Genomic DNA, 57671 nt, shown 5'->3' with positions numbered 1-57671 from the left:
TGTGCTTGTTGTTACTGATGGTGTGTTGGCTACTTAAGTTGATATCACCTTTAGCTTGTAATGCCCCTGTATTTTTGATTTTGCCATCAGCACTGATAATAAGGTTGCCTATGCTTGCCCTTAGCGCCCCAGCATTATGCACCCCAACTCCTTTTTCTGTCCCAACCAGCCGGATTTTACCTGCATACATACCACCAAGCGCCGAAACATCCAAGGCTACTTCGGGTTTTGCGTTACCATTTTCCGCCAATGCAGTTACCGTTTGTGTGTCAAGGCTTACTTTGTTTCGTCCTGCTATCACATTTAAATCATTTGCCCATACTGCTGAGTTTATTGATACCGAATGAGCTATTAAATCCGTATAACTTTGTCTTGAACTGTCTAGCCCTTTTCCTGTTACTGCAATATGGCCTTGCTCTACTTGATACCCCGTTAAATCATTATTTTCAATTATCGGTTTTCCTGTCGTTAGCGTACTGCGACTAGCATTGATAAAACCACAGCCATTACAGGTGATGCCAGATGGATTAGCTATCACCACTTGTGCCTTTTGTCCCGCAACTTCAATCACGCCATTTAATTGACTTGGGTTGCGTGAGTTAACTTCATTTAAAATGATTCTAGCAGGCCCAGAGGTTTTTAAAAATTCGTTACCTTGCACGTATCCGGCTAGCTGTGTTTGATTGATTTTTCTGCTGTTATTTAAGATTACGCCACGCTGTGAAACATCAAATTGGATGTATTTATTATGTGATATTCCCTTGCTATTTGGCGTTTGTATATTGATTTGGGTTACACCATTAGCCGTTGCGGTAACTTGTGCTTGTTGCTTTTTATTTGCTTGTGGATCGGCAATAATATAGCTGCCATAAGCCGGCAAGCTAATGCTGACAAAGCTTAATGAGATAGACATTAAAAAGGCAATAGGTTTTAGCTGAGCAAAAACTGTTTGATGTGGATGTTGACCGGTCGATGTCGTTTTTTCATTGCCGGTTGGTGTTTTTGCAATGTCAGCAACCACCATTTGCATGCCACGTTTCTTATTAAAAATAACACGATATAAGTTTTTGTTCATAGTTATATATTCCTTATTTAACGGCTTTCTTTTCTTTACTACCTGAATATTTAAATAAATGTTGTGAAAAGGAAGGATTAAAAATTCCAGTTTAGTGAAAAGCCTAATGCTAATGGATTAGTTTTAAACCCTTTGGGTTTTCGAATTGGAGTGCCTGCAAATAGATCGTAGTACATACCATAATTACTACCACGTAGACCTATTACGCTACCGGTTAGATGCCGACCAAGTAAGTATTCACTAGCTTTTCCTGAAACGCCACCTGTGTCAATGCCTAAATAGACTTCATGGTTATAAGGAGCCAGCCAGCTAAGTTCATTACGAACATACCAACCTCGGTCTGCTTTTAAAGTTAATTCTCCGTCAAAGCCACGCACGCTCCAACGCCCACCAATAGAAAACTGATCCGGCGAGGTTAGATGCCCTTTTCGTGTGTACTGTCCTTGATAATCCAAACGGTAATAAAACTGTTGTTCCGCCAGTCTAAAAGGAATGTTGGATGAAAAGTTAAATTGCAGTATCTCAGCTAGGGCTGTAGCGTAATCTTCAGTATCATATTCCTCTGGAGCTTTTTCTGCATTGAACCAACGCACCCCTTTTTGGAAGGTGAAACCTGCATCTAATGTAATATCGTCAATATAGTGTCGATGTTGTAGACCTATATGCCAATAGGTGGTTTTTCGGCGTTGAATTTCAATTTCAGTGTCATCAATATAGTTATGTGATTGTCGCAGTGTAATACCATAACTTAAGGTTGTTTTTTGTGATTCGTTACGGTGAATAACTCGACTTAACTGTATGTTTACGTTTCGGCTTCGACCGCTGTATTTGTAATCGACTTCTTGTCCTGCGACATTTTGATGATATTTGTTGCCGGATATTGAAGTATTTAATAGCCAATAACCAAAAGGTATTGAATAGGATATTAAATAGTTGCGTGAACCATACTTTGATTTGCCATTTAAATCGTGACCACCTGATAAATAAAAAGAATCACTTAACGAAAGTAAATTATCTAAATATAAGGTGACTCCACCTTGATCTCTTCCTGTCGTTTTGGTGCCTGAATCATCAAGCGATAGTCCTAATCGCCACATTTTTGATTGTTCACGATTTATCACAATATCGCTTTCACCAGGTCTATCGCCGGGAATAAGTTGCATTTGAGCATTAACAGTAGGTAAGCGCTGTAAATTTTCAAGCCCTTGTTCTATATCGCGTAAATTTAGAGTATGACCTTCGTGAGCAGGAATAGCGGTAAATAGTTGGGCGTATTTATCGCTCTTATTATCATAATAAATATGTCTAATCTTACCTTCGACGAGTAAAAGTTTTAGATTACCACTTGTTATATCTTGTTCGGGTACCACTAATCGAGTGGTAATATAGCCATAACTAATTAATCGATCTTGTATGGCACTCATTAAGAGGTTAATCCCTTGTGCACCTAGACAGTGTTGTTCGGCTTGTTGGGCTAATTTATTTAAAGGAATGTACCAAGGTAATTTATCGCGATCAATTAATTCAACATGGTTAATATTGAAGCATAAATCTTCAGTCGGAAAGTTAAGCTCATTTACACTAGTTGTTGGGGATAATAAGCGGATATTAGGCGATTCTGGCGTTAATGTTTCTTGCAAGGCTTTTTCTCGTTCTTGCTGGCGAATAAGTTGCTGGTCATTTAGAGTTTGTGGTGCTGGTGGTAATGCAGCAAACAAAAACGTAGGGGACAAAATTAGAAGTATAGATAGTTGTAATTTAATCTTCGATAACAGCTTCATAACAAATTATAATAACGCTTACATAAAATTTACGATTACTATATTAATGTATAACTGGAGCAATTGTCTACATTTATTTTATAAAAAATAAACAAAACAAGGTTGCAATTTACACTTTGTGATTTAGGTGATGTACCTCTATGTTTTTCTATATAAAAATAATGAGCAATAGAAAAAATTAAGCTAGTTATTTTGGTTGTTCTAATTTTTATCTTTTCAATAAAATAATACAAATCTTTAAACGTTATGTTTTTTACCTATCAATGCCAACATAAGCTAGTAAAGATAAGACAAAAGTTTTATACTAGTAACGTCTTTTAGTATGACAAGTGCCATACTAGCCTACTTCGTTCTTTAACATCATCAATTGGAAGAAAATTATGCATCCGATGCTTAATATTGCTATTCGTGCTGCTCGTAAAGCAGGTAATGTAACCATCAAGGCTTATGAAAACCCTAGTTCAATCGAAATCGAAACCAAAGGCGCTAATGATTTTGCCACTAATACCGATCGTGCGGCTGAAGCTTTGATTATTGAAACAATTAAAAAAGCTTATCCTGACCATACTATCATTGCCGAAGAAAGCGGCTTAGCTAAAGGTAATGATGCCGATACTCAGTGGATAATTGACCCAATTGATGGTACGACCAATTTTATTAAAAATATCCCTCATTTTGCAGTGTCTATCGCAGCTCGTGTTAAAGGTAAGACCGAAATTGCTGTTGTTTATAATCCAATGAGTAATGAGCTGTTTACGGCTGCTCGTGGTAAAGGCGCTCAACTTAATGGTTATCGTATTCGAGTGAGTAATGCGAAAGATTTAGACGGTAGCGTGCTGGCAATGGCTTTTCCGTTTAAAGCTAAACAATATAGCGATAGTTATTTTGGCGTATTACAAAAATTATTTGTTAGATGTGGCGATTTTCGTCGTACTGGTTCTGCCGCTTTAGATCTTGCCTATGTTGCTGCAGGTCGTTTAGATGGCTTTTTTGAAATTGGCTTAAAACCATGGGATATTGCTGGCGGTGAGTTGATTTTGCGTGAGGCAGGTGGCGTTATTACCGATTTTGCAGGTGGCAATAATTATATGGTTTCGGGTAATATTGTTGCGGGTAATCCTAGAATTGTTAAGGATTTATTAGTTTCTACACAAAATGTGTGGCCCGAAAAATTGCGTAACTAACTCTATCTTTTTTATTTCCTTTTATTTTGATCGCAAGTTAAACTCTTGCGATCTGTCTAGTATTTTTCTGCATTGTTATTAATTTTGAGTATATACTAATCAATAATGGTATAAAAATTAAGGCTGCATTTTATGAAGACAATACAATATGATCTTAATATTGAAGGAATGAGTTGTGCCTCTTGTGTTAGTCGTGTAGAAAAAGCAATTAAAAAAGTTGATGGTGTGATTGATGTCAGTGTTAATCTGGCAACTGAGAAAGCAACTATTAATGCAGATCCCCATGTTAAACTTGAAGCATTGATGTCTGCGGTTGATAAAGCAGGCTATCGTGCTATTAAAATTTCAGATCAACAATCAGGTACAAAGAAAGTTAAAAAACAAGCACCTATTTGGCCGATTGTGATTTCTGTTATTTTAGCCATTCCTTTTGTGTTACCTATGTTATTACAACCTTTTGGGTTTCATTTGATGATGCCAGCTTGGTTACAACTGGTTATTGCATCTATTGTGCAATTTGGACTTGGTGCTAAATTTTATCGAAGCGGTTTTAATGCGGCTAAAGCGTTGTCGGGTAATATGGATTTATTAGTGGTCATTGGTACTAGTGCGGCATATGGGTTATCGGTTTATCAATTTATAATGGGCAATGATGAGCATCTTTATTTTGAATCATCAGTTATTATTATTACCTTAATTTTGCTTGGTAAGTGGTTAGAATCAAGAGCTAAACATCAAACCAAACAAGCCATTGAATCTCTGTCTGCGCTACGTCCTGATGTTGCTTTAGTAAGGCGTGATAATCAAGAAGTAAGTTTACCTATTAACCAAGTTAAAGTGGATGATATTGTTATTATTAAGCCTGGAGAGCGCATTCCCGTTGATGGCGTTGTGATTGAAGGTGAATCTAGTAGTGATGAATCAATGCTGACAGGTGAGAGTTTTCCGGTAAGTAAAACCGTTAATGATGTTGTTACTGGCGGTACGATTAATGGCGAAGGGGTACTTATCGTTAAAACCACAGCGATTCAAGCGGATTCTACTTTATCCAAAATTATTGAAATGGTTGAATCTGCTCAGGCTAAGAAAGCACCAATCCAACGAGTTGTTGATCGCATCAGCGCTATTTTTGTGCCAGTGATTTTATTGATTGCATTTGTTACGTTATTGGCTTGGGGTGTGATATCGCATGATTGGCAACAAGCATTACTTCATGCGGTGGCTGTGTTAGTGATTGCTTGCCCTTGTGCATTAGGCTTGGCAACACCAACAGCAATTATGGTTGGTACAGGAGTGGCTGCTCGTCATGGCATTTTAATTAAAGACGCCGAGGCATTAGAAACACTGCATAATATTAATATGGTTGCATTTGATAAAACAGGCACATTAACCATTGGTAAACCTGAATTAGTGGAAATGGATGTTATGGGTAGCGAGACGCCCGATCAAATTTTATCGCTCGCTGCATCATTACAATCAGGTAGTGAGCATCCACTTGCTAAAGCTGTTTTAAATAAAGCTAAAGAGTATCGTTATGCTCAAAATATTACTTCGGTAGCTGGTTCAGGGGTTATGGCAACCGTTGATAATACCGAATATTATTTAGGTAGTTTGCGTTGGATGAAATCACTAAGTGCTTATTTTGTTGGCATGGACGATAAAATTAATCAGTTATCGAGTAAAGGTTATACCATTTCATTTTTAGCGAAACAGCAATCAGAAGGTAATGTAGTGATATTAGCACTCTTAGGTTTTGCCGATGTAATAAAAGAGGAAGCCAAAAAAGCTATTCAAGCATTGCATCAGTTAAATGTAAAAACCGTTATGTTAACTGGGGATAATCAGAAAGCAGCTAATTATGTTGGTCAGCAGTTAAGCTTAGATAAGGTTATTGCTGAAGTATTACCACAAGATAAAGCAAACTATATTTATCAGCTACAACAAAGTGAAGATATAACTGGCAATAAGACAGTCGCAATGGTAGGAGATGGTATTAATGATGCTCCAGCCTTGGCGGCTGCCGATATTGGTATTGCTATGGGCACAGGTACTGATGTGGCTATGCATGCAGCAAGTATTACTCTAATGCGTGGTAATCTGTTTTTGATTGCTGATGCGATTGATATTTCGCGCCGAACCTATAATAAAATTAAACAAAATCTATTTTGGGCATTTTTCTATAATTTAATCGGTATTCCGCTAGCAGCATTGGGATTTTTAAATCCAATGATAGCTGGTGCCGCTATGGCGTTAAGTAGTGTTAGCGTTGTAACCAATGCACTTTTACTTAAACGTTGGAAGGTTAGATCATAAATTATAATAATTGAAAAATTTTAATTAAGGAGGCGAATTTGCCTCCTTATTTATTTTGGTTTAACGTTAGGTGGTTAGTTTAAAACCGATTTGTGAACCTAGCCCTTGTTTAGTAACAAAAATGCCTACAGCACAGATAAGTTGTTCATTATAATAAATCAAAGGAATACGTGTTCGCATCCAAGGTGGAATATTATATTCTTGCCAGAGTTTTTTTATTGCTCTTGAGCCTTGTCTATTCACAATTTGCAATTTCCCTTGAGCATGGAATCGTACGGTGACTTTTTCGTCTGCTTGTGGTGAGCGGCAGGATAAATTCGTTTGATTATTCACCTGTAATTGTCCGACTTTATCAGGTAGGTCTAATGGTAAGGTCAAGTCCCAATTTAGAACTTGCTGTTCAATATTTTGATATAGTGGTAATAGATAAAGCTGATTTTGATAACGACGAATTTGTTGGTTATGTAATATAAATTGGGGGTTAGCATCTTCTTTAGCTAAAGCAACAGTTTGCCAAATTAAAGCTAGTTGCTGTTGGCTTGGCATGCTGATTTGTTGAGAGCGAAACCACATGCGTAAAATGGCGTTACGTTTATATTCTGAATAGTCAAATAATGGTGTTAGACATAGCAGCCCTTGCTCTGTAGTGATTTGTTTAAAATCAGCTAAAAGCAGTTCGTTAAGTAGTGCTTCTTGTTGCTGGCATAATTCAGCACTACGTGCCACCATTTGCGAAAAGTGTGGCCAACGTGTATTTAGTGTAGGTAATATATTTAAGCGTAAAAAATTACGGTCATAGTAATCATCTTGGTTACTTTCATCTTCTATCCAAGTTAGCTGATGATATTGGGCATATTCTTCAATTTGTGTACGTGAAATAGTTAATAATGGGCGAAGATGTTGTCCGTTTTCTTGGGGCATGGCAGCTAATCCTGTTGGACCACTGCCACGTTTTAGAGCTAAAAAAAATGTTTCACACTGATCATTTAAATGTTGTGCTGTACATAAGAATTCATTCTCTTTTAAGTGACAATAAATAGCATGATAACGAGCGTTTCTAGCTTGCTCTTCAATATTGCCCGCTTGGCGATTGATCTTTACCTTTTCAATTATTAATGGTACTTGCCATGTTTGACATTGTTGTTGGCAATGAGTGCCCCAATAATCCGCATTTTTGCTTAAGCCGTGATGAATATAAATAGCGCGAAGTTGTAAATCAGGTAATTGCTGTTGTTTGATTTTGACTAGTGCATGTAATAATACCGATGAATCTACACCGCCACTATAAGCAACCAGTAAAATACGGCGGCTTTTTACACTGTGTAAAATTGCCTTTTTGATCGTTTTATCAATTGCTAATTGGTGATAATTATTCATTTCTATCTGCCTATACTAATGATTGCAGGGCGTTAGTTTTATTTTTATGTAAATTAATACGATCTAATCCAGCAGATAAATCTGCAATTAAATCATTAGGATCTTCAAGGCCAATATGTAATCGAATTAATGTTCCTTGAAAATTTACTCCTGATATGGGTCTAATTTTGATTAATTCTTCAGGCTGATTTGCCAAAATTAGTGACTCAAATCCTCCCCATGAATAAGCCATTGAAAAGTGAGTCAAATTATCCAGCAGATCTGATAATTGGACATCAGTTAGGCGATCTTTCAGTACAAACGAAAATAGACCACTAGCACCGGTAAAGTCGCGTTGAAAAAATTCATGACCCTTACAACTTGTTAATGCAGGATGATTAACAGTAGCAACTTTAGGATGATTAGCTAACCATTTAGCAATTTTTATGCCACTTTTGTGGTGTTGTTTTAGTCTTACTGCTAATGTACGTAAACCACGAGCAGCCATATAGGCAGTATCTGCGTCACACATTTGTCCCATTAAATAAGAACGCTCACGCAGGGTGTCCCAACAACGTTCATTGGCAACAGCAGTACCTAACATCGCATCGGAATGCCCTACTAAATATTTTGTGCCAGATTGGATTGAAATATCAATACCATGATCTAAAGCTTTAAATAACACACCAGCGCTCCAAGTATTATCCATCATAATAATAATTTCAGGGTTGACACTGCGAATGGCTTTAACAATAGAAGGGACATCATGCACTTCCATAGTAATTGAGCTTGGTGATTCTAAAAAAACAACTTTGGTGTTGGGTTTAATCTGCTTAGTAATATATTGACCAATTAATGGTGAAAAGTAGTTAGTTTTGATCCCCAAATCATTTAAAATATGCCGACAAAATTCTTGGGTTGGTTCGTATGCTGCTTCAGACACTAAAATATGATCGCCTGCTTTAACAAATGCTAAAATAGCGTTAGCTATGGCTGCTGCACCACAAGGGTAAAGATAGCAACCAGCACCACCTTCAATTTCGATCATAGCATCTTGTAACGCAAAGTGAGTTAGCGTACCACGCCGCCCATAAAAGAGCGAACCATTAGTTCGGTTTTCAGTGGCTTCTTTTTTTGCCGCAACATGATCAAAAACTAGCGATGAGGCTCGTTGAATCACTGAATTGACGGCGCCTTGTGTATAACGCTTTTTACGCCCTGCATTAACCAACTTTGTTAATAATGACATGATGATTCCTTTTGCGACTTTATAAATTTTAATAACAGTTAGCATAGCATGCTGTTAAAATAGTAAAAAATAATTTTTATTCATAATGATTAACCCATAATGCTGATAGTGCAAATAGCCAATTTAAATACTGCAACAGTGAATTATTCACTGCTGCCAAAACAACTTCTTGAGGATGCCAAACAATTAAATGAGTCACGTCGTAAACAATTTTTAGTTTGCCGTTCAATTCTTGCTAGTTTGTTAAAACAGTATTGTAATATTGAAATATTACCTAAAATAATAATTGGCGATAATAGTCGCCCCTGTTTTTTCGAATATTCTTTGCCCGATTTTAATATCAGTCATAGCCAAGATCATGTAGCTGTGGCGATCTCGTTAGCAGGCAAGGTGGGGGTAGATATCGAAGTGGCTCGTCCACGTAGAAATTATCTAAATGTTGCTAAACACTTTTTTGCGGATTCTGAGTATCAATGGATGATTAAACAAGGTGATTCTCTAAAGGCTTTTTGGCAGCTTTGGACATTGAAGGAATCTGCATTAAAGCTATATGCTAAAGGTGTTTGGCAAATTAAGTCGGTTAATGTCGATTTAGATAACGGTATGATCAGTGCGCCTTTTGCTAACCATTTTTATTTTCAATATCAACAAATTGATGATATCCACCTTGCGGTTAATTGTAATGTGCCGGTTACACAATTGAGGTTGCAATATTAAAGAATAGAGCATTGCCACACCATTAATGTGGCACATAGATACAATTTGTTGATTATTTGCTTGTACTAAGTAAGCCTGACTCGCTTAACGTTTTATTGAAGTCTTTGTCCATAAAGAATAGATCGCGTTTATTTTCGCCAACTAATTCTAGTTTATCGACAATACTTTTGAAGAGTTTTTCTTCTTCATGTTGTTCTGATACATACCATTGCAAAAAGTTAAACGTCGAAAAATCTTTTTGTGTTAAAGCATAATCAACCAACCCATTAATTTCTTTAGTAATTTTTAGCTCATGCTTATAAGCAACTTGGAAAACTTCTAATAATGATTTAAATTTTGATTCTGGTGCATCAATTTTGCCGATCAGCGCTAATGCTCCACAATCTAAAACATAATTAAATAGTCGTTCCATATGTTGACGTTCTTCGCCAGCGTGATCTCTTAGAAATTTACCAAAAGAGGGAAAATTTTGATCATCGCACCATGCGCTCATTTGTAGATAAAGATTTGAAGAATAGAATTCTAAATTTAATTGGTCATTGAGTTTTTTGACCATTTCTTTTGTTAACATCTAACTTACCTCACATTGCTACTTTTATTATTTCACTTTTCATTCATTTTTTTGAAAAACCATCTTAAAATAAACCTAAGTTATTTACCTTCTTGATTTAAATTAAATAAATATCTTGTAGGGTTTTTCTATTGTTATTATCTAATTGATACTCTTTTGCTAGCCAATTATCTATGGTGTTATAACGTTGTTTGATTGCGGTAATGGCAGCGGTTAAATATTCTTTTTTAGCTGCAAAAATTATTTTTTGCTTTTCAAAGCCTTCAGGTGTTAACTTGCTTTTATACTGATTTAGTATTTTTTCACGAAAGTTGTGTAATACCTGTTCAGTGAGTAAATAATCTTGCATAACCTTTTCTTCACTAACACCTAAGGCAAATAACACAAGTGCCACACCAATACCTGTTCTATCCTTACCAACTGCACAATGTTGCACTAGTGGTTGTCCTTTTGAGTTTAATAGTATTGAAACCAAGTGTTGGTAAGCTGCATTATTAAAAGGTAATAATTGATAAAGTTTAATCATGAAATCATATGGCGACTGTTCCTTAAGTACAAAAGGATGCATTTCTAATTCTGTGGTTAAACTGGCGGTTACTTTATCATTTAATGGATTGGCAGGAACATTAATATAGTTGGCATTGTGCCATAAATTATCGGGAAAACGGGCTATTTCATCTTGATCTCGGTAATCTAAAATATAGTGTATTTTTAGTTCATTAGATAAAAATACTTGTTCGCTTGCTGTAATGCGCGAAAATTCACCTGAGCGGTACAATAAACCCGATCGTATTTGGCGTCCATCCATTGTTTTTATTCCACCCAAGTCACGAAAATTAACACCATTTTTTATTGGTACAATCGATGCCATTATTTACCCTTATTTATTATTAACTTTGCTTGCTATATTAACATGTTTCTGATTAGAATTAATTCATTGTTTTTGTTTTATCAATAATTAAGGTTATTACTATGTCAACGTTATCTATTTTACTTTCTGATAATCCTGCTCCAAAATACTGGGGGTTAGATGCGCTACTGAGCTTTTCGGATGATACTATAACGGTTCACTATAAATCAAAAAACCGTTTAAGTGCAATTCAACAAGCAGGGCGTAAGTTAGATAACTTAGGCATTAAATCTGTTAAATTAAAAGGCGAAGGTTGGAGTTTAGAAGAATGTTGGCATTTTTGGCTAGGTTACCGTAATGCCAAAAACAGTAACAAAGTTATGTGGGCAAAACTCAATAACAAAGATAAACAAGAATTGAAACACCGTTTGGCAATTATCGATTGGTGTCGTGATATTGTCAATCAACAAGCCGAAACATTAAGTCCAGTTGAATTGGCTACTCAAAGTGCTAAGTTAATTGGCTCATTTTCTGCTGATGTGACTTATAAAATCACTTCGGGTGAAGCGTTAAAAGAACATGGCTATATGGGGATTTATACGGTTGGTAAAGGGTCAGATAGACCAGCGGCTTTACTTGAACTTGATTATAATCCAACCCAAAATCCTGAATCGCCGATTATAGCCTGCCTAGTTGGTAAAGGTATTACCTTTGATTCAGGAGGATATAGCTTAAAACCAAGTAACTTTATGGAATCAATGCGCTCAGATATGGGAGGCGCTGCGCTAGCAACTAGTGCATTAGCATTAGCCATTGCTCGTGGTTTAAATCAACGTATCAAACTTTATTTATGTTGTGCGGATAATTTAGTCAGTGGCAATGCGTTCAAATTAGGCGATATTATTCGTTATCGTAATGGCAAAACGGTTGAGGTTGATAACACGGATGCAGAAGGTCGCCTAGTCTTAGCTGATGGTTTAATTTGTGCCGATAATGACAAGCCTCATTATATTATTGATTGCGCAACACTGACTGGAGCCGCTAAAATTGCAGTAGGGAATGATTATCAGTCATTGCTTTCGTTTGATGATAACTTTGCTAACCAATTGTTAGCTAGTAGCAATATTGAACATGAAGCATTTTGGCGCTTGCCTTTAGCTGAGTTTCATCGTTCGCAATTCCCATCTTCATTTGCTGATATGGCAAATTCAGGATTACCTAATACCGCAGGGGCAAGTACCGCTGCAGCTTTCTTATCATATTTTATTAAAAATTATCAACAAAATTGGCTACATATTGATTGTTCAGCAACATTCCGTAAAAGTGCTACTGCCTTGTGGGCAACAGGGGCAACAGGCATTGGGGTGAGGACAATTGCAAATTTATTAAATATATTAAAATAAATGCATTATTTTAACGAGTATTATTAATCCCAATTTTAGGTTATTTTATAAGATGAAATTTATAAACTATCAACTTATTTTGGGAGTTGTATTTTTTCCATATCCAGCTAAACCGAAAAGTTGAAATATTAATTAAATAAATTAATTAATAAAAGTCATTTTAATAATTTTTTTGAATAATTTTTAAATTTTTTGTATGCTTAAAGTGTTATTGTTTATTATTTACCACCTATTAATTTAGAAATATAAGGGAAGTTATGGAAAAAATATTATTTATTTTGTTAACTGCATTGTTTTCAACTGTGGCTTATGCCAGTGAGTGTGAAACCTTTTGGAAGCAAGAAAATTATGAGAAAGCTTTTTCTGCCTGTAAAGTGGAAGCTGAACAAGGTGATATGAAAGCTCAATTTAATTTGGCGGTTGCTTATGATGAAGCTAGAGGTACCAAAAAAGATCTTGGGCAAGCTCTATATTGGTACACTAAATCAGCAGAGCAAGGATTAGATGAGGCACAATATAATTTAGCGCTTATGTATGATGAAGGTGAAGGCATTGATGAAGATAATGAGAAAGCCGTATATTGGTACACTAAAGCTGCAGAACAAGGGTTAGCAGGAGCACAATATAATTTAGCGCTTATGTATGATGAAGATAATGAGAAAGCCGTATATTGGTATACTAAAGCTGCAGAACAAGGGTTATCGGAAGCACAATATAATTTAGCGCTTATGTATGATGAAGGTGATGGTGTCGAGAAAAATAAAGAAATGGCTATATCTTGGTATAAGAAAGCTGCTGCTCAAAATAATGCACAAGCATTAAATAATTTAGGCGCAATATATTATAATGCCCAAGGCGTAGAAAAAAATAAAGTGTTGGCCAGAAAGTATTTTAAACAAGCTTGTACACTCGGTTTAGAAGACGCCTGTGATAATTATAAACTTAGATAAATAAATAGATTCAAGTTGAACTGTCTTTCTTTATTAAGACAGTTCTTTTAATAAATAAAAATATGAATTAAAAAATGGTGACTTATTCTGTCATCACAAGTGCTTTTTTGATATAAATTGGCTCAATAGGTACATTTTGATGTGGTCCAATGCGTTTTGTTGGGACATTTACGATCTTATCAACAACATCCATTCCTTTTATAACTTTACCAAATACTGCATAGCCATAGTCTTTTGGAGGATTATGGTTAAGAAAATTATTATCAACGACGTTAATGTAAAATTGGCTAGTTGCACTATCAATAACATTGGTTCTAGCCATTGCAATTGTACCACGAACATTTTTTAAGCCATTATCTGCTTCATTTTTAATTGGTGCATTATTATTTTTGAATTTTAGATGATCGTCAGCACCTCCACCTTGAATCATAAAGCCAGGAATCACACGGTGAAAAGTTAAATTTTCATAGAACCCGCTATTAACATAATTAAGGAAGTTTTGTGTGCTAATAGGAGCATGTTTACTATCTAGCTCAATTTCGATATCTCCCATGCTAGTTTGTAGTAGCACTTTGGTGTCGGCTAAAGCGAGTGAAGAGAGTAGAGAAAAACACAGAGCAATAAATAATGTTTTGATTTTTTCCATATATTAAATCCTTTATCCAATTGGTTGGCTGATTATACCGGATATTTGATTATTTTAAATAACATTTATGCAAAATAAGCGCGAATTTTGTGTGATGGATCGAGATGTTATTTATTTTTTTGTAATCAATAGGTTAATAAATATATTTTAAACAAGCCTGCTTATTAGAAAATTTATAAACAGATAGAAAAATTAGTTTGTTTCGATTCTGAAATATCTTATTGTATTTATTGGTTGTGAATTGTATGCGTTGTATTTTGTGTAATATGCCTTTGTTTTTGTCTCATCATGGCATCTGTAGTCAATGTGTTAAAAACTTACCTAAATTTAATCGGGTTTGCTATCAATGTGGTTTGCCTCATTCATTAACCACAAAAATTTGTTATCGGTGTCGAGATCGAAAACCTTATTGGGATGAGCTTATTGCTGTCACTGAATACGTTAATCCATTGAAAAAGTTAATACATCATGTAAAGTTTTATAATAAAATTGAATTAACCTTGGCGTTAGCCAGATTGATGATTTTAGCATGGTATCAAAAACGGCAAATGATGGGGCTTGAAAAGCCTGACTTGATAACTTGTGTTCCTTTACATCATATTCGCTATTGGTCTCGAGGTTATAACCAGGCTGAATTATTAGCAAAGCCAATTGCTAAATGGTTAAATCGGGATTTTTACCCTTATTTATTACATCGTAAACAATATACGCCCGATCAAAAGAATTTATCTCTTAAAGAACGAATGCAGAATGTCGAAACACTTTTTACCTGTCGACAAAACATTGCACATAAATCAGTCATGCTAATTGATGATATTGTTACAACAGGTAATACGATTAATGCAATTTGCCAGCAATTAAAAATTTGTGGTGCATCTAATATTCAAGTGATGTGCTTATGCCGTACGCTATTGTAAAATATCAAACAAGCCCTATAATAACCAAGAGAGTTAGTCAACTATTTATTAGATCAATTTGGATTTTCAAATATTTAATTGTCTTAAAGTGAGGGATTATGTCTATTATTACTATTTCTGAGTCAGCTCAACAGCATTTTAGAAAGTTACTTGTTAATCAATCAGATGGAACACAAATTCGTGTGTTTGTTATTAACCCCGGCACGCCAAGTGCTGAGTGTGGCGTTTCTTATTGTCCAATTGATACTATAGAGGATAATGACATAGAAGAAAAATTTGAAGGTTTTTCAGTATATATTGATGAAATTAGTGCACCATTTTTAGAAGAAACAGTGATTGATTATGTGACGGATGAATTAGGTTCTCAACTAACATTAAAAGCCCCCAATTCTAAAATGAAAAAGGTAGCTGATGATGCGCCGTTAATTGAACGAGTTAACTATGCTATTCAAGCTCAAGTTAACCCTCAGTTAGCTAGTCATGGTGGATATGTTAGTTTGATTGAATTAACCGAGGATAATTATGTTGTTTTGCAATTTGGTGGCGGGTGTAATGGTTGTTCAATGGTTGATTACACCTTGAAAGAAGGAATTGAAAAACAGCTATTAGCCGCATTTCCTGAACTTGCAGGGGTAAAAGATATTACAGAACACCAAGCTGGAACGCATTCTTTTTGTTAAGAATGATTAAATAAATTTTATTTAAGCCTTGCTTATTGCTAGGATTAAGTCATAATCGCATGACATTCGCCAGTTCATTTTATGATGGGGTTTTATGAATCAAGTTAGCATCATTTCAGATCTTATCGTTTGGATTGAAAAAAATCTGGAGCAACCATTATCTATTGATCATGTTGCACAAAAGTCAGGTTATTCAAAATGGCATTTGCAGCGCATGTTTAAGCAGGTAACTGGTCAAGTGCTTGGTACTTATATTCGTCATCGACGCCTAACTTATGCTGCGCTCTCTTTAAGAATGACAAGCAAACCGATTCTAGATATTGCTATGCAATATCGTTTTGATTCACAGCAGACGTTTACGCGATCTTTTAAAAAACAGTTTAATCAAACGCCTGCTAGTTACAGACGCGCTGAATTTTGGGATCCTACAGGTTTAACTCCCGCAATTGAATTAAATAAAAATAAGCTTACATTACCAGAACCTACATTCGTTAATATGCCAAAACAAACCTTTTGGGGTATTTCCTATAAAAATAACTGTAATTTAAGTAAATTATTAGATGAAAAACATAAATTAAGGGTTCAATTCTTTCAAAACTATTTTTCTCGTTATACTCATAAAAATGAGCTGTTACCTGATAAAATTTATGCTTTTAATCGAATTTTAAAAAGTAAAGATAATGCTAATGAACAAGAACAGCTTTATACCATTGCGTTAGAACAAAATAATCACCTAGAATATATTGAACAAGTTGTTAGCGAAGGTGGTTTGTATCTTTGTTTTAAATATATTGGTACACCGGATAATTTTGAAGACTTTGTTTCACAAGTTCATTTAGCTGCTATGCCAGCTTTAAAAGTATATTTACGTTCTGGTTGTTTAATCGAAATTCATCATAATCGTGATAGAAATACGGTTGAATCTGCAAAAGATATCCAATGTATTGAATGTGATTATTGTGTGCCTATTGCAACAGAAAATGAAGTTATTCTAAGGTAATCATCCGTAGTAAAGCCTAATCTTTTTTATTTATAAATAATGTCGTGGATAAATATTGTTTAATAAGCTGATAGCTAATTTAATAATGTTTTTTCTAACCATGCTTTAAATTCAGGTGTTACTTCTTTTAAACTATTTGAGCCGCGTGTGACAGTAGCAATACCGATTCCTAATTCATCTTTTAGTTGTCTTTGATTGATAGAACCATCCAGTAATAAATGGATAATTTTAACTCGCGTAAATAATGCATCGCGTTCATCGGCTGTCATTAATAATTTCAATATATCAAGAGAATACCCATCGTTAAACGCTTGGTGTAATATTTTAACTGTTTGTTCCCATTCATTAGTTTTCATTATGATCACCATTAATATTGTCTGTTAATTTCGTTTATTGTAAGAATATTGCTTTTTGGTTGGTCTAAAATGATTTTATAAATATAATCGTAAACTAATACATTTTTGACATAGTTCCTTGTTTCAGTAAATGGAATACTGTCTATAAAGGCAACAGCATCAAGTTTTCCATTACTATTTTTGAGCCAACGTTTGACTCGACTTGGTCCAGCATTATAAGCAGCTGATGCTAATATACGATTATTATCATTTTGTTCATAAACATTATTGAGATAATATGTTCCTAATTGAATGTTTGTAGCCGGTTCAAATAATTGATTGGATGAGTAATAAGCGATAGTACTAACTTTTTTGGCAGTTTCTTTTGCTGTAGCAGGCATTAATTGCATTAAACCACTTGCCCCAGCAGAAGATTGGATAGTCGTATCAAGAGCGCTTTCTTGGCGAGATATTGCTAAAGCATAAGAAAGCGTAATGCTTTTATTTTTTAATGCTTCATTATATATATCTTTATACATAAGTGGTAAACGCTCTGACCAGTTATTCCAAAGCTTACCTAATATGGTTGCCTGAATGCTGAGATCTCCCCAACCTCTTATATAGGCATATTGAGCTAAAGGAAGATATTCATCATTATTTACTTTGTTGTTCAAGAAGTATTGCCATTCACGACTTGATTCAGATAACATTTTCCAGTAGCGTAACTCACTGATTCTTTTTATAATTGTTTGATTATCATACTTATTTTTTAATGTTGAAATTTCTGATTGTGTAAGCGTTTTTGATTCATTATTAAGAATATAAGGTTGATTAAGCATTTGAGCACTGACCATGCCATAAAACCCACGATTGGCTGATAATTTTTTTAGAACTGCGTTTGCTTCATTTTTCTTATTATTCTTTAACAAAACTCTAGCTTGCCAATATTGCCAATCTTCTTTTAATTGATCTTCGGGTTTTAATTGTGTTAACCAATAGGCAATGCCAGTATAGTCATTGGCATCAATAGCAAGGCGAATGCGTTTTTCAACTAATGCTGTGTCATGATATTTAGCAATATAATTATCACGCCATTTTATTTGTTTATCTGTTGCCGAATCATTAAAGTAACTGTTAGCTAAACTTTTTTGTAATTGAATGTGTTCAGCTTTATTTAATTTTTGTTGTTTCACTAATTGAGGTAATAATTTTTCAGCAAAATTCGTATCGATTCTTACTAAACGAGGAAAAAAAGCTAATACTACTTTTTTAGTAAAAGTACTTGCTTTAATGTTTTTAGCGAAATCTTGTAATTTTCGAGGATTATCAAATAAGCCAAGTAAATTGCTTTTTATAGTTTTATAATCTTCATCCAGTAAATTTGTTAGATAACGTGCTAGTTTAAGGTTATTAGATTCAATAGCTAATTCAATACGTAAAAGTATAGAGTTAGCTGTTCGTTTTCCTGCTTTTGCCCATGCATCAAGTAAAGGATCACATGTTGCAGGGAGCTCTCTTCCTGTTAACCATATTGATTCAATAGTATTTAACACAGATTCATTATTATTTCCTTGTTGTAATAAAGCATATTGATAGCGGCAATTGGATGCAATTGAAGTATCTTTGGTAAAAGAAACAATTGCATTCCAATCTTGACGATTAGTTAATTCTGCTAAGTAAGACTGAATTAATACAGCAGTTAAAGGAAAATCATTGTATTGATTGACAAAGTCATTTACCATATCCGTCGAGACAGTTGTGATATTTTTTTTATAAAACTGAGTAGCTGCATAGGGATAAAGTGGGTAATCCTTTAACGAATTAAGTAATGTTTTTTGTTCACCGAGGCTTAATGATTGATAAGAATTAAGCCATTTTTGATAGTTTGCTCTTAAATCTTGTTGAGAATTGCTTGCAATAGCATTCTTAGAAAGAATTAGTCCCACTATAAAAAAATAACGTAATACCATTTTCATTCTTTTAACTCCCACGTCAAAATGGCTTATAGATTAGCATATTATTGTATAATCCGTCGATATTGATGAAAAACTGGTTATTTAATTCCTACTAAAATACTCAACTAAATACTTGACTAAATTAAAAGGTTATATAAAATGTACTTTATCATGTTGAGGGGAATAATTAATGAAGTTGACATCAAAAGGGCGATATGCGGTAACTGCAATGCTGGATGTTGCGTTGCATTCTGATTCAGGTCCTGTATCACTTGCTGATATTTCAGAACGTCAAGAAATATCGCTTTCTTACCTTGAACAACTGTTCGCTCGTTTACGTAAAAATGGTTTGGTGCAGAGTGTTAGAGGTCCAGGTGGTGGTTATATACTTAGTCGTAGTATGGATCAAATTGCAATTAGTGCAATTGTTAAAGCTGTTGATGAAACAGTGCATGCGACAAAATGCCATGGCAAAGACGGATGTCAAGGTGGTGTTAGATGCCTAACACACACACTTTGGAATGATTTAAGTGAACGAATTGAAGATTTTTTAACAAGTATTACGTTAAGCGAGTTAGTCAATAATGAAGAAGTGAAAGAAGTAGCTAACCGACAAAGTAATATACAACACGTTCAAATTAATTAATAAAATAGAATACAGAATTTTTCATTGGGAGTAATTAATGAAACTACCTATTTATATGGATTATGCAGCAACAACGCCTGTAGATCCTAGAGTTGCTGAAAAAATGATGCAGTATTTAACGCCAGACGGTATATTCGGTAATCCAGCATCTCGTTCCCATAAATTTGGCTGGCAAGCTGAAGAAGCTGTTGATATTGCCCGTAATCAAATTGCCGATCTTATTGGTGCTGATTCACGCGAAATTGTTTTTACTTCAGGGGCAACTGAAGCAGATAATTTAGCAATCAAAGGTGCTGCTCATTTTAATCAAGCCAAAGGTAAGCACATTATTACTTGTAAAACGGAGCACAAGGCCGTGCTTGATACTTGTCGCCAACTTGAGCGAGAAGGTTATGAAGTGACTTATTTAACGCCAGAATCCGATGGGATTCTTGATCTTGATAAACTTGCTGCAGCTATACGTAGTGATACAACAGTTGTATCAATTATGCATGTCAATAATGAAACGGGTGTAATACAAGACATCGAAAAAATTGGTGAGATGTGCCGTGAAAGAGGCATTGTTTTTCATGTTGATGCAACTCAGTCTGTTGGTAAATTACCAATTGATGTAGCTAATTTACAAGTTGATTTAATGTCATTTTCAGGCCATAAGATTTATGGGCCAAAAGGTATTGGCGGACTTTATGTAAGACGTAAACCACGTGTACGTATTGAAGCGCAAATGCATGGTGGTGGTCATGAACGAGGTATGCGCTCTGGTACTTTACCTGTGCATCAAATTGTGGGTATGGGGGAAGCATATCATATAGCTAAACAAGAGATGGCAACTGAAATGCCTCGTTTATTAGCCTTAAAGAATCGTTTATGGAATGGCTTAAAAGACATTGAAGAGGTTTATTTAAATGGTTCTTTGGAGCACAGTGTGCCAAATATCCTGAATGTGAGTTTTGCTTACATTGAAGGTGAATCGTTGATGATGGCTTTAAAAGATTTAGCTGTTTCATCTGGTTCTGCATGCACATCTGCTAGCTTAGAGCCGTCTTATGTATTACGAGCATTAGGGCTTAATGATGAACTTGCTCATAGTTCAATTCGTTTTTCTCTTGGTCGTTTCACAACGGAAGAAGAGATTGATTATGTTATTAAATTAATTAAACAATCTATCGGAAAATTAAGAGATTTATCGCCGCTTTGGGAAATGTTTAAAGATGGCGTTGATTTAACAAAGATTAAATGGTCAGCACATTAAAATTGGGAGTAAATTATGGCATATAGTGAAAAAGTCGTTGATCATTATGAAAACCCACGTAATGTTGGTTCGTTTGATCAAAATGATCCTAATGTTGGTAGTGGTATGGTTGGTGCACCAGCGTGTGGTGATGTGATGCGTCTACAAATCAAAGTGAATGATAACGGTATTATTGAAGATGCTAAGTTTAAAACTTATGGTTGTGGTAGTGCGATTGCATCGAGTTCTTTGGTTACAGAATGGATAAAAGGTAAATCATTAGACGAAGCAAAAGCTATTAAAAATACGGATATTGCTAAAGAACTTGCTTTACCTCCGGTTAAAATTCACTGCTCAATTCTAGCGGAAGATGCAATTAAAGCTGCTATTGATGATTATAAAACCAAAAAAGGACAACGTTAATGGCAATCACATTGACTAATAGCGCAGCTGATCGTGTTCAAGCTTTTTTGGCTAATCGTGGAAAGGGCATTGGGTTACGATTAGGTGTTAAAACATCGGGTTGCTCTGGTATGGCTTACGTTTTAGAGTTTGCCGATGTGATTAATGATGATGATAGTGTTTTTGAAGATAAACATGTCAAAGTTATCGTGGATAAAAAAAGTTTAGTTTATATTGATGGTACTGAACTTGATTTTGTTAAAGAAGGATTAAATGAAGGTTTCAAGTTTAATAATCCTAATACGAAGAACGAATGTGGTTGTGGCGAAAGCTTTAATGTGTAATTGGACACAATAATTATGGTTAATTACTTCGAGCTATTTAGTTTGCCAGTTCAATTGCCGGTTGATGTCGCTCAACTAACAACTCATTATCAGCAATTGCAAAAGCAATATCACCCAGATAACTTTGCTGTTGTAAATGATATTGATAAAGTGGCAATTGTTCAAAAGTCAGCAATCATTAATGATGGTTATCATACGTTAAAAAATCCTATTAAAGCCGCTGAGTATTTTTTATCTCTACAAGGTTTTGATGTAGCAACTGAACAAAGTATTATTCATGATACTGATTTTTTAATGGAGCAATTTGTTTTACGTGAAAGACTTGATGATATCGAAAGTAAAGATAATTTTGAATTATTAGATGATTTTTATGCGGAAATTGTTGCTCGTCAAAAGATAGTCTATAACGAATTATTACAATTTATTGCTAATCAAGATTGGTCAAAAGCACTTAATCAGATCTATAAAATTCGCTATTTTGCCAGATTGATTGAACAAATCGAAAAGTTACAAGAAAAGCAATTTGATTTATAATTTAAGATAAGTAACGTATCGATAGAGATAGATTAAATGGTATTATTACAGATCAGCGAACCAGGACAAACTCCACTACCACATCAGCGCCGCCTTGCTGTGGGAATTGATCTTGGTACAACTAACTCATTAGTAGCAACAGTACGAAGCGGACAAGCAGAGGTATTGCATGATCTAGAAGGTAATCCGCTATTGCCATCCGTTGTGCATTATGGCGTCGATCATGATGATAACTCTGTTATCACGATTGGGACAAATGCCAAAGAAAATGCTGTGAATGATCCGCAAAATACAGTTAGCTCTATTAAGCGATTAATGGGGCGAAGTTTATCTGATATAGATTCATCACAATTTCCATATACTTTTTCACAAACTGAAAATGGGGTTCCTTTATTAAATTTGCCTAATGAGCAAGTAAATCCAATACAAGTTTCATCAGAAATTTTGATAGCGTTAACTGAGCGAGCAAAAGAGAGCTTGCAAGGTGAAATTGATGGCACGGTTATTACTGTGCCGGCTTATTTTGATGAGGCACAACGGCAAGCAACAAAAGATGCGGCAAAATTAGCCGGTTTGCATGTATTGCGCCTACTTAATGAACCTACAGCAGCTGCAATTGCGTACGGCTTAGATTCAGGAAAGGAAGGTATAATTGCTGTTTATGATTTGGGTGGTGGTACTTTTGATATTTCTATTTTACGATTAAATAAAGGTGTTTTTGAAGTTCTAGCAACAAGTGGTGATTCAGCTCTTGGCGGTGATGATTTTGATCGGTTACTTGCTGACTATATAAAAGAGAAATTAGGATTAACTAATAATATAGACCCTTATATTAATCAAAAAATCAGCAACCAAGCTACTAAAATAAAGATTTTACTAAGTGAACAAGACTCGGCTGTATTTTCTCTTCATAATCAATCCTTGACTATTACTCGCCAGCAATTTCAACAATTAATTGATCCATTGGTTAAACGTACTTTGGCTGTTTGTCGCCGTGCGTTAAAAGATGCCGAAGTTAATGTGGATGAAGTAGTTGAAATTGTTATGGTTGGTGGATCTACTCGTGTGCCATTAGTGCGAGAATTAGTAGGGCATTATTTTAAAACTAATCCCTTAATATCTATCGATCCTGATAAAGTAGTTGCTATCGGTGCAGCTATTCAGGCCGATATTTTGGTTGGCAATAAACCCGATTCTGATATGTTATTGCTTGATGTTATCCCATTGTCGTTAGGCATTGAGATCATGGGTGAATTGGTCGAAAAAATTATTCCACGTAATAGTACAATTCCGTGTGCAAGAGCTCAAGAGTTTACCACTTTTAAAGATGGCCAAACTGCGATGATGGTTCATGTTTTACAAGGAGAACGTGAAAGTGTTGCTGATTGTCGATCTTTGGCTCGTTTTACTCTGCAAGGTATTCCACCGATGCCAGCTGGTGGCGCACACATTAAGGTGACTTTCCAAGTTGATGCTGATGGTTTATTAAGCGTAACAGCAATGGAAAAATCAACGGGTATTGAAGCTGCTATTGAAGTAAAACCTTCATATGGACTAACTGATAATGAAATTGCCAATATGATTCAAGATTCAATCAGTTACGCAGAGCAAGATAAACAGATTCGAATGCTTGCCGAACAAAAAGTTGAGGCTGCTAGAGTGCTTGAAAGCTTACAAAGTGCCTTAGATAAAGATGCTGACTTATTAAATGAAAGTGAATTAAACCATATTTTAGTTGCTAAGCATCAATTACAAGCTGTAAGTGAGTCAAATGACAGTTATGCAATTGAGAAACAAATTAAAATTGTTGATAAAGTAACACAAAATTTTGCAGCTAAGCGAATGGATAGGTCAATTCGTCATGCTTTAACTGGTCATAGCGTCGATGATATTTAACTAACGAGATTATTATGCCAAAAATTACATTTTTACCTAATGCTGATCTTTGTCCTGAAGGCAAAACTGTTGAAGCCGAAGAAGGTGAATCTATTTTAGAAGTAGCATTGCGCAATGATATTGAAATTGAGCATGCTTGCGAAATGTCATGTGCTTGTTCTACATGCCACTGTATTGTTCGCAAAGGATTTGATTCTCTAGGCGAAAGTGATGAGCAAGAAGATGACATGCTAGATAAAGCTTGGGGTGTTGAACCTCATAGCCGCCTAAGCTGCCAAGCGCGTGTTACAAACGAAGATTTAGAGGTTGAGATTCCAAGATATACTCTTAACCATGCCAAAGAAGATCATTAGTAAGTCACTTTGTAGTGACTTACTACCTCATTATTATTTTATTAACAAATAAGACGCTATTTAATAGCGTCAAATCTAATCAAAAAAGTGTGCGATAAAAATTTTATTATTTATTAAACAAGTCATTTATTAATAATTATTCCTTGCATTAGTTGTTTATTTACGTATAATTATTAGCACTTTACTTACTGACTTATCAGTGGTAAATGCATACAACGGTATAATTAATATGTAAAATTATTGAATTATATCAACAATACTTCCGATATGGGAGTTACGAAAAGAACGGATTACACTCTCCTGTCAATCGAAACAGGGTAAGAGGAGTAGTCTTTTGTTATAACTTTTAAATAGTGGAGCTCTGGTCTCATGTCGAACCAAAGAATCCGTATCCGGTTAAAAGCGTTTGATCATCGTTTGATTGATCAATCAACTGCTGAAATTGTAGAAACTGCGAAGCGCACAGGTGCGCAGGTTCGTGGTCCTATTCCATTACCGACACGCAAAGAGCGTTTTACTGTATTGATTTCTCCGCACGTGAATAAAGATGCGCGCGATCAATATGAAATTCGCACTCATAAACGTCTAGTTGATATTGTTGAGCCAACTGAAAAAACAGTTGATGCTTTAATGCGCCTAGATCTTGCTGCCGGTGTTGATGTGCAGATCAGTTTAGGTTAATCCTAGGCTGTATGATTGAGAGGTCGAAACAATGATTGGTTTAATCGGTCGTAAAGTAGGAATGACACGAATCTTCACTGAAGAAGGTGTTTCTATTCCTGTCACCGTAGTTGAAGTTCAAAGTAACCGCGTTACTCAAGTTAAAACACTTGAAAATGATGGTTATCAAGCTATTCAGGTTACCACTGGTAGCAAAAAAGCAAGTCGAGTAAATAAACCTGAAGCAGGTCATTTCGCTAAGGCTGGCGTTGAAGCTGGTCGTGGTCTATGGGAATTTCGTTTTGAACAAGGCGAATTTAATGTAGGTCAAAGTATTAACGTTGATATTTTCACTGACGTTAAAAAAGTTGATGTTACTGGGACATCTAAAGGTAAAGGTTTTGCTGGCGTTACTAAGCGCTGGAATTTCCGCACTCAAGATGCAACACATGGTAACTCTTTGGCACATCGTGGTCATGGTTCTATCGGTCAAAACCAAACCCCAGGTAAAGTGTTCAAAGGTCGTAAAATGGCAGGTCACCTAGGTAATGAACGTGTAACTGTTCAAAACTTAGATATTGTACGTGTTGATGCAGAACGTAACCTTTTATTAATTAAAGGTGCAGTACCAGGTGCAATCAATAGTGACGTAATTGTTAAACCGGCAATCAAGGCTTAACGTCGAGGAGATAGAGATGGAATTAGTAGTAAAAGACGCGAAAGCGCTTTCTGTTTCCGAAACTACCTTCGGACGTGAGTTTAATGAAGCGTTAGTTCATCAAGTAGTTGTTGCTTATGCATCTGCTGCTCGTCAGGGTTCTCGCGCACAAAAAACTCGTGCAGAAATCGCTGGTTCAGGTAAAAAACCATGGCGTCAAAAAGGTACCGGTCGTGCTCGTTCAGGTTCTATTAAGAGCCCAATCTGGCGTAGTGGTGGTGTAACATTTGCAGCAAAACCACAAGATCATAGCCAAAAAGTTAACCGTAAAATGTATCGTGGTGCATTAAAGAGTATTTTCTCTGAATTAGTGCGTCAAGAACGTTTAATTGTAGTTGAAACATTTACTGTTGAAGCACCTAAGACTAAATTATTAATTCAGAAATTAAATGATATGAATCTTAATGATGTTCTTATCATCACATCTGAAGTTGATGAAAATCTTTTCTTAGCAGCACGTAACTTATATAAAGTTGATGTGCGTGATGTGGCAGGTATTGATCCAGTTAGTTTGATTGCATTTGACAAAGTAGTTATCACTGTTGATGCCGTTAAACAAGTAGAGGAGATGTTAGCATGATTCGTGAAGAGCGTCTGCTTAAAGTCCTGCGAGCACCACATGTTTCTGAAAAAGCATCCATTTCAATGGAAAAAACAAATACATTAGTATTAAAAGTTGCTAAAGATGCTACTAAGAGAGAGATTAAAGCCGCAGTTGAACAACTATTTGAAGTTAAAGTAGATGACGTTAATACACTTGTTGTTAAAGGCAAAGTTAAGCGTCGTGGTCAACAAATCGGTCGCCGTAGCGACTGGAAAAAAGCTTACGTAACTTTAGCAGAAGGTCAAAATTTAGACCTTACTGGCGTCGCTGAGTAATTCGGAGGAGTAAGAACAATGGCAGTTGTTAAATGTAAACCTACATCTCCGGGTCGTCGCCACGTTGTTAAGGTGGTTAACCCAGAGTTGCATAAAGGTAAACCTTATGCACCATTGCTTGATTCAAAAAGCAAAACTGGTGGTCGCAATAATAATGGTCGAATCACTACTCGTCATATCGGCGGTGGTCATAAACAGCATTACCGTATTGTTGACTTTAAGCGAAATAAAGATGGTATTCCAGCGGTTGTTGAGCGTTTGGAATATGATCCAAACCGTAGTGCAAATATTGCATTAATTTTATATAAAGACGGTGAGCGTCGTTATATTTTAGCGCCTAAAGGCTTAAAAGCAGGTGATCAGATCCAATCTGGTGTTGATGCATCAATTAAAACAGGTAACTGTTTACCAATGCGCAATATTCCAGTCGGTTCTACCGTACATAATATTGAAATGAAACCAGGTAAAGGCGGACAACTTGCTCGCTCTGCTGGTAGTTATGTTCAAATCGTTGCACGTGATGGTGCTTATGTAACATTACGTTTGCGTTCAGGTGAAATGCGTAAAGTATTATCTGATTGCCGTGCTACTATCGGTGAAGTAGGTAATTCAGAGCATATGCTTCGCGTATTAGGTAAAGCGGGTGCGACGCGTTGGCGTGGTGTTCGTCCTACTGTTCGTGGAACAGCAATGAACCCGGTAGACCATCCACATGGTGGTGGTGAAGGTCGTAACTTTGGTAAACATCCTGTGTCTCCATGGGGTCAAAAAGCCAAAGGATTGAAAACGCGTAGCAACAAACGTACTGATAAGTATATTGTTCGCCGTCGCAATAAGAAATAATTAATATAGAGGATTAGCTATGCCACGTTCTCTCAAGAAGGGTCCTTTTATTGACCTACACTTGCTGAAGAAGGTAGAGAAAGCGGTGGAAAGCGGGGACAAGAAACCAATTCGTACTTGGTCCCGTCGTTCAACGATCTTTCCTAATATGATCGGCTTGACCATCGCTGTCCATAATGGTCGTCAGCACGTTCCAGTTTATGTTTCCGATGAAATGGTTGGGCATAAATTGGGTGAATTCGCGCCGACTCGTACTTATCGCGGCCACGCGGCGGATAAGAAAGCTAAGAAGAAATAAGTAGGAGAAAGAGATGGAAACAATTGCAAAGTACCGCCACGCTCGTTCTTCTGCACAAAAAGTTCGCTTAGTTGCAGATCTAGTTCGCGGTAAAAATGTGTCTCAGGCACTTGATATTTTAACATACACCAATAAAAAAGCGGCTGTACTTGTTAAAAAAGTATTAGAGTCTGCTATTGCTAATGCAGAGCATAACGATGGTGCTGATATTGATGATCTAAAAGTTGCGAAAATTTTCGTAGACGAAGGCCCAACCATGAAGCGCATTATGCCTCGTGCGAAAGGTCGTGCAGATCGCATTTTGAAGCGTACGAGTCACATTACCGTGATCGTCTCAGATCGCTAGGCTGGAGAATAGCAATGGGTCAAAAAGTAAATCCAAATGGTATCCGACTAGGCATTGTTAAGCCTTGGACATCTACATGGTATTCGGGTACAAAGACATTCGCTGATAATTTAGAAAGTGATTTTAGGGTGCGTGAGTTCTTGAATAAAGAATTAGCTCAAGCATCAATTTCTAAAATTGTGATCGATCGTTCAGCAGAAACTAACGTTCGCATTACTATTCATACTGCTCGTCCGGGTATTGTGATTGGTAAAAAAGGTGAGGACGTTGAAAAATTACGTAATGCCGTAGCTTCTATTGTCAATAAATACAAAGACAAAAGAGAAAAACGTGATGTTGCAGTGCAAATTAATATTGCTGAAGTTCGTAAACCTGAACTAGATGCTAAATTAGTTGCAGATAGCATCACTTCTCAGCTTGAACGCCGTGTTATGTTCCGTCGTGCTATGAAACGAGCGGTTCAAAATGCAATGAAAGCAGGTGCTAAAGGTATCAAAGTTGAAGTAAGTGGTCGTTTAGGCGGCGCTGAAATTGCTCGTAGCGAATGGTATCGTGAAGGTCGAGTACCTTTACATACATTACGAGCTGATATTGACTATGGTTTATCTGAAGCATTAACTACCTATGGTATTATTGGTGTTAAAGTGTGGATCTTCAAAGGTGAGATCCTTGGTGGTATGGCTGCCGTTGAACAAGCAGAAAAACAACCTGCTGCTCAACCGAAAAAGCAGCGCAAAGGCCGAAAACAATAAGGAGCGTCGCTGATGTTACAACCAAAGCGTACAAAATTCCGTAAAGTGCACAAGGGCCGCAATCGTGGTCTTGCTGTGAGTACTGACGTTAGTTTCGGTACATTCGGTCTTAAGGCTGTGGGTCGTGGTCGTTTGACTGCGCGCCAGATCGAAGCAGCACGTCGTGCAATGACTCGTGCAGTTAAGCGTCAAGGTAAAATCTGGATTCGAGTTTTCCCTGATAAGCCAATTACTGAAAAGCCACTTGAAGTGCGTATGGGTAAAGGTAAGGGTAACGTTGAATACTGGGTTGCTCAGATTCAACCGGGTAAAGTCCTTTATGAGATGGACGGAGTACCGGAAGAAGTTGCTCGTGAAGCATTTGCGTTGGCAGCTGCAAAACTGCCAATTAAAACCACCTTTGTAATTAAGACGGTGATGTAAATGAAAGCAAAAGAGCTACGCGAAAAAAGCGTTGAAGAGTTAAATACTGAACTTCTTAATTTATTACGTGAGCAATTTAACTTACGTATGCAATTAGCTGGAGGTCAGTTGACACAGACTCATATGTTAAAGCAAGTGCGTCGTAATGTTGCACGTGTTAAGACATTAATAACTGAGAAGGCGGGTGCGTAATATGACTACTGAAGTAAAAATTCGTACTCAGCAAGGTCGTGTTATTAGCGACAAAATGGATAAATCCATTACTGTGGCTATTGAACGTAAAGTGAAGCATCCGTTATATGGTAAGTTCATAAAACGTACGACTAAATTGCATGTACATGATGAAAACAACGAGTGTGGTATTGGGGATACTGTAGAAATTAAAGAGTGTCGTCCGTTATCAAAAACGAAATCTTGGACTCTTGTTCGAATCGTAGAAAAAGCGGTGATTTAATCTATTTGATTAAAAACCGAACATAATATAATAAGCGGCTAATCGTAGCCGTTTATTTTATGCTATCCATTTTATTTGAGTGGTGTTATACTATGTGCCCTCACATATATGTGGTTTTTTGGTTGTCTATTCTTATCCATGGTTGTTGAGGTGGATGAAGGTAGATTAGACAATAATTTATTTAAACGGAGCATTAAAATGATCCAAGAACAGACTAGGCTCGATGTTGCTGATAATTCTGGCGCACGTAGCGTAATGTGTATCAAGGTTCTCGGTGGATCGCACCGTCGTTATGCAGCGGTAGGTGATATCATCAAAGTTACCATTAAAGAAGCAATTCCACGTGGTAAAGTTAAAAAAGGTGATGTTCTTAAAGCTGTTGTCGTGCGAACTAGAAAAGGTGTTCGTCGCCCTGATGGTTCTGTCATTCGTTTCGATCGTAATGCTTGTGTTATTTTAAATAATAACAGTGAGCAACCGATTGGTACGCGTATTTTTGGACCGGTCACTCGTGAACTTCGTTCAGAGAAGTTTATGAAGATCATTTCATTAGCACCAGAAGTACTTTAAGGAGCGGGAAATGGCAGCGAAAATCCGTCGAGATGATGAAGTTATCGTGTTAACTGGTAAAGATAAAGGTAAGCGCGGTAAAGTGAAAAGCGTTTTGTCTACTGGTAAAGTGATTGTTGAGGGTATTAACTTGGTGAAAAAACACCAAAAACCTGTACCGGCACTGAATCAAGAAGGTGGAATTGTTGAGAAAGAGGCAGCAATTAATGTTTCTAATGTGGCAATTTATAATCCTGAAACAGACAAAGCAGATCGTGTAGGCTTTCGTTTTGAAGACGGTAAAAAAGTCCGTTTTTATAAGTCTACTAATAAGTTAATCAATTAAGTAATTTGGAGTGTACGATGGCGAAACTGCATGATTACTACAAAACACAGGTAGTAAATAAGCTGCAAGAACAGTTTGGCTACAAATCTGTCATGCAAGTCCCTCGGATCGAAAAGATCACCTTGAATATGGGTGTGGGTGAAGCAATTACTGATAAGAAATTATTAGATAATGCTGTTGCAGATTTAGCTGCAATCAGTGGTCAAAAACCACTAGTCACTAAAGCACGCAAATCAGTTGCTGGTTTTAAAATCCGTCAAGGGTATCCTATTGGTTGTAAAGTCACTTTACGTGGCGAACGTATGTGGGAGTTTTTTGAACGTCTAGTTTATATTGCCCTTCCTCGCACCCGAGATTTTCGTGGTCTAAGCGCAAAATCTTTTGATGGTCGTGGTAATTATAGCATGGGTGTTCGTGAGCAAATCGTTTTCCCTGAAATCGATTATGATAAAGTTGATCGTGTTCGTGGTTTAGATATTACTATCACAACAAGTGCACAATCAAATGAAGAAGGCCGAGCTTTATTATCTGCCTTTAACTTCCCATTTCGTAAGTAAGGTAGGGTATAATGGCTAAACAATCAATGATTGAACGCGATAAGAAACGCGTTAAGCTAGCAGAAAAATATTTTGCAAAGCGTCAAGAATTAAAAGCGATTATCTCTGATCTTAATGCATCAGATGAAGATCGTTGGAATGCAGTGCTTAAATTGCAAACGCTTCCTCGTGATTCTAGTCCATCACGTCAACGTCGTCGTTGTCGTCAAACAGGTCGTCCTCATGGCGTCCTTCGTAAGTTTGGTTTAAGCCGTATTAAGGTTCGTGAGTCAGCCATGCGTGGTGAGATTCCTGGTCTTAAAAAGGCAAGTTGGTAATCAGGGGAGTGTTATAGATGAGCATGCAAGATCCTATAGCAGATATGTTGACCCGTATTCGTAACGGTCAAGCTGCGAATAAAGTTGCAGTCACCATGCCTTCCTCTAAGCTAAAAGTGGCAATTGCCAATGTGCTAAAAGAAGAAGGTTACATCGGGGACTATAAAATTGTTGGTGACACTAAGCCGGAACTGGAAATTACACTTAAGTATTTCCAAGGTAAAGCTGTTGTAGAGAGCATTAAACGTGTTAGTCGTCCAGGTTTACGTATTTATAAGCGTAAAGATGAATTGCCAAAAGTTATGGCAGGACTAGGTATCGCAGTTGTTTCTACTTCTAAAGGTGTTATGACTGATCGAGCAGCACGCCAAGCAGGTCTTGGTGGTGAAATTATCTGCTACGTAGCGTAAGGGAGAAAAAAATGTCTCGTGTTGCAAAAGCACCTGTCGTTATTCCTGCTGGCGTAGAGGTAAAACTCAATGGTCAGGTAATTACGATTAAAGGTAAAAATGGCGAGTTAACTCGTACAATAAATAATGCTGTTGTTATTAATCAAGAAGAAGGACAAATTAAATTTGCCCCTCGAGATGGTTTTGCTAATGCTTGGGCTCAAGCAGGTACCGCTCGGGCGTTAATTAATGCAATGGTTATTGGTGTTACTGAAGGTTTTACTAAAAAACTTCAGCTAGTTGGTGTCGGTTATCGTGCACAAGTTAAAGGTAGTGAAATTGGTTTATCTCTTGGATATTCTCATCCAATTGAGCATCAGCTACCTGCAGGTGTAACCGCTGAATGTCCTTCTCAAACTGAGATAGTTCTGAAAAGTGCTGATAAACAGTTAATTGGACAAGTTGCAGCAGATATCCGTGCTTATCGTCGTCCTGAGCCTTATAAAGGTAAAGGTGTTCGTTACGCAGATGAAGTTGTGCGTACTAAAGAAGCTAAGAAAAAGTAAGGTAACACTATGGATAAGAAATCAGCTCGTATCCGTCGTGCAACTAAAGCGCGTCGCAAGATGCATGAACTACTTGCAACTCGCTTGGTGGTTCATCGCACTCCGCGTCATATTTATGCGCAGATTATCGCACCAAACGGATCAGAAGTACTGGCAGCTGCTTCTACTTTAGAAAAAGCTATCAGAGAAAGTTTAAAATACACCGGAAACAAAGATGCAGCAGCAGCAGTTGGTAAAGTAATTGCAGAGCGTGCATTAGCGAAGGATATAAAAGAAGTTTCTTTTGATCGTTCAGGTTTCCAATATCATGGTCGAGTTCAGGCGCTAGCAGATGCTGCTCGCGAAGCTGGCCTACAGTTCTAAGGTAGGAGTTAAAGATGTCAAACATCGAAAAACAAGCTGGTGAACTGCAGGAAAAACTAATCGCAGTTAACCGAGTTTCTAAAACCGTAAAAGGTGGTCGTATTTTTAGTTTTTCTGCACTAACAGTTGTTGGTGACGGTAATGGCCGCGTAGGTTTTGGATATGGTAAGGCACGTGAAGTGCCAGCAGCAATCCAAAAAGCAATGGAAAAAGCACGTCGTAATATGATTAATGTTGCTTTAAACAATGATACTTTACAGCATCCAGTTAAAGGTGCTCATACAGGTTCTCGTGTTTATATGCAACCAGCATCAGAAGGTACTGGTATTATTGCCGGTGGTGCAATGCGTGCCGTTTTAGAAGTTGCTGGAGTTCGTAACGTTCTAGCTAAAGCATATGGTTCTACTAACCCAATTAATGTGGTTCGTGCAACGATTGATGGCTTAGAAAATATGAAATCACCAGAAATGGTTGCTGCTAAGCGTGGTAAAACCGTCGAAGAAATTTTGGGGTAATTAGCCATGGCAAAAACAATTAAAATTACACAAACGCGTAGTTCTATTGGTCGTCTACCGAAGCATAAAGCAACGTTAGTTGGTTTAGGATTGCGCCGTATTGGTCATACTGTTGAACGTGAGGATACTCCTGCAATTCGAGGTATGGTGAACCAAGTTTATTACATGGTTAAAGTGGAGGAGTAATAGTAATGCGTTTAAATACTTTATCTCCTGCTGAAGGTTCAAAGCATGCATCTAAACGTTTAGGTCGAGGAATCGGTTCTGGTTTAGGTAAAACTGGTACTCGTGGTATTAAAGGTCAAAAATCTCGTTCAGGTGGTGGCGTGCGTCGCGGCTTTGAAGGTGGTCAAATGCCTTTATATCGTCGTTTACCTAAATTTGGTTTTACCTCACGTAAGGCACAAGTTACGGCACAAGTTCGTCTTTCTGATTTAATGAAAGTCGAAGGTGAAATTGTTGATCTGAATAGCTTGAAAGTTGCTAATGTGATTAATTCACAAATTGAATATGCGAAGATTATGTTATCTGGCGAAGTAACAAAACCAGTAACAGTTCGTGGTATTCGAGTAACTAAAGGTGCAAAAGCTGCAATTGAAGCTGCTGGCGGAAAAATTGAGGAATAAGTAGAAAAATGGCAAAGCAACCAGGATTAGATTTTCAAAGTACACGTGGTGGTAGTGGGGAGTTGCAAAAACGATTAATGTTTGTGCTATTGGCGCTAATTGTTTTTCGTTTAGGTTCTTACATCCCTGTTCCTGGTATTGATACTAAAGCGTTATCGGATTTACTAACACAAGCATCATCAAATGGTATTGTGGGTATGTTCAATATGTTCTCTGGTGGTGCTTTAAGCCGTGCTTCAATTTTTGCATTAGGTATAATGCCTTATATTTCTGCATCAATTATTGTACAGTTATTAACGGCAATTAGTCCTAAGTTAGCAGAATTGAAGAAAGAAGGTGAATCAGGGCGTAAGAAAATTAGTCAATATACACGCTATGGTACATTAGCTTTAGCGATTGTGCAGTCGATTGGTATTGCAACTGGTTTACCAAACATTCCTGGCTATGGTCATGTGGTGATTAATCCTGGATTTTCTTTCTATTTTATTGCATCGGTTAGTTTAATTACTGGCACTATGTTTCTTATGTGGCTCGGCGAGCAGATTACAGAGCGAGGCGTAGGTAATGGAATTTCAATCATTATCTTTGCTGGTATTGTGGCTGGTCTTCCTCATGCAATATATGAAACAATTGAACAAGCTCGTTCTGGAAATTTACATCCGATTTTATTGTTAGTTGTTGCAGCATTAGTGATTGGTGTGACTTATTTTGTTGTATTTGTTGAACGCGGTCAGCGACGAATAGTTGTTAACTACGCACAACGCCAACAAGGCCGTCGTATCTATGCGGCACAATCGTCACACTTACCATTAAAGATTAATATGGCAGGGGTTATTCCTGCAATATTTGCCTCAACAATTGTTATGTTACCATCTATGATGGCTTCTTGGTTTCAAGGAGATGGGGAAGGATGGAGATATATTATTGTGCTTATTGGACAATATTTCTCACATGAACAACCGTTATATATAATCTTTTTTGCGGCAGCGATTATCTTTTTTTGTTTCTTTTATACAGCGTTGGTTTTCAACCCAAGAGAAACCGCTGAACAATTAAAAAAATCTGGTGCATTTATTCCAGGTATCCGCCCAGGTGAACAAACATCTAAGTATATTGACAAAGTAATGACACGTTTAACGCTAATTGGCGCTATTTACATTACTTTTGTATGTTTGGTCCCAATGTTTATGACAAGTGCAATGAAAGTTCCTGTTCAATTCGGTGGAACTTCTTTATTAATTGTTGTTGTTGTAATCATGGATTTTATGGCACAAGTACAGACTTTAATGATGCCAAATCGTTATGAGTCAGTGTTAAAGAAAGCGAATCTTAAAGGCTATGGCCGATAAGTTAGCCCGAAGTTACGGAGAAAAAAATGAAAGTTCGTGCTTCAGTCAAGAAATTATGCAGAAATTGTAAAATCATTAAACGCAATGGTATTGTTCGAGTTATTTGCGTTGAAGGTAAACACAAACAACGTCAAGGTTAATTATTTAACTGTAAAGTTGAAATTTTGTATATTTTACTTGCCAAAGTATAGTAAAGCTGGCTAGAATAGCCAGCCTAATTTATTTGTAAACTCACTATTTGAGTATCCTGAAAACGGGCTTTTCAGTATGGTGAGTTTGCTAACATTAACAAAAAAAGGAGTGCATAGTGGCCCGTATAGCAGGCATTAACATTCCTGATCAGCAACATGCTGTAATTGCTTTACAAGCAATTTATGGTATCGGAAATACCCGTGCTAAGACAATTTGCGCTGAAGCTGGTATTCCTGAGAATGTTAAGATCAGAGAACTATCTGAAGATCAGATTGAAAAGTTACGCGAACAAGTCGCTAAATTTACTGTTGAAGGTGATTTACGTCGTGAAGTAACTATGAGTATCAAGCGTTTATTAGACCTTGGTTGTTATCGTGGCATGCGTCATCGTCGTGGACTTCCTGTCCGTGGTCAACGCACTAAGACTAACGCTCGTACCCGTAAGGGACCGCGTAAGCCAATCAAGAAATAATTGAGGTGATAAATAAATGGCAAAGACACCTGTTCGTACACGTAAACGTGTAAAAAAGCAAGTTTCTGATGGTGTAGCTCATATTCATGCATCATTTAACAATACAATCGTAACTATTACCGATCGACAAGGTAATGCGTTGGGTTGGGCAACCGCTGGTGGTTCTGGTTTCCGTGGCTCTCGTAAGTCGACTCCTTTTGCTGCTCAGGTTGCAGCAGAACGTTGTGCTGAAGCTGTAAAAGATTACGGAATTAAGAATCTGGAAGTTATGGTAAAAGGACCTGGTCCTGGTCGTGAGTCAACAATTCGTGCATTAAATGCTGCGGGTTATCGCATCACTAACATTACTGATGTTACTCCGATTCCTCATAACGGTTGTCGTCCACCAAAAAAACGTCGTGTTTAATTTTTATTAAACGCTGAATGTTTAGGATTATTGGAGAAATAAAATGGCAAGATATTTGGGACCAAAGCTCAAATTAAGTCGTCGTGAAGGTACAGATTTGTTTCTTAAATCTGGCGTTCGAGCGATTGACAGTAAATGTAAGTTAGAACAAGCTCCTGGGCAACATGGTGCGCGTAAACCGCGTTTATCAGATTATGGTGTTCAGTTACGTGAGAAACAGAAAGTTAGACGTATTTATGGAATTTTAGAACGTCAATTCCGTAATTACTATAAAAATGCTGCGCGTATTAAAGGCAATACAGGTGAAAACCTACTTGGTCTTTTAGAACGCCGCTTAGATAACGTTGTTTATCGTATGGGATTCGGTGCAACTCGTGCTGAAGCTCGTCAATTAGTTAGTCATAAAGCTGTTCTTGTTAATGGTCGCGTTGTAAATATTGCATCTTATCAGGTTTCACCAGAAGATGTGATTAGTGTTCGCGAAAAATCAAAAAAACAAGCACGTATTAAAGCTGCTTTAGAGCTAGCTGAACAACGTGAAAAACCAACTTGGTTAGAAGTTGATGCTGGCAAAATGGAAGGCGTATTTAAACGTCTACCAGAACGCTCAGATTTATCTGCTGACATCAACGAACATTTGATCGTCGAACTTTACTCTAAGTAAAGTTTAGCACTTAAGAGAGGACATAATGCAGGGTTCTGTAACAGAGTTTTTAAAACCTCACCTAGTTGATGTTGTTCAATACAGCCGGACTCATGCTAAAGTGACTTTAGAGCCACTTGAGCGAGGTTTTGGTCATACTTTAGGTAATGCACTACGCCGCATTTTATTATCATCTATGCCGGGATATGCAGTAACCGAAGTTGAAATTGACGGTGTTCTGCATGAGTATAGTACTAAAGAAGGCGTCCAAGAAGATGTACTTGATATTCTGCTTAATTTGAAAAAGTTAGCAGTGCGTGTGCATACTAAAGATGATGTTATGCTGACTTTAAATAAATCAGGTATTGGTGCTGTTACTGCATCTGATATCACTCATGATGGCGATGTTGAAATTGCCAACCCTGATTTAGTGATTTGTCATCTTACCGATGCCAATGCTTCAATTAGTATGCGTATTCGTGTACAACGAGGACGTGGTTATGTCCCTGCTTCTGCTCGCGTTAAGTCAGAAGATGAAGAGCGACCAATCGGTCGTTTATTGGTTGATGCTTGTTATAGCCCTATAGAGCGTATCGCTTATTCTGTTGATGCTGCTCGTGTGGAACAACGAACTGATTTAGATAAACTCGTCATCGATATGGAAACAAATGGTACTATCGATCCTGAAGAATCTATCCGTCGTGCATCAACTATTTTGGCTGAACAACTTGAAGCTTTCGTTGATTTACGCGATGTACGTCAACCAGAAGTGAAAGAAGATAAACCGGAATTTGATCCTATTCTTCTACGTCCAGTGGATGATTTAGAATTAACTGTTCGGTCTGCTAATTGCTTAAAAGCAGAAGCAGTTCATTATATTGGTGATTTAGTACAACGTACTGAAGTTGAGCTACTTAAAACCCCTAATCTTGGTAAGAAATCACTTACTGAAATTAAGGATGTACTCGCATCTCGTGGTTTATCCTTAGGCATGCGTCTTGAGAATTGGCCACCAGCAAGTATTGTTGAAGACTAAAATAAAATTTATATAAGAAGGATAAAGTTATGCGCCATCGTAAAAGTGGTCGTCAACTGAACCGAAATAGCAGCCATCGTCAAGCAATGTTTCGTAACATGACTAGTTCACTTGTTGAACATGAAATCATCAAAACTACATTGCCAAAAGCAAAAGAGTTGCGTCGTGTTGTTGAACCGTTAATTACGCTAGCCAAAAGCGATAGCGTAGCTAATCGCCGTCTGGCTTTTGCTCGTATCCGTGATAAAGATACAGTGAAAAAATTATTTTCAGAATTAGGTCCACGTTTTGCTACCCGCCCAGGTGGATATGTACGTATCTTAAAATGTGGATTCCGTAATGGAGATAATGCTCCAATGGCTTATATTGAATTAGTTGATCGCCCTGCAGCAGAAGCAGAAGCAGCAGCTGAATAAGATAATTAAATCATTGTATAAAAAACCCGGCTATATGCCGGTTTTTTATTGAAATAATATTCTGTTATTTAGTTTTTAATTACTCTAAGATTTATCATATCTTTATTTTCTATATTTCTTATATATTAACTAATTTTATAAAATAGCTCGACTATTTATGGCTACACCTTTAATAATGCTGTAGCTGTAAATAGTAATGAGTTTATCTATAATTTCACATATAATTTTTTATATGAGCTTAATATCGATGTTTTTCTTGTTTTGTATAAACATTAATAACAACAAAGTTTAAATATAAAAATTTAACGCTCTTTTTTAATTGCAATATTTAGTTATGGCTATATAAGCTTATATCGCATATTACAAATTATTTATCTAAAAAGAGTGATCAATAGTGAGGTGGAGGAGTTTCTTCTGATAAGTTAGCAATATTAGTAGATTGAGAAGCTTGAAGTTTTTGTGATAATAATATTAACTGCTCTTTTAATTTGCTTATATCGGCTTGTAAGTTTGTAACCATTTGATTAAGCTCATCAATGGTAATTTCCTGGAAAGCGATTTTAGTTTCTAATAGTTCAATTTGTTTTTTCATAAGATATTCACGTTTAGATATTGTATTGATTAGCAATGTTCTCTATTGTAAGTAAAAATAGCGATTAAATCCATCTGCGCTCAGCAAAAGAGACATATTCGCCTTTGCCGATAACAATATGGTCTATAACTCGAATATCAACTAATCTGCAAACCTCTTCTATTTTTTGAGTAAGATGACGATCTGCTTGACTCGGTTCTGCCATGCCTGAAGGGTGATTATGCGCTAAGATTAATGCAGCTGCATTATGTTGTAGTGCTCGTCTGACAATTTCACGAGGGTGGACTTCTACACAATTATAGGTACCAACAAACATCTCTTCAGATGAAATAACATGATGTTGATTATCTAAAAAAATCACCATAAAAATTTCACGATCTTTATTGGCTAAACGGCTAGCTAAATAGTGATGAGTTACTGATGGTGAAGAAAGTAAATTTTCGTGCGCCATTTTCACCTTTAAATAACGCGATGAAAGTTCAACAACTGCTTTTAATTGCGTATACTTAGCGGTACCTAAGCCATTTTTTTGGCAAAAATCTTGGTGACTTGCATTAATTAAATTATACAAGGAACCAAAATCATTTAATAAACTTTGTGACAACGCTAAAACAGGCAAATTACGGGTACCTGTTCGTAAAAATAGCGCCAATAGTTCAGCATCACTTAATGCTTCAACACCAAATTTTAATAGTTTTTCACGAGGCATTAATTGAGGATATTCTAAGGACATTGTACTTTTATTTAGTGATTAAAAGTAAATTATGACTGAATGATTGATTCAATAACCCCAAAAAAGGAAATATTCCGAGCAATTTCACAAAAAAATAAACCTTTTTTCACAATTTTGCAAAAAAAGAAAAAGCGCTATAAAGCGCTTTAAAATATCAATTTGCGATAAAACTAGTGACAGCCACATCCGCCATGACCACCGCCACAACAACCATGATTTTCATCATCTTGTTCATGATCATGACCACCACAACCGCAACCACCATGATCGTGTCCATGAGCACCATGAATATGACCGTGTGCGATTTCTTCTTCTGTTGCTTCACGAATCGCTAATACTTCAATATTAAATTTTAGATCTTGCCCTGCTAGCATATGATTACCATCAATGGTGATAGTATCGCCATCAATAGCCGTGATCTCAACTGGTAAAGAGCCCTGATCGGTATCGGCAAAAAAACGCATTCCCACTTCGAGTTGATCAACGCCTACAAACACATCACGAGGAACATTTTGTACAAGAGCATCATTAAAATCTCCGTAAGCATTAATTAGTTCAACGTCAAATTTATCACCAACTTGATGCCCTTCCAAAGCATTTTCTAGATCTTGTAATAAGTTACCCGCACCTTGCAAATACTCAAGTGGTGCAGTAGCTGTAGCTTCATCAACTAACACACCATCTTTAGTGCGCACTTGGTATGCCAAACTGACTACTTTATTTTTTGCTATTTTCATTTTTTCTCCAACAGACTTGTATTGAGCAAATTACTTTAGATTTTAGCGGAAAAAAGAAGTTATGTATTCTAAATTTTCTATTTTGTTCAAAACTAATAAAAGAATAACATAACGCAATAAAATAATAATTTGTTATTAACTACCATTAAAAAAGGCATCAAGATAATCGTTGATGCCCTTTTTTAGTGTTAAAAATCAATCTTATTTAAGTTCTAACTCATTCATTGCAGCAATGCTAAATCCACCATCGACATGAATCACTTCTCCAGTAATACCAGACGAAAGGTTTGAACATAAGAATGCTGCTGAATTCCCCACATCTTCTATTGTTACCGTACGACGGATTGGGGTTACTGATTCACAGTGAGATAGCATCTTTTTAAAATCTTTAATACCAGATGCTGCAAGTGTACGAATTGGACCTGCAGAAATCGCATTAACACGAATACCTTCTGGTCCCATTGCATTTGCCATATAGCGAACATTAGCTTCTAAAGATGCTTTAGCAAGCCCCATAACATTATAATTAGGAATTGCACGTTCAGCACCAAGGTAAGATAGGGTAACTAATGCTGAATTCGGATTTAACATTGAACGACAAGCTTTAGCCATAGCAACAAAACTATAAGAGCTGATATCATGAGCAATAGCGAACCCTTCACGTGTAACAGCATTAACATAATCGCCATCTAATTGATCACCAGGGGCAAAGGCAATAGCGTGGACAAAGCCATCGAATTTATCCCATGTATTTGCTAGCTCAGTAAATAAGTTAGTTATGCTTTCATCATGTGCGACATCACAAGGTAGAATGATTTTAGAACCAAAATCAGCAGCAAATTCTTCAACGCGTGCTTTTAATTTATCATTTTGGTAAGTGAAGGCTAATTCAGCACCTTCACGATGCATTGCTTGTGCAATACCGTAAGCAATAGAACGGTTACTTGCAACACCGGTAACGAGTATGCGTTTACCTGTTAAAAATCCCATAAATTTTTCCTCTATTATTTTACTATATAGTTTAGGATGACGATGATTATATGTTGATAAGGTCAACTTCGCCACTATAAATTTATTTTTCTTGGTTTTGTATTAGTCTTATCAATAATATATTGTTTATATCATCAATAATTGACTATAATAGTCAACTATTAGTTTACTAAAATAGTGATAATAAATTGAAAAACTTAATTTGTTATAAAACATTACCTATTTGGGATACCAAATCATTACCTCAATCGTTTCGCGAAAAACATAATACTCAAGCTGGTACATGGGCAAAGCTTCAGATCATAAAAGGGAGTATGGATTTTAAAATACTAACAAATCAAGGAGAATTAAAGTCTCAACATCATTATGATGTTGTCCACCAGCCACCATTTATTCCACCTCAGCAATGGCATTTTATTGATAAAGTATCGGATGATTTACAATGCCAACTGTCATTTTATTGTTTGGCAGAAGACTATACCCATAAAAAATACCAAATGACTAAAACTCATTCTGATGTACTAGCTACAGCCAGAATAATTCCTGCTGGTAAGGTTTTAGATTTCGGCTGTGGTTCAGGGCGTAATTCACTTTATTTGCAGCTATTAGGATTTGATGTGGATGCAGTAGATAAATCTGAACCGAGCATTAAAAACTTACAACAAGTGATTAATGAAGAAAAGCTAGAACATATTAAAGCTACAGTTTACGACATCAACCAAGCTAATTGGCAAGGTTCATATGACCTTATTATTTCAACGGTAGTGATGATGTTCTTACAGCCTGAAAAAGTTCCTGCTGTGCTTAATAATATGCAGACAATCACAAAATCGGGTGGTTATAATCTGATTGTAAGTGCCATGTCTACGAAAGACTACCCATGTTCTGTTGGATTTCCATTTACATTTAAAGAAAATGAACTCCATAGCTACTATCAAGATTGGGAAATCATAAAATACAATGAAGATATCGGTGAATTACATAAAACAGATATAAATGGTAATCGAATTAAATTAAGATTTGCCACGTTATTGGCAAAAAAGCCATAGTATTACAAGAATAAATATCCTGTAATATTTAGGCTTTATTGTCTAATATGCGCTAAAGTTTTTCGCCAATATTAAACCAAGATTGGCGAGAGTTTAATAAATCTTGGGGTAACATTGGTTTTTTGCCTGCAGGTTGGAGTTTTGTCATATTTAATGCATCTTTACTTGTTGCTATGCAAATCCCATTTTTATCGGCTTGTAAAATAGTACCAGCTGGTTTATTGTGTGATATTTTTACCACTTCGGCTTGCCATACTTTTATTGATTCGTTATTAACTTCAAAATAACTTACTGGCCATGGATTAAAAGCACGAACACAACGTTCAAGTTGCTCGGCAGGTAAATTCCAATCAAGTTTGGCTTCTTGCTTAGAGAGCTTTTGAGCATAGGTGGCTTTTGCTTCATCTTGCTTTTCTGGTTGAATTTTTCCTTCACTGATTAACGTTAATGTATTGAGTAAGCCTTGTGATCCTAATTTTGCTAATTTGTCATACAATGAAGCGCTTGTATCATTTGGTTCAATTGGGCAAGCAAGTTTATATAGCATATCGCCTGTATCAAGCCCTGCATCCATTTGCATAATAGTAATTCCTGTTTCTTGATCCCCAGCCCAGCAAGCACGTTGAATTGGTGCTGCACCACGCCAACGAGGTAGTAATGAACCATGCACATTTAAACACCCTAGTTTTGGCATATCAAGCAGAGCTTGAGGCAAAATAAGCCCATAAGCAACAACAATCATAATATCAGCATTAAGTTTATCGATGGTTCTTTGAATTTCTTCGGATCTAAGTGTTGTCGGTTGATAAATCGGCAGATTATTTTCAATAGCTAATTGCTTAACGGGACTTGCGGTTAATTTATTACCGCGACCTGCAGGGCGATCGGGCTGAGTAAAAACAGCAATTACATTGTGGTGTGAATTTATCAATGCTTTTAAATGGGTAGCTGCAAAATCAGGTGTTCCTGCAAAGATAACCTTTAATGGTTTAGTCAGATGTGGCATAAAATTTTATCCATAATCAAAAGAATCATGGTTATTATAACTAAAATTCTATTAGGAATCTTTAAATCGTAAGCATTATAGTTTGTTATCAGTGCCTCTATAAAATATTGAACTGAAAATAGAGAAATTAAAAACGCAAATTACCTTTAATCATACATTCTTTGCAGACTTAGGGGATTTGTTGCTGCAATTTCATACCGTATTGGTAATGGATGCAAAATTAATTACTGCTCAAAATAGGTTATCTTTGTATTATCATACTATCATTGCTGATGAATGTATTATCGCTGATCTTACCAGATTCGATTTGTCGAATTACTCTTCGGCACAAAATTTAAGCTATTAAACTCACAAATGTTACTAAGCTGATTAACACGGCTTAGTAACAATAAGTGCCGTAATTGTTTGTATAAATTCACTGATAATTAATCTTTTCAATTTTTAGCAAGTATAAATTTTGCTATCTATTATTATTGATTAATAGACTGATTTTATAAATGTAATTATCTTATTAACACGTTTTATTATTAACAATAAAATAAACCTTTGCCTTAATACACCTTAAAATGGAAAAAATATTGGTACTAAAGCAATGTCTACAGCCATTACTAAAAATGTTAATGGCACACCAACTTTTACAAAGTCACTAAAACTATAACCACCAGGTGCAACCACCATGGTTTTTATTGGTGATGATACAGGTGTAATAAATGAGGCGGACGTAGCAATAGCTACTGTCATGGCAAAAGGATACGGTGAATAGCCAAATTTTACAGCTAAATCAATAGCGATTGGAGCAATTAAAATTGCGGTTGCTGTATTTGAAATAAATAACCCAACAGTTGAACATAATAAAAAAATAAATGTCAGCACCATATAAGGTCCAAAGGAATGTAAATGGATCTCTAACCAAGCAGATATTAATGAGATTCCCCCTGTTTTATTTAATGCCACCGCAAATGGCATCATACCAATAATTAAAATTAAAGTAGGCCAATGTATTGACTTATAAGCATTAGTCATATCAATACAGCGCGTTGCCCCCATTAATAAACAGGCGATTAGTGCTGCAACCACATTCGGTACAATACCTGTTACCATTAAAATAATCATAATAGCCAGATTAATTAACGCTGCAGGCGCTTGTGCACTTGCGGGTGCAACATCGTCGATATCCGAAGGATAGTCCAATACCACAAAATCACTGGTACGAGTTTGTAATTTTTGAATTGATCCCCAATCACCACACACTAATAAAGTATCGCTCATTTCTAAACGCTCTTGGAATAAGTTACTTGTCTCAACAGGCGCATGATTACGCCATATTCCAATGACAGTTAAGAAATACTTTCCTCTAAAATCAATTTCGTTGAGTGTTTTGCCGCAGAGTGTTGATTCGGGTAGTAGGGCGACTTCGGCCATGCCGACTTGTTTTACTTGTTCTGAAAAATACTCACCACGCAGTATTTTGGGCTCTAGGTTATTGATGGTTAAAAAAGTACGGTAATCAGCTTCCGAATGTGACATATCTAATAATAAAATATCATTCTCACGAAATTCAGTTGAACCATTAACTGGTATCAAAACCTTATGGAATTTACGCCAACGTTCAATACCTATTACATTTACACCATGTTCACTGCGTAAATGCAAACTATCGATTGTACGTCCTACAAAAGGTGAACCAGCTAATATTTGTGCTCGATGTGCACGACCAATTAATTTATAATCTCGAATTAAATCGGTGATTTTTCGTCTTTGTGGTTGGGTATTTGTTGGCATAACTTGATCTGCAGTAAGCAGCCAATTACGTGTAAATATACAATAAAAAACGCCTACAACTAAAACACCTAAGCCAATTGGTGTAATAGAGAAAAAACCAAATTCTGTTAAATTCGCACGACTAAGTTCACTATTAACAACTAGATTTGGTGCAGTGGCAACTAAAGTCATCATACCGCTGATTAATGCAGCGATACAAAGTGGCATCATTAATTTTTTTACATGAATACCGGTATGATTAGAAATACTAATAGCGACAGGAATAAAAATTGCAACAACGCCAGTCGAACTCATTATTGATCCAAGCAAAGCAACGCCTAACATAATACAAATAACAATTCGAATATCATTTTTGCCGGCTACTTTTAATATATATTCACTCATTTTATATGAAACGCCCGTTCTAACTAGGCTTTCACCAATAACAAATAACAAAGCAATTAAAATGATATTAGGATCGCTAAATCCTGATAATGCTTCGGCAGGTGTTAACACGCCAGTTATGATGATAACAGTAATTGTAAGTAATGAAATAATATCCATTCTTAATTTACTGAATGAAAACATAAAAATGGCTATTAATAACAATAAGCAAACAGTAATTAAGCGATAATATTCAATAAAATAATTGGGTAAAAGTGCAGTCATTGATATCAATAAATCATGCCAATATGACAAATTTTTCACAAAAGCAGCTCTATGAGATTGTTTGGATTTTGTTCATAATAGCTTGGTTTATTAGAATAGGGAATAGTCTTCATAAAAGTTTATTTTGGGAAAACCCTTACTATACTTATATTTTTAACATTTCCTGCTATTTTTTTATAATCTATTCGCTTTATTAAAAGTTAAGTGTAATTTAACCAATATAAATATTCGATAAATTAATTATAGTCAGGAGGCAATATGTTATCAAAAAAATCTGTTGCACAAATTATAGTTGATGTTTTGACTGAAGCAGGTGTTAAACATTGTTATGGTATAGTCGGCGATACATTAAATCATATTACTTCTGCAATTAAAAAAAGTGATATTCAATGGATTCATGTTCGTCATGAAGAAGTCGGGGCTTTTGCAGCAGGAGCAGAGGCGTATTTGACTAATCAAATAACGGCATGTGCTGGTTCTTGCGGACCAGGTAGTTTACATTTTATTAATGGTATCTATGAAGCACAGCGTAATAAATCTCCGGTTATTTTGTTAGCAAGCCAACTTGTGACCTCGCAACAAGGGACAGATTTTCCACAAGAAGTGGATTTTGAATCGATCTATAAAAATTGTTCGGTATTTTGCCGCCAAATTAATGACCCAACTCAGGCAAGGCAAATTACCACTGCCGCAATTCAAGCAGCGATTAATCAACGTGGTGTAGCGGTGTTAGTGATTCCTTATAATATTAGTTTAGAAAAGGTTGAGGATAACAGCGGTTATAGAATTTATCATCCTAAACCAATTATACGTCCATCAGATCAAGAGTTAATGGAAATTGCCGATATCTTAAATAAAAACACAAAAATAGCTATTTTTGCCGGACAAGGCGTGCATGATGCCCATAATGAACTTATAGCGCTTGCCGAAAAATTAAAATCGCCTATTGTGCATACCTCTCGTGGGAAAGATTTTGTGGAATATGACAACCCTTATAATGTCGGTATGACAGGGATATTTGGCGTAGAATCTGGCAATATGGCGATAAAAAAGTGTGATGTACTTTTAATGTTAGGTGTCGATTTTGCATGGTCACAATTTTATCCCAATAACGCTACAATTATCCAAATTGATATTGACGCAACGCACCTTGGACGACGCCATCCAGTTAATATTGGTGTTGTCGGTAGTAGCAAGTCGACTTTAGCTGCATTATTTCCATTAATTAAGGAAAAAAATGATACAAAATTTTTAGAAACATGCCTGTCATTATATGACAATGCCATGAATAAATTGAATAGAAAAGCGATGCCTTCAAAATCTACTATTCATCCCCAATATTTAACTGAACTTGTAGATAAATACGCAACGAATGATGCAGTCCTTTGTGCCGATGTCGGATCTGCTATGGTTTGGGCTTGTCGCCATTTCAAAACCAACGGAAAAAGGCGAACAGTCATTAGTTTAAAACACGGAACCATGGCAAATGCGATGCCACAGGCCTTAGGCGTACAAAAGGCTTTTCCTGATCGACAAGTGATTACTTTATCAGGTGATGGTGGTATTAGCATGTTGTTAGGGGATTTATTAACCACAATTCAAGAAAAATTACCAATAAAAATCATTGTGCTAAATAATGGTTCACTTAATTTTGTTGAATTAGAACAAAAAGTCGAAGGGATTGTAGATCATTATACTCATTTACAAAATCCTAACTTTGCTAAAGTAGCAGAATCGATGGGCTTATTTGCAATTAGTGTTGATGATTCAGACTTGCTTGAAGCTGCTATGCAATCATTTCTAGCTCACCCTGGTCCTGCATTATTGGATGTAAAAACCAGTGCTAATGAACTTGTTATGCCTCCTGAAATTCAAAGATCACAAGTTATGGGCATGGCACTTTATAGTGTTAAAGCTTCATTAACAGGCAAAATGGGGGACGTTGTTAATTTATTAATTGATAATTTTGTTAAAAAATAACCCTACATATATTCTGCTGTGGTAAACGGCAGAATATTGGATTTTGAATTAATCGTCACTTTAATAATTAAGCGTATTGTATATATACAGATAAACTCTAAACAGCATTAGTTAGAGTCATTTTAAAATAGCAACGATTTGATGCAGCAAGCTTTAAATTTTTCAGTGCAGTTAGGATTTGGGATATTTTTATCTTTTGCGAAATACAATTAATTTTGTGGTAACGTTTGAGCAAAGGGTATTGATGACCCCTTTTTACAATCCCTACGCAGGTGCCAGAAACAAAGTGGCGGAGTGGTGACAGACTCTTCCGCTTTTGTTCTGTTTTTAGGCATTGTTCGTGTTTGAAAGGCTAGCTTCTTTCGTTGTCAGCGCTTTGTATGGCACTTAATTAAGATACCGCCCATAACTGTGCCAGAATAAAACATACTATTAAAATACCGAATGTTAAAACCACATTTAATTTTTATGAATTTCCATAATCAACTAACTTTCCTGTTTTTTCATCACGCACGCTCCATTCCAAACGGCTATCTAATAGGGCTTGTTGTACTTTAGGGGGGTAGTCCGCTAAAGTGGTTTCTTTCGGGATCGGTTTGCCCATTTGACCTGCTTGGCGTATTACCTTTGGCCAGCGAGGTTGCCAGCATAAGCATTCCGAAATAAAGTACCCCACCGTGTAAAACGGTAATAAAATTAAAAATACAGGAATAAGCAGTAAATATACCCATGCGGTTGGGGCATTTTTTAAGGCATGAATCATGGGTTTGATATGCCCTTCAAAGCCATGAAAGGGCATGGGTAAATGGGTGCTTAGGCGTGGTTTTGGCAAGTTTTCGGGTCCGTGCTCCATATACCGGCGAATAAATTCCCATTCGTCTTTATAATCTTGGGCATTATAAGTATTTTTGCCAATGCCGACGGATTGAGCAACCGGAAAGCCAGTTTTATAAGGATGAAAGGTTATTAGATTGACCATATTAGTGCCCCCCATGTCTGAGCCAGTCTCGCCAAAGTTGGCAGGCATAATATGTTCCCATTTAAATACCACCGTGCCACCGCAATATTTAGGGCGTTGAATATATACTTGCTTTGTAATTCGATTAAACCGTACTCGAATATGGCGGATGGTAAATAGTTCAAATCGGTAAATATAGCGGAAATAGCGAATGCATAAGTAAGTTGAAGTAAAAAATATAATGAGTACAAATATCATAGCAAATGTATTTGAGACAATTTTAGTTGTTTCATGATTGTATAATCGGACTGCAGTTATTATAAATAAGTCAAAAGTTGTAAAGGGTATTAAAAAAATAAGTAATGTAATCCATGTCAAGATACCCCTAAAATTTTCAAACATGCCACCACGGATCTCTAAATAGCGATCGTTATAGGCGTAGTAAGGTCCTATTGGTCTGGGGTTATTGCTGACGGATTCTTGAGTGTAGTTTTTTTGGACTTCTTTTAGCGTCATATCGCCACTGGTATAGCCCATTTTTAATTTTTTGCGGGTTTCGGCTTTTATGGCGCTACCAAACCACAATAAAAATTCACCAACGTACATCGATTTTATATCCTGTTGTTATTGTTTTAAAACGTGTTTTTATATTATGAATTTCCATAATCAACTAACTTTCCTGTTTTTTCGTCACGCACGCTCCATTCCAAACGGCTATCTAATAGGGCTTGTTGTACTTTAGGGGGGTAGTCCGCTAAAGTGGTTTCTTTCGGGATCGGTTTGCCTGCTTTACCGGCTTGGCGTATTACTTTCGACCATCGAGGTTGCCAGCATAAGCATTCCGAAATAAAGTACCCCACCGTGTAAAACGGTAATAAAATTAAAAATACAGGAATAAGCAGTAAATATACCCATGCGGTTGTGGCATTTTTTAAGGCATGAATCATGGGTTTGATATGCCCTTCAAAGCCATGAAAGGGCATGGGTAAATGGGTGCTTAGGCGTGGTTTTGGCAAGTTTTCGGGTCCGTGCTCCATATACCGGCGAATAAATTCCCATTCGTCTTTATAGTCTTGAGGGTTATAGGTGTTTTTGCCAATGCCGACGGATTGAGCAACCGGAAAGCCAGTTTTATAAGGGTGAAAAGTAAACAAGTTAACGACATTAGTCCCCCCCATGTCTGAGCCGGTTTCGCCAAAGTTGGACGGCATAATATGTTCCCATTTAAATACCACCGTGCCACCGCAATATTTAGGGCGTTGAATATACACTTGCCTTGTGACTCTATTAAACCGTACTCGAATATGGCGGATGGTAAATAGTTCAAAGCGGTAAATATAGCGGAAATAGCGGATACATAAGTAAGCCAAAATTAAAAAAATAATTGAAAAGAATATTATTGCGAATATTCCTGATGCTATTTCCTCAGATTTATAGTTATTAAGATCCAATATGATATATGAAGCTGCATAACCTGCGCTATATGGCATTAAAAAAATAAGTAATGATATCCAAGAGAGAATCCCCCGAAAATTTTCAAACATGCCGCCACGGATCTCTAAATAGCGATCGTTATAGGCGTAGTAAGGTCCTATTGGTCTGGGGTTATTACTGACGGATTCTTGAGTGTAGTTTTTTTGGACTTCTTTTAGCGTCATATCGCCATTGGTATAGCCCATTTTTAATTTTTTGCGGGTTTCGGCTTTTATGGCGCTACCAAACCACAATAAAAATTCACCAACGTACATCGATTTTATATCCTGTTGTTATTGTTTTAAAACGTGTTTTTATATTATGAATTTCCATAATCAACTAACTTTCCTGTTTTTTCATCACGCACACACCATTGCAAACGGCTATCTAATAGGGCTTGTTGTACTTTAGGGGGGTAGTCCGCTAAAGTGGTTTCTTTCGGGATCGGTTTGCCCATTTGACCTGCTTGGCGTATAACTTTTGGCCATCGCGGTTGCCAGCATAGGCATTCCGAAATAAAGTAACCCACGGTATAAAAAGGGAGTAAGATTAAAAATACGGGGATAAGCAGTAAATACACCCATGCAGTTGGTGCATTTTTAGCAGCATGGATCATGGGCTTTACATGTCCTTCAAAACCATGAAAGGGCATGGGTAAATGGGTGCTTAGGCGTGGTTTTGGCAAGTTTTCGGGTCCGTGCTCCATATACCGGCGGATAAATTCCCATTCGTCTTTATAATCTTGGGCATTATAAGTATTTTTGCCAATGCCGACGGATTGAGCAACCGGAAAGCCGGTTTTATAAGGATGAAAGGTTATTAGATTGACCATATTAGTGCCCCCCATGTCTGACCCGGTTTCGCCAAAGTTAGCGGGCATAATATGTTCCCATTTAAATACCACCGTGCCACCGCAATATTTAGGGCGTTGAATATATACTTGCTTTGTAATTCGATTAAACCGTACCCGAATATGACGGATGGTAAATAGTTCAAATCGGTAAATATAACGGAAATAGCGGATACATAAATAAGTTGAAATTAAAAAAATAATTGAAAAAAATATAATAGCTATGACATATCCTGTCACTTTGTCGGTTTCATTATTATATAACACTATAAAGCTGTAAATAGAATTATAACTTGAACTCAAAGGAATCAAAAATATAAGCAAACTAATCCAAGTCAAAATCCCCCGAAAATTTTCAAACATGCCGCCACGGATCTCTAAATAGCGATCGTTATAGGCGTAGTAAGGTCCTATTGGTCTGGGATTATTGCTGACGGATTCTTGAGTGTAGTTTTTTTGGACTTCTTTTAGCGTCATATCGCCACTGGTATAGCCCATTTTTAATTTTTTGCGGGTTTCGGCTTTTATGGCGCTACCAAACCACAATAAAAATTCACCAAGGTACATCGATTTTATATCCTGTTGTTATTGTTTTAAATATTATTTTAAATATTGTTTTAAAACGTGTTTTTATATTATGAATTTCCATAATCAACTAACTTTCCTGTTTTTTCGTCACGCACACACCATTGCAAACGGCTATCTAATAGGGCTTGTTGTACTTTAGGGGGGTAGTCCGCTAAGGTGGTTTCCTTCGGGATCGGTTTGCCTGCTTTACCGGCTTGGCGTATTACTTTTGGCCATCGCGGTTGCCAACACAGGCATTCCGAAATAAAGTAACCCACGGTATAAAAAGGGAGTAAGATTAAAAATACGGGGATAAGCAGTAAATATACCCATGCGGTTGGGGCATTTTTTAAGGCATGAATCATGGGTTTGATATGCCCTTCAAAGCCATGAAAGGGCATGGGTAAATGGGTGCTTAGGCGTGGTTTTGGCAAGTTTTCGGGGCCGTGCTCCATATATCGGCGGATAAATTCCCATTCGTCTTTTTAATCTTGGGCATGATAAGTATTTTTGCCAATGCCGACGGATTGAGCAACCGGAAAGCCAGTTTTATAAGGGTGAAAAGTAAACAAGTTAACGACATTAGTCCCCCCCATGTCTGAGCCGGTTTCGCCAAAGTTGGCGGGCATAATATGTTCCCACTTAAATACCACCGTGCCACCGCAATATTTAGGGCGTTGAATATATACTTGCTTTGTGACTCGATTAAACCGTACCCGAATATGGCGGATGGTAAATAGTTCAAAGCGATAAATATAGCGGAAATAGCGGATACATAAATAGGTTAATAAAATAACTATAATTGAGTGAAATGTAATTGAAAATATACCTGAAATTATATTATCACGTTCGTGATTATATAATTTCAGTAGAGTGTTTAATCCCAAGTATCCACTAAAACAAGGAATCAAAAAAATAAGTAAACTAATCCAAGTCAAAATCCCCCGAAAATTTTCAAACATGCCGCCACGGATCTCTAAATAGCGATCGTTATAGGCGTAGTAAGGTCCTATTGGTCTGGGGTTATTACTGACGGATTCTTGAGTGTAGTTTTTTTGGACTTCTTTTAGCGTCATATCGCCACTGGTATAGCCCATTTTTAATTTTTTGCGGGTTTCGGCTTTTATGGCGCTACCAAACCACAATAAAAATTCACCAACGTACATATTAAAAGGTCTCCTGTAGTGCTTGATGCCACTCGGTTAATTCTTCGCCTAAGTTAGCAAATTTTTTACGTTCAAGTTTATTACTAAAACAGCAGCGGTCAAACCATTTTTGCATGGCGTTATCATCAAGAATAATTAAACAAACACCAACTATAACAACAATTACTGAGGCGTAAAAAATAATCCTAGCCAGCCAAGCTGCAGCTTGAGCGCCAATAGCAAATCGACCAATGGTTAAACCCACTTCGGCTAAACTTACCCAAATGGTGCGCTCTATACTTGTTGTGATAATATTCTCTAGCCATGGCACTAATGTGCCTAAAACAACCACAAATTGGGAAATGCTTAGCGCTATGGTAGCAATGCCTCTAGCAATATATGCAATTTCCAACATATCATTATTCTTTTTATGTGCTTTCTCTGCATCCACAAAATCCAACACTCCCGATATCCCCCCTGCAATCAACGATAAACTTGCTGACCATAAAAAGTATCGTCCAAATGCAGTATAGGTGACCGCGGCGGTTCTTGAGTTTGGGTTGTTTTCGATACAGCTTTGTATTGCACTGGTTAATATTTGCACTCCTGCGGCGGTGCTTGTCATCAATGATGCGGTTAATTCGGCAACTTCACGTGGGTTGTTTTGACCATTGATTAATTTTTTAGCGGATTCGTAGCCAGTAAATGCAAATACCATCATGGCGATTTTGGTATTAACTAAATCGGTATTGGTAAAATTGTTACGAGCAACACGTGTTATTTGCGGAGCACCCCGTCTGGGTGTGGCTCTAAATGTATGTCCATTAATACTATAGCCTGATTCATACATTTCAAGCGCTTTTGTTCTAATGCCTGCAAAAATTAGATTGCCTAAACGGTTTTGAATCGTTTGGTTAAATCTTTGGGTGGTTACCCTTAAAAAACTTCTAACTAAATCGGCAAAGGTCACCGATAACAGTGCAATTGGAAAGCCGCGCGCTGCCATACTTTCTATCACTGGACCGGTTTGATTAACATGATCTGTCAGTGTGTTTAGTAAGCTAATGGCTTTATCTACATCAGGTATTTGTCTGTTATCATCACTCGATTCGTTGATTGCGATTTTTTGTTGAATATCGAGATATTCGTTAATTTTGTCAATTAAATTTTTGTTGTTAAAAAGATAGGTCCGCATACATAAATTGGCTTGGGTTATTTGAGGTTCAAGCCACCATTTATCCAGAATTTGTCTAATTTTTTCTGAACTGCTTACTCCACACAGGCAAACACTCATTTGTAATTGAAACATAATGCCATCTATGGTTTGTGTCTGGTCATATAAATCTAATGCAGCAATTAGCTGGCTCGATTTTAACCATTTTATGTAATCATCGGTTCGCTTTTCTGCCAGTTCTTCTACATCTTGACTGAGCTCATTAAATTCTTTTTCAAATTTGTCCAATTTTTCTTGTGATAGCCGATCCCAATAAAATTTTTTAAACTCTTCTTTAGATAGTTTTTCAGTTTGTTGCTCTATTAATCCTTCTTCGACTTTTTGAAAAAGTTCTCTTCTTTTGCTTTTTGCCATATCGCGAATAGAAGGAGTCATGATTTTATCATCGCCCCAGTTTGAATACTTTTCCCAGTGTTTAACTTGCTTGATTAACTGCTTGATTCGGTGTTGATGAAAGGATTCTTTAAACCCTAATAGTTGCCTTAAAATGATTAAACGGTGTTCGTTGGATATGCCTTCTGCATCTTCGTATTCCATCCATGGTTTCATTACTTTTTCAAGGGCTTGATGACGGCGTTTATTTAAACTTTGAGTTATGCCGATAGCATCATGCACTACAATAGCTGCACCTTGGCGCTCTTTTAATTTTTTATAGAGCGATAAATAACGAAAATAGTATTGCATGATGTCTTTATCATAAAAAAAGGTGCGTTGCGTGTAAATATAGTGTATTACCTGTAATTGTTGGTGTGCATAGTCTCGTTCGCCTGTTCTAAAATCATAGGGACTTTTGCTATGTAAAAACGATTCTTGTTCGGCTATTTTCATAGCCGCTGATAACTCTAAAATATTGGATAGCAGGTCGTCGTCTTTTATGGATTTTTGACCACTTCGGATTTGTTCTGGCGTTATACCATTTAGTTCAAATTCAGGCGTGGTTTGGTAAAATTCTAACCGCTTATTGGTTATTTTGTTAGGACTGAATAAAAAATGAATTTTAAAGATTTCTTTACTATTTTTGAAGCTGATGTAAGAAGCATCAGCCCCGTCTGTGGCAATGTTACAGTTATAGGTTGGTGGCGTGTTTGGTACTTTGTTTATATCGTTATATTCTACTAAGCAACCCGTCGGGCTTGAGGTAAAAGCACGCCATTTTTTTTCGCCGTTATTTCGATCTTCAAGAACATATAAATAGCCTTGCCTTAACATTTGTACGCAATATTTTGAGTGTTCCAATGGCAAATTCGATACCATTTGTTGAGCAAAATCAGGTAAAGGCGGCAGTTCAACGTCTGCTTTAAGATTATGTTTAAGTGTTTTGTTTTTACCCATAAAGCCAGAAATTGATAAGCGAGTTGGCAGTACAATTAAGTCGCCTTCCTTTTCTTGACATTTGGGGCATCGTTTGCCTGAATCGTTTTGCTTGATTTTTGCTGCTAATATTAAACTAACTAAGCTTTCCAGATTTGTCATGTTTTATTCCTAATCTAAATTCTTTAAATATTGTTCAAGTTGATTGATGTTTTGGTTTGTCATTAATTCAAATAATAAATCATCATTAATTTGTCTGAAAAATTGCTCAGGTTGTGCCATTGCATAATGAATAATCACGTCCATTTTTTGTTGGTTAGGTCGATAAAATGTTACTTTATATGTCCAATCTAATAGTTTTTTTAATGTACGTTGCTCTGTGTTGGATAAAGGTTTTTGTTGTTGTTTGACTAGCTGATATTCATAAGCGTTGTAAACTTGTGCTATTTTGATTTTTTGCCATTGTTTGGGTGATAGCTTATATTTGATATCCGATAAGATTAATTTAGGTTTATGATGCAATTGGGTGTAGCTATCTTGCCAGTAATACCAATATTCAATACAACCTAATAGGTTATTTAATTGCTCTTGATCCAATATTTCAATTAAATGTTTTAAAACCTGTGGATCATAAAACCGTAAAAGATAGTTGTTTCCATTGTATGACATCAACATCGCATTACTAAGGTGATTTTGTATATATTTAATCGAATAAGGTGAAGCAATAAGCGCTATCGCTGCCGATTTTTTATTTTTTATTTCGATAATAAGCTGTTTGATATAGGTTGCTTGTTTAGGTATGGCACAGAGCTGCAAGCATTCATGATCTTGTGATACGGTATCTTGCCTATCACGAATCGGTACGATTGTTTCAAATTCGAAATAATTATCGAAGAAAAAATTATCGTTGATTTGGGGATCAACTAATAAATACATTTTACCCAGTTGCTGAATTTGCTTAGCAATAACGTGATTTATTTCTTCGTCTAATATGGTTTTAATCATTACTTTCTTTCCACAATGATGGCATGTTTTTCAGCACTGTCTTGTTGTACCCCCTTACAAATGGACGGTAATTCGTTTTGAATATTTTTTTGTGCTGTTCCCATTTTCTGCATGACATTACACTTAAGATAGATATTATCCTGCGTGCCCAGTTCAATGCCTTCTTCGCTGATTTTTATGTATGAACCGCCACAAATTAAGGTGATTTTTTCACTGGCGGTTATGATTAGCTCACCATCGACACTGTCAATTTTTATATCTTGCTTGGCGGCCATGTTGAGGTTGGCGTTTTGGGCTTGCACCGCAATATCGCCTTGGTTGGCAAAGAGTTTCATGCCTGATTTGTGGGCAAATAAGCCCATCGCTTCGCCCGATGAGAGGGTAAGGTTTTTTAAGGCGGCAATGTCAGTTTGGTTTTCACTGGTTAAAGTAACGCTGTTGCCGGTGGAGAGTTGAATGTTTTGTGGACTGGTTAAGGCAATGCCTTCTTGGGCATAGGCAAGTATGCCGCTTTGGGTCAGTTGGCTTAATGTTTTGTTAAGTTGTTCTTGGCTGTCAGTGTCTGCTCCGTGGGCTTCAGACTGAGTAGCGGCATTTTGTAGGGCTTTGGCAATGGATAGCGCATTTTCAAGCTGGGTAATGGCGGCTTGCATGTCGAGCTGTTTGCCTTGCGCTTTCGGCTCGGTTTGGGTGGTTAAGTATAATCCCCGTGCAGCTGCTATGGCGCCCCATTCGTCGGTTCTTAGCTCAAAGCCTTCGCCACGCTGCGCTTTACTTTGGTCAACTAAGTGACCTAAATTCAGTTGGGTTTTGCCGTATTCGGTGGCGAGTTTGATGTGCTCTTGCCCCCGTTTGTCGTCCATGCGTAATTTATTATTCGCTGGGGTGCGTATCACATTGCGGTGTTTGTTAATGGCGGTGACAGGGTCTGGGTGAGCACTGTCGTGCATTGCATGGGCAATATACGGTCTGTCAGGGTTGCCTTGCATAAAAGCTATTGCTACTTCAGTACCGTCAATCAGTGGAAAGTGAAAACCGTATTCACTGCCGGCATAGGGTTTGGCTAACCTTATCCATAAGCTTTCTTCGCCATTTTTCCAATCTGTTA

67 protein-coding genes and 1 pseudogene (1 of these 68 running past the window's edge) are annotated in these 57671 nt (G+C 36.7%); 45 read left to right on the top strand and 23 right to left on the bottom strand.

Annotated features, from left to right (window positions below; translation table 11 throughout):
• The coding region annotated (locus A9G36_RS04720) for a two-partner secretion domain-containing protein (protein ID WP_141670624.1) crosses the window boundary (this coding region is incomplete at its 3' end): on the bottom strand, nt 1-1075 show 1075 of its 5670 nt. The annotated region extends 4595 nt beyond the left edge of the window.
• Nucleotides 1076-1152: 77 nt separating this feature from the next.
• Nucleotides 1153-2856: a ShlB/FhaC/HecB family hemolysin secretion/activation protein gene (locus A9G36_RS04715; protein ID WP_065574082.1), complete on the bottom strand. Its 1704-nt coding sequence runs from the start codon at nt 2854-2856 to the stop codon at nt 1153-1155.
• A gap of 380 nt (nt 2857-3236) precedes the next feature.
• On the opposite strand from A9G36_RS04715, the gene suhB reads away from it, so the two are divergent.
• Both suhB and A9G36_RS04705 read left to right on the top strand, forming a co-directional pair.
• Nucleotides 3237-4040 (top strand): inositol-1-monophosphatase, encoded by an 804-nt coding sequence (gene suhB / locus A9G36_RS04710; protein WP_065574083.1) that lies wholly within the window; start codon nt 3237-3239, stop codon nt 4038-4040.
• Between the two features lie 132 nt (nt 4041-4172).
• The gene (locus A9G36_RS04705) at nt 4173-6353 is read left to right on the top strand and encodes a heavy metal translocating P-type ATPase (RefSeq protein WP_065585461.1); all 2181 of its coding nucleotides are present in this window, start codon (nt 4173-4175) and stop codon (nt 6351-6353) included.
• Nucleotides 6354-6419: 66 nt separating this feature from the next.
• Here the strand turns inward: A9G36_RS04705 and tilS are convergent, their stop codons facing one another.
• Together tilS and metC are read right to left on the bottom strand one after the other, a co-directional pair.
• The gene (gene tilS, locus A9G36_RS04700) at nt 6420-7730 is read right to left on the bottom strand and encodes a tRNA lysidine(34) synthetase TilS (RefSeq protein WP_065574085.1); all 1311 of its coding nucleotides are present in this window, start codon (nt 7728-7730) and stop codon (nt 6420-6422) included.
• Nucleotides 7731-7740: 10 nt separating this feature from the next.
• The gene (gene metC, locus A9G36_RS04695) at nt 7741-8958 is read right to left on the bottom strand and encodes a cystathionine beta-lyase (protein WP_051825432.1); all 1218 of its coding nucleotides are present in this window, start codon (nt 8956-8958) and stop codon (nt 7741-7743) included.
• A gap of 99 nt (nt 8959-9057) precedes the next feature.
• Between metC and A9G36_RS04690 the strand changes: the two genes are divergently transcribed.
• Entirely contained in the window at nt 9058-9675 is a 618-nt protein-coding gene (locus A9G36_RS04690; RefSeq protein WP_034947922.1) for a 4'-phosphopantetheinyl transferase family protein, read from the top strand.
• Between the two features lie 52 nt (nt 9676-9727).
• Here the strand turns inward: A9G36_RS04690 and ftnA are convergent, their stop codons facing one another.
• On the bottom strand, nt 9728-10246 hold the full coding sequence (gene ftnA / locus A9G36_RS04685) for a non-heme ferritin (RefSeq protein ID WP_034947947.1): 519 nt from the start codon (nt 10244-10246) through the stop codon (nt 9728-9730).
• Nucleotides 10247-10343: 97 nt separating this feature from the next.
• Nucleotides 10344-11117 carry a tyrosine-protein phosphatase gene (locus A9G36_RS04680; protein ID WP_065569205.1) on the bottom strand — a complete coding sequence of 258 codons (774 nt, stop codon included), beginning with the start codon at nt 11115-11117 and terminating at the stop codon, nt 10344-10346.
• Between the two features lie 95 nt (nt 11118-11212).
• Here A9G36_RS04680 and pepB point away from each other — a divergent pair, with 95 nt between their 5' ends.
• Both pepB and A9G36_RS04670 read left to right on the top strand, forming a co-directional pair.
• On the top strand, nt 11213-12499 hold the full coding sequence (pepB, locus tag A9G36_RS04675; protein ID WP_065569206.1) for an aminopeptidase PepB: 1287 nt from the start codon (nt 11213-11215) through the stop codon (nt 12497-12499).
• A 257-nt stretch (nt 12500-12756) separates the two neighbouring features.
• Nucleotides 12757-13449, top strand: coding sequence for a tetratricopeptide repeat protein (locus A9G36_RS04670; protein WP_065585460.1), 693 nt, complete (start codon nt 12757-12759; stop codon nt 13447-13449).
• An 82-nt stretch (nt 13450-13531) separates the two neighbouring features.
• Here A9G36_RS04670 and A9G36_RS04665 read toward each other — a convergent pair whose 3' ends face one another.
• Nucleotides 13532-14095 carry a peptidylprolyl isomerase gene (locus tag A9G36_RS04665; RefSeq protein ID WP_034947955.1) on the bottom strand — a complete coding sequence of 188 codons (564 nt, stop codon included), beginning with the start codon at nt 14093-14095 and terminating at the stop codon, nt 13532-13534.
• Nucleotides 14096-14340: 245 nt separating this feature from the next.
• Between A9G36_RS04665 and A9G36_RS04660 the strand changes: the two genes are divergently transcribed.
• The 3 genes from A9G36_RS04660 to robA all read left to right on the top strand — a co-directional run bounded on the left by A9G36_RS04660 (nt 14341) and on the right by robA (nt 16692).
• Complete coding sequence (locus A9G36_RS04660; protein ID WP_034947958.1) at nt 14341-15012, top strand: phosphoribosyltransferase family protein; 672 nt, start codon at nt 14341-14343, stop codon at nt 15010-15012.
• Nucleotides 15013-15110: 98 nt separating this feature from the next.
• The gene (gene nfuA / locus A9G36_RS04655; protein WP_141670623.1) at nt 15111-15692 is read left to right on the top strand and encodes a Fe-S biogenesis protein NfuA; all 582 of its coding nucleotides are present in this window, start codon (nt 15111-15113) and stop codon (nt 15690-15692) included.
• Nucleotides 15693-15786: 94 nt separating this feature from the next.
• Nucleotides 15787-16692, top strand: a complete 906-nt coding sequence (robA, locus tag A9G36_RS04650) for an MDR efflux pump AcrAB transcriptional activator RobA (protein WP_034947961.1) — start codon at nt 15787-15789, stop codon at nt 16690-16692.
• Between the two features lie 74 nt (nt 16693-16766).
• Here robA and trpR read toward each other — a convergent pair whose 3' ends face one another.
• Together trpR and sltY are read right to left on the bottom strand one after the other, a co-directional pair.
• A complete protein-coding gene (gene trpR / locus A9G36_RS04645; protein ID WP_218055685.1) occupies nt 16767-17048 on the bottom strand; it encodes a trp operon repressor in 282 nt (93 codons plus the stop codon).
• A gap of 11 nt (nt 17049-17059) precedes the next feature.
• The gene (sltY, locus tag A9G36_RS04640; protein WP_034947967.1) at nt 17060-19003 is read right to left on the bottom strand and encodes a murein transglycosylase; all 1944 of its coding nucleotides are present in this window, start codon (nt 19001-19003) and stop codon (nt 17060-17062) included.
• A gap of 169 nt (nt 19004-19172) precedes the next feature.
• Here sltY and iscR point away from each other — a divergent pair, with 169 nt between their 5' ends.
• The 35 genes from iscR to rplQ all read left to right on the top strand — a co-directional run bounded on the left by iscR (nt 19173) and on the right by rplQ (nt 38503).
• Entirely contained in the window at nt 19173-19628 is a 456-nt protein-coding gene (iscR, locus tag A9G36_RS04635; protein WP_034947969.1) for a Fe-S cluster assembly transcriptional regulator IscR, read from the top strand.
• A gap of 37 nt (nt 19629-19665) precedes the next feature.
• On the top strand, nt 19666-20880 hold the full coding sequence (locus A9G36_RS04630) for an IscS subfamily cysteine desulfurase (RefSeq protein WP_065569208.1): 1215 nt from the start codon (nt 19666-19668) through the stop codon (nt 20878-20880).
• A 15-nt stretch (nt 20881-20895) separates the two neighbouring features.
• Nucleotides 20896-21282, top strand: a complete 387-nt coding sequence (iscU, locus tag A9G36_RS04625; RefSeq protein WP_034947973.1) for a Fe-S cluster assembly scaffold IscU — start codon at nt 20896-20898, stop codon at nt 21280-21282.
• Complete coding sequence (iscA, locus tag A9G36_RS04620; protein ID WP_034947975.1) at nt 21282-21605, top strand: iron-sulfur cluster assembly protein IscA; 324 nt, start codon at nt 21282-21284, stop codon at nt 21603-21605. The genes iscU and iscA overlap by 1 nt, the downstream gene beginning before the upstream one ends.
• Nucleotides 21606-21620: 15 nt before the next feature.
• Nucleotides 21621-22139, top strand: coding sequence for a Fe-S protein assembly co-chaperone HscB (hscB, locus tag A9G36_RS04615; RefSeq protein ID WP_065569209.1), 519 nt, complete (start codon nt 21621-21623; stop codon nt 22137-22139).
• A 36-nt stretch (nt 22140-22175) separates the two neighbouring features.
• Complete coding sequence (gene hscA, locus A9G36_RS04610; protein ID WP_065574090.1) at nt 22176-24035, top strand: Fe-S protein assembly chaperone HscA; 1860 nt, start codon at nt 22176-22178, stop codon at nt 24033-24035.
• A gap of 14 nt (nt 24036-24049) precedes the next feature.
• Complete coding sequence (gene fdx, locus A9G36_RS04605; RefSeq protein ID WP_034947983.1) at nt 24050-24388, top strand: ISC system 2Fe-2S type ferredoxin; 339 nt, start codon at nt 24050-24052, stop codon at nt 24386-24388.
• Nucleotides 24389-24757: 369 nt separating this feature from the next.
• Nucleotides 24758-25069 (top strand): 30S ribosomal protein S10, encoded by a 312-nt coding sequence (gene rpsJ, locus A9G36_RS04600; protein WP_006120582.1) that lies wholly within the window; start codon nt 24758-24760, stop codon nt 25067-25069.
• Nucleotides 25070-25100: 31 nt separating this feature from the next.
• Nucleotides 25101-25727 (top strand): 50S ribosomal protein L3, encoded by a 627-nt coding sequence (gene rplC / locus A9G36_RS04595; protein WP_034947986.1) that lies wholly within the window; start codon nt 25101-25103, stop codon nt 25725-25727.
• 16 nt (nt 25728-25743) lie between these two features.
• On the top strand, nt 25744-26346 hold the full coding sequence (rplD, locus tag A9G36_RS04590; RefSeq protein WP_034947988.1) for a 50S ribosomal protein L4: 603 nt from the start codon (nt 25744-25746) through the stop codon (nt 26344-26346).
• Complete coding sequence (gene rplW / locus A9G36_RS04585) at nt 26343-26645, top strand: 50S ribosomal protein L23 (protein ID WP_034947991.1); 303 nt, start codon at nt 26343-26345, stop codon at nt 26643-26645. Before rplD ends, rplW begins: the two co-directional genes overlap by 4 nt.
• A gap of 18 nt (nt 26646-26663) precedes the next feature.
• A complete protein-coding gene (gene rplB / locus A9G36_RS04580; protein ID WP_034947994.1) occupies nt 26664-27488 on the top strand; it encodes a 50S ribosomal protein L2 in 825 nt (274 codons plus the stop codon).
• Nucleotides 27489-27507: 19 nt separating this feature from the next.
• Nucleotides 27508-27786: a 30S ribosomal protein S19 gene (gene rpsS / locus A9G36_RS04575; RefSeq protein ID WP_024496505.1), complete on the top strand. Its 279-nt coding sequence runs from the start codon at nt 27508-27510 to the stop codon at nt 27784-27786.
• A gap of 13 nt (nt 27787-27799) precedes the next feature.
• Complete coding sequence (gene rplV, locus A9G36_RS04570; protein ID WP_034947997.1) at nt 27800-28132, top strand: 50S ribosomal protein L22; 333 nt, start codon at nt 27800-27802, stop codon at nt 28130-28132.
• Nucleotides 28133-28146: 14 nt separating this feature from the next.
• A complete protein-coding gene (gene rpsC, locus A9G36_RS04565) occupies nt 28147-28884 on the top strand; it encodes a 30S ribosomal protein S3 (RefSeq protein ID WP_025314388.1) in 738 nt (245 codons plus the stop codon).
• 12 nt (nt 28885-28896) lie between these two features.
• Nucleotides 28897-29307 carry a 50S ribosomal protein L16 gene (gene rplP, locus A9G36_RS04560; RefSeq protein ID WP_025314389.1) on the top strand — a complete coding sequence of 137 codons (411 nt, stop codon included), beginning with the start codon at nt 28897-28899 and terminating at the stop codon, nt 29305-29307.
• Complete coding sequence (gene rpmC / locus A9G36_RS04555; protein ID WP_034948000.1) at nt 29308-29499, top strand: 50S ribosomal protein L29; 192 nt, start codon at nt 29308-29310, stop codon at nt 29497-29499.
• Between the two features lies 1 nt (nt 29500).
• Nucleotides 29501-29761: a 30S ribosomal protein S17 gene (gene rpsQ, locus A9G36_RS04550; protein ID WP_034911151.1), complete on the top strand. Its 261-nt coding sequence runs from the start codon at nt 29501-29503 to the stop codon at nt 29759-29761.
• Nucleotides 29762-29959: 198 nt separating this feature from the next.
• A complete protein-coding gene (gene rplN, locus A9G36_RS04545; protein ID WP_025314392.1) occupies nt 29960-30331 on the top strand; it encodes a 50S ribosomal protein L14 in 372 nt (123 codons plus the stop codon).
• A gap of 10 nt (nt 30332-30341) precedes the next feature.
• Nucleotides 30342-30656 (top strand): 50S ribosomal protein L24, encoded by a 315-nt coding sequence (gene rplX, locus A9G36_RS04540; RefSeq protein WP_034948003.1) that lies wholly within the window; start codon nt 30342-30344, stop codon nt 30654-30656.
• Nucleotides 30657-30673: 17 nt separating this feature from the next.
• A complete protein-coding gene (gene rplE / locus A9G36_RS04535; RefSeq protein WP_034948006.1) occupies nt 30674-31213 on the top strand; it encodes a 50S ribosomal protein L5 in 540 nt (179 codons plus the stop codon).
• An 11-nt stretch (nt 31214-31224) separates the two neighbouring features.
• Nucleotides 31225-31530, top strand: a complete 306-nt coding sequence (gene rpsN, locus A9G36_RS04530) for a 30S ribosomal protein S14 (protein ID WP_025314395.1) — start codon at nt 31225-31227, stop codon at nt 31528-31530.
• A 17-nt stretch (nt 31531-31547) separates the two neighbouring features.
• On the top strand, nt 31548-31940 hold the full coding sequence (gene rpsH / locus A9G36_RS04525) for a 30S ribosomal protein S8 (RefSeq protein ID WP_034948010.1): 393 nt from the start codon (nt 31548-31550) through the stop codon (nt 31938-31940).
• A gap of 11 nt (nt 31941-31951) precedes the next feature.
• A complete protein-coding gene (gene rplF, locus A9G36_RS04520) occupies nt 31952-32485 on the top strand; it encodes a 50S ribosomal protein L6 (RefSeq protein ID WP_034948013.1) in 534 nt (177 codons plus the stop codon).
• A gap of 9 nt (nt 32486-32494) precedes the next feature.
• Nucleotides 32495-32848, top strand: a complete 354-nt coding sequence (gene rplR, locus A9G36_RS04515; protein WP_034948016.1) for a 50S ribosomal protein L18 — start codon at nt 32495-32497, stop codon at nt 32846-32848.
• 14 nt (nt 32849-32862) lie between these two features.
• Complete coding sequence (gene rpsE, locus A9G36_RS04510; RefSeq protein ID WP_025314399.1) at nt 32863-33363, top strand: 30S ribosomal protein S5; 501 nt, start codon at nt 32863-32865, stop codon at nt 33361-33363.
• 6 nt (nt 33364-33369) lie between these two features.
• Entirely contained in the window at nt 33370-33549 is a 180-nt protein-coding gene (gene rpmD / locus A9G36_RS04505) for a 50S ribosomal protein L30 (protein WP_025314400.1), read from the top strand.
• A 5-nt stretch (nt 33550-33554) separates the two neighbouring features.
• Nucleotides 33555-33989 (top strand): 50S ribosomal protein L15, encoded by a 435-nt coding sequence (rplO, locus tag A9G36_RS04500; protein WP_034948019.1) that lies wholly within the window; start codon nt 33555-33557, stop codon nt 33987-33989.
• An 8-nt stretch (nt 33990-33997) separates the two neighbouring features.
• Nucleotides 33998-35338: a preprotein translocase subunit SecY gene (secY, locus tag A9G36_RS04495; protein WP_034948022.1), complete on the top strand. Its 1341-nt coding sequence runs from the start codon at nt 33998-34000 to the stop codon at nt 35336-35338.
• 26 nt (nt 35339-35364) lie between these two features.
• Entirely contained in the window at nt 35365-35478 is a 114-nt protein-coding gene (gene rpmJ, locus A9G36_RS04490) for a 50S ribosomal protein L36 (RefSeq protein WP_025314403.1), read from the top strand.
• Between the two features lie 167 nt (nt 35479-35645).
• Nucleotides 35646-36002, top strand: a complete 357-nt coding sequence (rpsM, locus tag A9G36_RS04485) for a 30S ribosomal protein S13 (protein WP_034948025.1) — start codon at nt 35646-35648, stop codon at nt 36000-36002.
• Between the two features lie 16 nt (nt 36003-36018).
• Entirely contained in the window at nt 36019-36408 is a 390-nt protein-coding gene (gene rpsK / locus A9G36_RS04480) for a 30S ribosomal protein S11 (RefSeq protein WP_034948028.1), read from the top strand.
• A 43-nt stretch (nt 36409-36451) separates the two neighbouring features.
• Entirely contained in the window at nt 36452-37072 is a 621-nt protein-coding gene (gene rpsD / locus A9G36_RS04475; protein WP_034948031.1) for a 30S ribosomal protein S4, read from the top strand.
• 25 nt (nt 37073-37097) lie between these two features.
• Nucleotides 37098-38087 carry a DNA-directed RNA polymerase subunit alpha gene (locus A9G36_RS04470; protein WP_034948034.1) on the top strand — a complete coding sequence of 330 codons (990 nt, stop codon included), beginning with the start codon at nt 37098-37100 and terminating at the stop codon, nt 38085-38087.
• 29 nt (nt 38088-38116) lie between these two features.
• On the top strand, nt 38117-38503 hold the full coding sequence (gene rplQ, locus A9G36_RS04465; protein WP_034948039.1) for a 50S ribosomal protein L17: 387 nt from the start codon (nt 38117-38119) through the stop codon (nt 38501-38503).
• A 388-nt stretch (nt 38504-38891) separates the two neighbouring features.
• Here rplQ and A9G36_RS04460 read toward each other — a convergent pair whose 3' ends face one another.
• The 4 genes from A9G36_RS04460 to fabI form a co-directional block, all read right to left on the bottom strand.
• Entirely contained in the window at nt 38892-39095 is a 204-nt protein-coding gene (locus A9G36_RS04460) for a SlyX family protein (RefSeq protein WP_034948042.1), read from the bottom strand.
• A 64-nt stretch (nt 39096-39159) separates the two neighbouring features.
• The gene (gene radC / locus A9G36_RS04455; protein ID WP_034948045.1) at nt 39160-39828 is read right to left on the bottom strand and encodes a RadC family protein; all 669 of its coding nucleotides are present in this window, start codon (nt 39826-39828) and stop codon (nt 39160-39162) included.
• A 170-nt stretch (nt 39829-39998) separates the two neighbouring features.
• Entirely contained in the window at nt 39999-40565 is a 567-nt protein-coding gene (slyD, locus tag A9G36_RS04450) for a peptidylprolyl isomerase (protein ID WP_034948048.1), read from the bottom strand.
• A gap of 201 nt (nt 40566-40766) precedes the next feature.
• Nucleotides 40767-41555 (bottom strand): enoyl-ACP reductase FabI, encoded by a 789-nt coding sequence (fabI, locus tag A9G36_RS04445; RefSeq protein WP_034948051.1) that lies wholly within the window; start codon nt 41553-41555, stop codon nt 40767-40769.
• Between the two features lie 188 nt (nt 41556-41743).
• Between fabI and tehB the strand changes: the two genes are divergently transcribed.
• Nucleotides 41744-42604, top strand: coding sequence for an SAM-dependent methyltransferase TehB (gene tehB, locus A9G36_RS04440; protein WP_034948054.1), 861 nt, complete (start codon nt 41744-41746; stop codon nt 42602-42604).
• A gap of 52 nt (nt 42605-42656) precedes the next feature.
• Here the strand turns inward: tehB and fmt are convergent, their stop codons facing one another.
• Together fmt and A9G36_RS04430 are read right to left on the bottom strand one after the other, a co-directional pair.
• Nucleotides 42657-43601 (bottom strand): methionyl-tRNA formyltransferase, encoded by a 945-nt coding sequence (gene fmt, locus A9G36_RS04435; RefSeq protein WP_034948136.1) that lies wholly within the window; start codon nt 43599-43601, stop codon nt 42657-42659.
• Nucleotides 43602-44171: 570 nt separating this feature from the next.
• Complete coding sequence (locus A9G36_RS04430) at nt 44172-46040, bottom strand: SLC13 family permease (protein WP_051825440.1); 1869 nt, start codon at nt 46038-46040, stop codon at nt 44172-44174.
• 258 nt (nt 46041-46298) lie between these two features.
• On the opposite strand from A9G36_RS04430, the gene A9G36_RS04425 reads away from it, so the two are divergent.
• Nucleotides 46299-48020, top strand: a complete 1722-nt coding sequence (locus tag A9G36_RS04425) for a thiamine pyrophosphate-dependent enzyme (protein WP_065585459.1) — start codon at nt 46299-46301, stop codon at nt 48018-48020.
• Nucleotides 48021-48486: 466 nt separating this feature from the next.
• On the opposite strand, the gene A9G36_RS04420 is transcribed toward A9G36_RS04425, so the two are convergent.
• The 8 genes and pseudogenes from A9G36_RS04420 to A9G36_RS04385 all read right to left on the bottom strand — a co-directional run.
• Nucleotides 48487-49584, bottom strand: a complete 1098-nt coding sequence (locus tag A9G36_RS04420) for a DUF6708 domain-containing protein (protein ID WP_065585458.1) — start codon at nt 49582-49584, stop codon at nt 48487-48489.
• A gap of 44 nt (nt 49585-49628) precedes the next feature.
• Complete coding sequence (locus A9G36_RS04415; protein WP_065585457.1) at nt 49629-50726, bottom strand: DUF6708 domain-containing protein; 1098 nt, start codon at nt 50724-50726, stop codon at nt 49629-49631.
• Between the two features lie 44 nt (nt 50727-50770).
• Nucleotides 50771-51868 (bottom strand): DUF6708 domain-containing protein, encoded by a 1098-nt coding sequence (locus A9G36_RS04410; protein ID WP_065585456.1) that lies wholly within the window; start codon nt 51866-51868, stop codon nt 50771-50773.
• A 68-nt stretch (nt 51869-51936) separates the two neighbouring features.
• Nucleotides 51937-52338 (bottom strand): annotated as a pseudogene (locus A9G36_RS04405) (hypothetical protein); the annotation flags it as partial.
• A gap of 15 nt (nt 52339-52353) precedes the next feature.
• Nucleotides 52354-53034, bottom strand: a complete 681-nt coding sequence (locus tag A9G36_RS04400) for a hypothetical protein (RefSeq protein WP_065585454.1) — start codon at nt 53032-53034, stop codon at nt 52354-52356.
• 1 nt (nt 53035) lies between these two features.
• Nucleotides 53036-55720, bottom strand: coding sequence for a T6SS effector BTH_I2691 family protein (locus A9G36_RS04395; protein ID WP_065585453.1), 2685 nt, complete (start codon nt 55718-55720; stop codon nt 53036-53038).
• 9 nt (nt 55721-55729) lie between these two features.
• Nucleotides 55730-56563, bottom strand: a complete 834-nt coding sequence (locus A9G36_RS04390; protein ID WP_065585452.1) for a DUF4123 domain-containing protein — start codon at nt 56561-56563, stop codon at nt 55730-55732.
• On the bottom strand, nt 56563-57671 hold a 1109-nt coding region (locus A9G36_RS04385), incomplete at its 5' end, for a DUF2345 domain-containing protein (RefSeq protein ID WP_141670622.1). The genes A9G36_RS04390 and A9G36_RS04385, both read right to left, overlap by 1 nt.

It is taken from the genome of Gilliamella sp. Choc6-1 (assembly GCF_001690385.1).
Classification (GTDB): Bacteria; Pseudomonadota; Gammaproteobacteria; order Enterobacterales; family Orbaceae; genus Gilliamella; species Gilliamella apicola_A.
This window is presented reverse-complemented; position numbering and strand designations above follow the sequence as displayed.

Coding starts and splice junctions, on each gene's coding strand:
- A9G36_RS04460 (WP_034948042.1), bottom strand. CDS start 39,095: ATGAAAAAACAAATTGAACTATTAGAAACTAAAATCGCTTTCCAGGAA.
- robA (WP_034947961.1), top strand. CDS start 15,787: ATGAATCAAGTTAGCATCATTTCAGATCTTATCGTTTGGATTGAAAAA.
- A9G36_RS04660 (WP_034947958.1), top strand. CDS start 14,341: ATGCGTTGTATTTTGTGTAATATGCCTTTGTTTTTGTCTCATCATGGC.
- rplR (WP_034948016.1), top strand. CDS start 32,495: ATGGATAAGAAATCAGCTCGTATCCGTCGTGCAACTAAAGCGCGTCGC.
- A9G36_RS04420 (WP_065585458.1), bottom strand. CDS start 49,584: ATGTACGTTGGTGAATTTTTATTGTGGTTTGGTAGCGCCATAAAAGCC.
- hscB (WP_065569209.1), top strand. CDS start 21,621: ATGGTTAATTACTTCGAGCTATTTAGTTTGCCAGTTCAATTGCCGGTT.
- A9G36_RS04690 (WP_034947922.1), top strand. CDS start 9,058: ATGCTGATAGTGCAAATAGCCAATTTAAATACTGCAACAGTGAATTAT.
- iscU (WP_034947973.1), top strand. CDS start 20,896: ATGGCATATAGTGAAAAAGTCGTTGATCATTATGAAAACCCACGTAAT.
- fabI (WP_034948051.1), bottom strand. CDS start 41,555: ATGGGATTTTTAACAGGTAAACGCATACTCGTTACCGGTGTTGCAAGT.
- tilS (WP_065574085.1), bottom strand. CDS start 7,730: ATGAATAATTATCACCAATTAGCAATTGATAAAACGATCAAAAAGGCA.
- rplP (WP_025314389.1), top strand. CDS start 28,897: ATGTTACAACCAAAGCGTACAAAATTCCGTAAAGTGCACAAGGGCCGC.
- rpsH (WP_034948010.1), top strand. CDS start 31,548: ATGAGCATGCAAGATCCTATAGCAGATATGTTGACCCGTATTCGTAAC.
- rpsK (WP_034948028.1), top strand. CDS start 36,019: ATGGCAAAGACACCTGTTCGTACACGTAAACGTGTAAAAAAGCAAGTT.
- A9G36_RS04470 (WP_034948034.1), top strand. CDS start 37,098: ATGCAGGGTTCTGTAACAGAGTTTTTAAAACCTCACCTAGTTGATGTT.
- rpsD (WP_034948031.1), top strand. CDS start 36,452: ATGGCAAGATATTTGGGACCAAAGCTCAAATTAAGTCGTCGTGAAGGT.
- hscA (WP_065574090.1), top strand. CDS start 22,176: ATGGTATTATTACAGATCAGCGAACCAGGACAAACTCCACTACCACAT.
- A9G36_RS04390 (WP_065585452.1), bottom strand. CDS start 56,563: ATGATTAAAACCATATTAGACGAAGAAATAAATCACGTTATTGCTAAG.
- rplX (WP_034948003.1), top strand. CDS start 30,342: ATGGCAGCGAAAATCCGTCGAGATGATGAAGTTATCGTGTTAACTGGT.
- A9G36_RS04395 (WP_065585453.1), bottom strand. CDS start 55,720: ATGACAAATCTGGAAAGCTTAGTTAGTTTAATATTAGCAGCAAAAATC.
- rpsN (WP_025314395.1), top strand. CDS start 31,225: ATGGCTAAACAATCAATGATTGAACGCGATAAGAAACGCGTTAAGCTA.
- A9G36_RS04410 (WP_065585456.1), bottom strand. CDS start 51,868: ATGTACCTTGGTGAATTTTTATTGTGGTTTGGTAGCGCCATAAAAGCC.
- rplW (WP_034947991.1), top strand. CDS start 26,343: ATGATTCGTGAAGAGCGTCTGCTTAAAGTCCTGCGAGCACCACATGTT.
- A9G36_RS04705 (WP_065585461.1), top strand. CDS start 4,173: ATGAAGACAATACAATATGATCTTAATATTGAAGGAATGAGTTGTGCC.
- suhB (WP_065574083.1), top strand. CDS start 3,237: ATGCATCCGATGCTTAATATTGCTATTCGTGCTGCTCGTAAAGCAGGT.
- A9G36_RS04670 (WP_065585460.1), top strand. CDS start 12,757: ATGGAAAAAATATTATTTATTTTGTTAACTGCATTGTTTTCAACTGTG.
- A9G36_RS04415 (WP_065585457.1), bottom strand. CDS start 50,726: ATGTACGTTGGTGAATTTTTATTGTGGTTTGGTAGCGCCATAAAAGCC.
- rplQ (WP_034948039.1), top strand. CDS start 38,117: ATGCGCCATCGTAAAAGTGGTCGTCAACTGAACCGAAATAGCAGCCAT.
- sltY (WP_034947967.1), bottom strand. CDS start 19,003: ATGAAAATGGTATTACGTTATTTTTTTATAGTGGGACTAATTCTTTCT.
- nfuA (WP_141670623.1), top strand. CDS start 15,111: ATGTCTATTATTACTATTTCTGAGTCAGCTCAACAGCATTTTAGAAAG.
- rpmC (WP_034948000.1), top strand. CDS start 29,308: ATGAAAGCAAAAGAGCTACGCGAAAAAAGCGTTGAAGAGTTAAATACT.
- slyD (WP_034948048.1), bottom strand. CDS start 40,565: ATGAAAATAGCAAAAAATAAAGTAGTCAGTTTGGCATACCAAGTGCGC.
- rpmJ (WP_025314403.1), top strand. CDS start 35,365: ATGAAAGTTCGTGCTTCAGTCAAGAAATTATGCAGAAATTGTAAAATC.
- rplB (WP_034947994.1), top strand. CDS start 26,664: ATGGCAGTTGTTAAATGTAAACCTACATCTCCGGGTCGTCGCCACGTT.
- A9G36_RS04715 (WP_065574082.1), bottom strand. CDS start 2,856: ATGAAGCTGTTATCGAAGATTAAATTACAACTATCTATACTTCTAATT.
- rplN (WP_025314392.1), top strand. CDS start 29,960: ATGATCCAAGAACAGACTAGGCTCGATGTTGCTGATAATTCTGGCGCA.
- rplE (WP_034948006.1), top strand. CDS start 30,674: ATGGCGAAACTGCATGATTACTACAAAACACAGGTAGTAAATAAGCTG.
- iscR (WP_034947969.1), top strand. CDS start 19,173: ATGAAGTTGACATCAAAAGGGCGATATGCGGTAACTGCAATGCTGGAT.
- rplC (WP_034947986.1), top strand. CDS start 25,101: ATGATTGGTTTAATCGGTCGTAAAGTAGGAATGACACGAATCTTCACT.
- fdx (WP_034947983.1), top strand. CDS start 24,050: ATGCCAAAAATTACATTTTTACCTAATGCTGATCTTTGTCCTGAAGGC.
- rpsS (WP_024496505.1), top strand. CDS start 27,508: ATGCCACGTTCTCTCAAGAAGGGTCCTTTTATTGACCTACACTTGCTG.
- metC (WP_051825432.1), bottom strand. CDS start 8,958: ATGTCATTATTAACAAAGTTGGTTAATGCAGGGCGTAAAAAGCGTTAT.
- A9G36_RS04630 (WP_065569208.1), top strand. CDS start 19,666: ATGAAACTACCTATTTATATGGATTATGCAGCAACAACGCCTGTAGAT.
- rpsC (WP_025314388.1), top strand. CDS start 28,147: ATGGGTCAAAAAGTAAATCCAAATGGTATCCGACTAGGCATTGTTAAG.
- rplO (WP_034948019.1), top strand. CDS start 33,555: ATGCGTTTAAATACTTTATCTCCTGCTGAAGGTTCAAAGCATGCATCT.
- radC (WP_034948045.1), bottom strand. CDS start 39,828: ATGTCCTTAGAATATCCTCAATTAATGCCTCGTGAAAAACTATTAAAA.
- A9G36_RS04425 (WP_065585459.1), top strand. CDS start 46,299: ATGTTATCAAAAAAATCTGTTGCACAAATTATAGTTGATGTTTTGACT.
- A9G36_RS04665 (WP_034947955.1), bottom strand. CDS start 14,095: ATGGAAAAAATCAAAACATTATTTATTGCTCTGTGTTTTTCTCTACTC.
- A9G36_RS04680 (WP_065569205.1), bottom strand. CDS start 11,117: ATGGCATCGATTGTACCAATAAAAAATGGTGTTAATTTTCGTGACTTG.
- A9G36_RS04400 (WP_065585454.1), bottom strand. CDS start 53,034: ATGTACGTTGGTGAATTTTTATTGTGGTTTGGTAGCGCCATAAAAGCC.
- rpsJ (WP_006120582.1), top strand. CDS start 24,758: ATGTCGAACCAAAGAATCCGTATCCGGTTAAAAGCGTTTGATCATCGT.
- rpsE (WP_025314399.1), top strand. CDS start 32,863: ATGTCAAACATCGAAAAACAAGCTGGTGAACTGCAGGAAAAACTAATC.
- rpmD (WP_025314400.1), top strand. CDS start 33,370: ATGGCAAAAACAATTAAAATTACACAAACGCGTAGTTCTATTGGTCGT.
- A9G36_RS04430 (WP_051825440.1), bottom strand. CDS start 46,040: ATGACTGCACTTTTACCCAATTATTTTATTGAATATTATCGCTTAATT.
- trpR (WP_218055685.1), bottom strand. CDS start 17,048: ATGAAAACTAATGAATGGGAACAAACAGTTAAAATATTACACCAAGCG.
- rplV (WP_034947997.1), top strand. CDS start 27,800: ATGGAAACAATTGCAAAGTACCGCCACGCTCGTTCTTCTGCACAAAAA.
- rpsQ (WP_034911151.1), top strand. CDS start 29,501: ATGACTACTGAAGTAAAAATTCGTACTCAGCAAGGTCGTGTTATTAGC.
- iscA (WP_034947975.1), top strand. CDS start 21,282: ATGGCAATCACATTGACTAATAGCGCAGCTGATCGTGTTCAAGCTTTT.
- rplF (WP_034948013.1), top strand. CDS start 31,952: ATGTCTCGTGTTGCAAAAGCACCTGTCGTTATTCCTGCTGGCGTAGAG.
- ftnA (WP_034947947.1), bottom strand. CDS start 10,246: ATGTTAACAAAAGAAATGGTCAAAAAACTCAATGACCAATTAAATTTA.
- secY (WP_034948022.1), top strand. CDS start 33,998: ATGGCAAAGCAACCAGGATTAGATTTTCAAAGTACACGTGGTGGTAGT.
- rplD (WP_034947988.1), top strand. CDS start 25,744: ATGGAATTAGTAGTAAAAGACGCGAAAGCGCTTTCTGTTTCCGAAACT.